Genomic DNA, 54,453 nt, shown 5'->3' with positions numbered 1-54,453 from the left:
ATAATCCTTGCCATAAATTAAACCTTTGAATTCAGGTAAAGTTTGAATTTGGTTTTTAATTTTTTCTTGATAGTTAATGATGATCTGATTATCTTGTTTTTGAGAAACTTGTTGATTTTCATTTAAAATTTCTTTCAAAGATATTTGTTTTTTCATGAAAAATCATTATCTCCAAAAAGTTGTTTTTTAGCTCTTTCAACTCTAATGTTTTCTTGAGATAATTCCGCCCCAAATTGTTGATATAATTTTTGTTTTAAAGCGACTATCTTATTGACTTGGGGTTCTTTTTTTAGATATAAAATTTTCTTTTGGAGATCAACAGTGTATTCCTTATTCATTTTTAAATCCATTCGAATTTTAAAAGGTGGATTTTTAATGTTTTTCAAAAGTATTATTGTTTCATATAAGTCTGAATAATTCAAATATAAAGTTTGATTATCCAGGTTATAATTGGTTTTTTGATTATTGAATAATAAATAAATCTTAAAATAATGTTGTTTAATTAAAAAATTAATTATTTCTTTTAAACTATTTAAATATTTATTCATTTTTTTCTCTCTTTTTTTTAGCAATTTATTTTAATTCTTTTTTTAAATTTTTTAATTGTTTGTTTGTTTTATTGGGTTTAAAACTTAGTTGATAATAAATGTCTTTTAACTAGATTGCCAGTTTCTTGATCGTATTCATCTACATACCCAATAGTTTTTCCATCGGATTGGTATTGTATTTCTTTGATTGCGTTTCCAGTGTCTTTGTCGTATTCAAAAATGAAATTAATTTTTTTTCTATCGGATTGGTATTGTGTTACTTTAATTATATGGTTAGTATCTTTATCGTAATCATATTCGTTTACATAATTAATAGTTTTGCCATCAAGTTGATAATAAGTTTCTTTCGCTCGATTACCAGTTTCTTGATTGTATTCAGTTATTGTTCTAATAGTTTTTCCGTCTGATCGATAAGAAGTGTTTTTAACCACCTTACCAGTATCTTTATCATATTCATATACATACCAAATAGTTTTTCCATCGGAGCGATAATTAGTTTCTTTCACTCGATTACCAGTTTCTGGATTGTATTCAGTTATTTCTTTAACAGTTTTTTCGTCATGGTAATAATAAGTATTTTTTATCATTTTTAAAATCTCCTTTTTGGTTTTAACTAATTTCTTTAAACAAAAAAAATAAGCCAAACCGTTTTTTTTATATTAACTATAAAAAAACAGTTTGGCTTAAATCTTAACTTAAAATTGTATAAATTTAATAGCGCACAACCACAGGGCATTACTACCTATTTTTATATGTTTGGTTATGCCATGCGTGTCTAATTCTTAAATTTTGCTTTTAAAATTGTTAAAATTATCAGATTTCAAAATATCTATTACTATTTATTTTGTCGGAACATCTAATTCGTTTCAAATTTTAGATGTTTGAATTGATAATTGAACTTCTGAATTATTTGAACCATCAAATAACCTTTAATAAATGGAAAATTTATTAATAATAATAGCCCCTGTGCCCTCGTTATTATTGATTTAAAAAAAATTAAAATTTTCATCTTTTTTTCAAGTAATTTCTTTAGATTGATAATTTATATATCTTAAAACCTCTTTTTTTATTTTTTTTATTAAAACATAAAAAAAACAAGTTTATTGATTGAAAAAAAATTTCTTCAAAGCTGGGTTTTTTTGAAAAAAAATAAGTCAAACTATTTTTTTTTAATAAATAATTTGACTTAAATTAATAAATTATTTAATTTAAATATAATTTGTTTAAAAGAATTTCATTTCAATAAATAGCATCAGAACATTATTAAATTATTTTTATTAAACTATATATTTTTCTCTATATCAATATTAGATGCATCCCATATATTAAACATTTTAATTTATCCAAATATAAAATTTTTTATTATATATTTTTATATTCTTTTCATAAATCAAAAGAAATAAAAAAATAAGGACAAAAAAATTATATATGGGCAAAAATATAAAAAATTATTTAAAAATAGAACAAACCATTAATAAATTATTTTATATTTATTTCAAAGAAAATAAAAAAAATTATTTTATTCGTGAAAAAATATTTTTATTATTTTATAAATATATAATTTATCATATTGTGCGAAAATTAAAATATTGTCCTAGATGCTTAGAAAAAAAAGATTTAATAAACGAAGGAAGTTTAGTTATTGATGATGCACTATTAAAATATATTTACGGAGTATACAATTGTGATTTCGCCACTTTTGCCAAAAGCAAAATCAAACAACAAATCGATAAATTGATTCGTTTAAGTCATTCGCCTTCTATCCCAATTAGAATTTATAATAAAAATAAAAAAGAGAAAAAGCCGAATCAAAATACTGAATCATTATCATCAGATAAATATATTCAAAAAAAACAAATAGAAAATTATGAATATAATCCATACTATCCTAGAAATCTTAATCCTCATCAATTATATATCAAACAAATCAATCATGAAAACTTTTTAAAAAACATGAAAAGAAAATTAAATCCTATAGAATATCAAATTCTAATATATAGTTATGGTATTTCAACAGATTATTTTGATTCAAATTATCCTTATATTTTAATTGATCAAGAAATATCATTAAAGCTAAATATAACAAAAAAACAAGTTTATAAATACAGAGAAAAAGCCATTTTCAAACTTAAATATCACAAATAAAAAATAAAATCTTTTTTTCTTTTCCATGACCTAAGTAAGTCTTAAAACTGCTTTTTTTTAATTTAACGAATTCGTTGTTTTACACAATTACCAAACCCTTAAATTTAAGGTTATATTTATTCATTATATAAAATTATTAAAAATTTTTTAATGTATATTATTTTGAATATAATTTCATAATTTTATAAATATTTATTTTTTTGACACAAAAATTAAAATAAGGAGATTCCGAAAGTGAAACAACAAGAACAAGAAAATAAAGAAAAAGAACAAGAACAAGAAAATAAAGAAAAAGAATCCAAAATTCCACACTTAGATGTATTCGGCAAAAACTTTAATTTCACCACAATGCAAATTATTGTATTTATTTTAATTTGTCATATTTATAAAGAATGGGATCCAGAAGCCATTAAAACATTAAATGTTTCGTTTTTATTTTTCTTAAAAAATTTTGTTGCATTTTATTTTCAAATTATTTTATTCAAAAAATATATTAATAATATAAATTTTTTGAAAAATAAAAATAATAATCAACCCATTTGTGATGCATTGTATAATCAAATTCAAAAAAAAGTTTTAAATGACGACAAAATAAAAGAACAAATCTTAACTGAATTAGAAAATGAATATCAACAAATATTAAAAGGAGATGCTAATAAACTTATTTCAGAAGTCATTTCTAAAACATTTCAAAATCATTCAAATAATAATTCTATTAATAAATCCAATAATTCAGAAAATAAAACAAAAAAACGAGACTTAAATGATATAGATAATATTGACGAATCCAATAATGAAAAAAAAGATTCTAACGAAGATTCTAATAAATCAGATAATGTAACAAAAGATTCTCACGAAGATGATCCTAATTCTTCAGAATAAAATTTTTTTTAATAAATAGGCTCAAAAAGAGACTAATTAAAATTTAGTCTCTTTTTTTATTCAAATAAAAAAATAAAAAAAGGAAATGAAAAATTATGTTCTTTCAAAATCAACCAAACTTGTTTAAAATATTTATTTCTATTATTTTATGCATTATTGTGTCTTTAGCAGCTTTGTTTTCTATTAAATATAGTAGTGTACATAAAGCAGAAGAAGATGATTTAGAACCAAATATTGTAAATTATGATGATATAAACGAAGAAGAATTATATAATTTAATTCAAGATCCTAACAAATTAATGAATTTAATCAAATTAAATAACGATCTTAAAGAAAAAAATAAAAATAATAGTGAATTAATATCTCATTTAAATGATCAAATTGAATTTTCAGAAAATCGTATTTTAGAAGCAAATAAGTTAATCGAAATACAAAAAGAAAAAATCAATACTTTAACTAAAGAAAATAACGATTTAAAAAAAAGATAAATAAATATTAATTATTCCAAAAAATTATGTTTTTATTAACAAAATATTAGAAATAATATTGCAATTTATTATTCCATTTTTTTATAAAAATAAAAAAATCAAAGTAAGGAATTTGAATTTAATGAAAATGAAAAAAAAGAAAATAAACCAAAATAAAATAAAAATTGTTATTTTATTATTAATAATAACATTCATATTATCTTTAACAGCAATATCTATTTTCTTTCAAAAAAGAAAAGAAGAAATTAAATTAGAAAATAATTTCCCAACTTTTGAAGTAGAACTGATAGGAGGCAATAATCAAAATAAATATCTTATTCCAATTGAAATTCCTAATTTAAATAAAGAGAAATATGATCATTTAATAAATATTGAACACAAAGCTACTTTAAAATCTCAAAACATGGGAATAAAAGAAAATTTATTTTTAAAAATACAAATTTCTCTAGATACTCAAAATACATTTTATAACCCAGAAAAATATTTTGATTTTCAAATTATTACAATAAATTCTGATAAAACAAATAAAATTTACTCCAACGAAGAAAGACCTTATTATACCACAATGAAAGAAAATGAAACACAATCAATAACGATTAAAACTCAAATTCAACAAAAAGAAATACTTTCATCGAAAAATCCTAAACTTTATCTCATTTATGATTATGAAATAGTAGATCAACAAGGGAAAACAATTACCGGAGGTTCTAATATAGTTTCAAACAAAATAAGTAATATTGTTAATAAATAAGTTTATTATTTAACAAAAAAAAGGATACAATATATGTTTCAACAACAAAATAATAACGATCAAATACAAAAAAAAATATTTATTCTTGCTATTTGTATTTTATTTTTTATCTCTTTTATTATGGTTGTTTATGCTGCGGTTAATCATCAAAATATGATCCAAAATGACAAAAAAATTAATGCAATAGAAAAAAACAATTTTTATATAAATAAAAATTTAAAACAAATAGAACAAAATATTCAAGCAAAAAAAGATCAAGAAGAAAAAGAAGAAGCAGAAAAAAAATTAGAAGATAATTCTAATAAAAAAAATAAAATGCATGGGTTGAATAAAGATATTTTAATAGAAAGCGAAAATTTTATAGCCCAAGATTCTACGAAATTTCCTACTTTTGAAAAATTAGTAGGGTTAAAGGAAGCTAAATCAGCAGCTAAAGGCTTTGTAAATTTTTTAAAAAATAAAAAAGCTTTCGAAAACAGAGGAAAAATGTTTGCACCAACAGGTTTAATGATGTATGGTACACCTGGTTGTGGTAAAACTATTTTTGCAGGCTCAATCGCAAAAGAAACAGAATTACCTTTTATTGAGGTTTCATGTTCTATTTTTGCACAAGAATTTGTAGGAAAAGCCCCGCGAATGGTTAAAGAATTATTTGATTTGGCTAGAGAAGCAGCTAATCAAAATGGTAAAGGAGCAATTATATTTTTAGATGAATGCGAAAATATTTTTTTAAATATTGATAGTTTAAAGCCTGGTTCTGAAATAGCTAATGTTGTTAACGAATTCAAAATTCAATTAGAACCAAGAGAAGAAGAACGTAATCCCGAACAACCTATTTTTGTTATAGGAGCAACTAATCATATTGACGGAATAGAACCTGCTATTTTATCACGTTTTAATCATCGTATCGAATTAAAACCAGGAAATGAATTAGAACGTCAAATTCAATTTGAAAGTATTTTACAACATAATCAATTTCCTATAACTCAAGAGGCTAAAGAATATTTATTAAACACAATTAATAAAGCATTAGATCATTTGCCTCCACAATATGAAAAAACTATTAATGGTGATATAGTAGAGATTCCGATGGAAAAAAATTATAAAAAAGCTTATCGTGTTTTAGACAATTTAATTAAAGAAGCAAATTTAAAATCTATTGATCGTGAAATAACATTAATAACAGAACAAAAAGAATGTGAAAATCCCAAACATGAAGAATTGTTCAAAAATAATATAACTTTCGCTAATAACAATAAAATGAAAAAACAAACGAATTCTAATATTTTAGAAAATTGTTGCGAATGTAAAGCCATTAATGTTGAAGATTTAAAAAAAGCTTATCAAATAATAATAGATGATTCATGTAAATCTTTAGAAAAGATAAAATCAAATTAAAAGGAGAATGAAAAATGTTCTCAATTTTTAGTATTTTTACAAATTTCAAATTATATTTTATTATTTTTATAATTGGAATAATTGTACTTCTTATATTTCGTTTTCTACCTATAATCAACAAATTAAGAGGAAAAAAAACTTCAGTAAAAGAAATTATATTTTTTTCTTTAAGTATATTAGGCATTATATTTATATTTTGGTTCTTCCTTTGGCGAAAAGAACCTATAACAAAAAATTATGATAAATTAACTAATGAAGTGAATAAAGCTATTGATAAATATGAAGATATTACCCATAATTATAAAGGATTAAAATCTAATTGGGAAAAAGAACTTCAAGATGCTGAACAAGAATTAAAAAAACTTCATGAAAAAAAAGAAATTACTGAAATAGACAAAGAAAAAATTCAATTAAGTCTTGATACGAATGAAACCCATATCCAAAATATTAAAAATCAATTAACTAATATTCGTGATGAAATATCGATTGAACAAGGTAAATTAAAAGATTTAGAAAAAAATAAAGAAAAAATTGAAAAAGAAATAAAACAAAAAGAAGAAGAAGCGCTGAAAGAAATAAATGAAAACAAAAAAAAGAAATTATATGAAGAAATCGGAAATTTAAGAAAACAACATATAAAAATAGTAGAAGAAATAACAAATACAAAAATAAAAATTAAAAAATTAGAAACAGCTGAAATTTCATTAAAAAAACAATTAAAAATTGTAGAAGATTTTAAACAAAAATTAACAACATCTATGAATGAATTAAATGTAGAATTAAAAAAAATAACATCTTATATTATGACAATAGAGGAGAAAAAAAAAGAAATACAAAAAAATCTTGATGAAATAAAAAACAAAATGGAACAAATACAAACAGAATGCGAAGCTTATAAAAGCTTTAAATCTATTTTACTAATCCTAAGGCAAAATGCTGAAGCATGGGAAAGATCTAATTCATTTTCCTTTGGTAATTTAGTAAAAGTCTTTTTCAAAGCTTTCGATCGTATTACAGATTTGCTTACTTTTAAAAACAAATTTTCTGTATCTAACAATGAAATAACATTTGAAAAAAACTCTGTTGCCACAACAAATAATTCACAAATCGATAAAACATCAATAAAATTGCCACAAGGACATCCTATATCAATTATGATCAATAGTTTAGTTAAAAAAAAAGGGGAAGAACCTCAAATGATAAGCGCTGAAATTTTAAAAATTTATATGGATGATATTCATAAAGAATTAATGAAATTAGAAAAAGAATATAAAGAATATGAAGAGAAATATAGAAATTATAAAATACAAAACGATCATAATAAAATTATTCAAGACATCAGAGATTTTAAAATAAAAATAGCTAAAGAAAATGATAAAGTTATGGAAGATTATAGTAAATGGTTAGGAGAATATGAAAAATTAACAGAGGAATTGAGCAAAAAACAAGATGAATTTATAGAAAAAGAAAATCACTTAAATATAATAAATAATTTAGATAAACAAAAAGATAAAGTTGAAGAAAATATAGAAGAAAAAGAAATAGAATATAATGAATTACAACAAAAAAATCCTAATTATGCTAAAATTCAACAAAACATAATTAATAGAAAAAATCAAAAAAATGGTATCAAAATTCCTGTATTCCAAATAAAACAAATAAATAGTTAATGCCTAATATAAAATAAAATGTCAAAAAAAATTTTTATTATAAAAAATGACGATTTCAAATTTTTTATTTTAATTAAAATAAAAAATTTGCTTATTTTATATAAAAAATATAAATACAAATCAAAAAGGATATAAAAAATGATATTTAAAAAAAATAAATTTGGTCTCAAAATTTTATTTTATTATATTATTATGATATTTTTTCAATTTAACAATATACTCGGTTATTTTCATATTCGTTTAGGATATCAAATTAAAATTATGGATATAAATGAAATAGCCAATAAATGGATCGCCAATGAACCACCTACGCAAGTGTATGATATCAATATCCAAGAGACAGAAGATATGAAACTATTTTTAAAAGAATTTAAAAATTTAGATACAAATTTAAAAAATAATATACCAGGTTATAATGAATTTAATACAAATTCGTTAAATTATATATCTTTAAAAAATCCTCCCAATGAATTATTGGGAGTTTATATCGTTCCTAGAAATAATCCTTTTAAAAAAAAATATCCAGACACACAATACTCGACTACATTAGAAGAATTATTAACTAATAATAAAATATCAATGAAAGAAATTTACTGTTTTTGGAATGTTAAAACAAAATCTCCGAATCCGAACGTTAAAATTCATCATATCGTTAATCATAATGTTCCTGATGATCAAATAAGTAGCCATATAAATAGATATTTTAATTCAAAACAAATTTATAAAAATAATAAATATATTCAAAATAAATGTTATAATATGACTTCTACATCAGGCCTTATTATACCTTTGCCTGATGAAGGTTTTTTCAATGGTGAAAAAATAACAAATATTTATTTTGATGATGGTATACGTATTATAAACAAAGGAAAGACAGAATATCTTTTAAAAATGGCTAATGGAGCTAAAAATATCTATGTTTTTAGTTTAGATAATTCAAATTATAAAGCTGAAATGGTTTATGATTGTATTACCAATAGATATAGACCCCTCTTTATCGTTAATGGAAACGAAAATTACCAAATTGATTTTAATAATTAATTTATTTATTTTATTTAAAAATTTTTAAATTTTAAATATTGTAAAGGAGATTTATAATTAAATTTAGCTAATATCCAATTTTTATTGTAATAAAAAATAAAACTTTTAATTCTTTTTTTTAATGTTTCAAAAGTATACTGTTGATGTGAAAAACATTTATTTACTTTTAAATATCCTTTTAAAGTGCTAAAATAAGATTCTATCATTGCATTATCAAATGGAAAAGCTTTTCTAGAAATACTAATTAAAAATCCTTTGTTTTTAAGATAATTTTTAAATTTAATATTTTGATAAACACTACCTTGATCTGAATGCATAATACAAGGTTCTTTTAATTTAGGTAATTTTTGAAAAGTTTTTTTTACTAATTCTAAATTAGGTTTCTTACTAATTGCAGATGATAAAATTTGATTATTGAAACCATCTATTATAACTGATAACCAAAATTTACCATTTTTAGTAGAAAAACAAGTCAAATCAGTATATATTTTTTTCAAAGGTTTATCAGATTTAAAATTAAAATTAATTAAATTACAATTTTTTTCTCTTGATATATAAAAATTTCTCTTATTATAAGGTTTTCTGTATGTCATCAACCATTTATTCATACGCATAATATGTAATACTTTTTTATTATTAACTATTTCTTTGTAAGTTTGAAAATAAAGATTTGTAATTTTCCGATAACCAAAAGAAAATCCAGTTTTTTTACATAAACGTCCAAGTCTTTCAACAATTTTATTATAATTAGATTCTCTTTTTTCTTTCTGATACTGAACTTTTTTCCAATAATAATAAGAATTACGGTTTATTTTTAATAATTTTAAAATATCTGTAATTTTCAAATATTTTTTATAAAATTTAATCAAAACAAAAATAAAATCTCTAAAATTAGGTTTTTGATATTCGATAACTAATTGTAATAATTCAATTTCCTTTTCCCTTATAACATTTGAATTTTGACTTTTATTTTTTATCATATCTATGTTTTTCCTGTTTTTAAATTAATTTTATAAAAAGAAAATATTATAAAATGATTACACATATAGGTAAAATATAAATTAAAAAATAAATTTATAAGGGATTTTTAAATTTTTGTTTGCATATATATAATGAAAGGAAAAATATTTAAATTATTATTTAGCACATTAAGTGCTTATAATTTATTATATTTTAATTTTTTTATTTATTATTTAAAAAAATGATATTTATATTACAAAAATACAATAATCATTCCAAAAAATGATATTATAAATAAAAAAAATAATTTTTTATTTTTTTTAAAAATTTGTAATTATTTGGATGCAGTTCATACATTAAAAAAAAATTTCTTTAAAAATTTTTTTTTAATGTATAATAATGTAGTATTAAGAAAAAAATGAAAAAAGTGAAAAAGAAGAGTCAACTCTCCTCTACCTGAAAAATAAATTTAAATTTGTTTTTGGGTAATAAAGCACAAAAAATAATAATCTAAAATAAATTTTTTAAAAAATTTTATTTTATATTTTATTATTTATAGTATCCATAATAATTAAGAGAGTACTTTTTTTATAAGTGCTTTTTTTTTATAAATTTTTTTATTTTTTTTACAATAAATAGGATATATAAAAAATTATTTTTTCAAAAAGGAGTTTATTTAATATTAAATACAATAAAAATATTAAAAAAGATACAAAAATGAATGTTTTGTATAATGAAAATATTCCCCAAGGAGAATATTTGGTAATTGATGAAAATGGAGAAAAATTAGGGGTTTTAGAAAAAAATAAAATAATTCAAATATCTGAAGAAAAAGACACAGATATAGTAATGATTAATCCAAATTCTAATCCTCAAGTCGTTCGTTTAATTAATTATTCATCTTTTCGTTATAAATATCAAAAAAAATTGAAAGAAATCAAAAAAAAACAATCTACAGCAGTTGTAAAAGAGATTCGAATTAGCCCTAATATTGATGCTAATGATTTAAATGTCAAAATAAAAAGAGCTTTTAATTTTTTAAAACAGGGCGATAAAGTAAAAATTATTATGCGTTTTAAAGGAAGAATGATAACACATAGTGATTTAGGTAAAAATATTTTTGATAAAATCACATCTGATTTAAAAGATTTAGGTAATTTTGATGTAGCTCCTAAAATGGTTTCTAATCAAATAATTACTGTTTTATCGCCTAAAACAAAATAAATTATATTTCTTATGAAAATCCAAAGGAATAACGAAATAATTATGATTAAAAAAAAAACTCATAGAGGTTTAAAAAAAAGAATTAAAATCACTAGTACTGGCAAAATGTTAAGAAGATATGCTTATAAAAATCACTTAGCCGGTTCTAAAACAACAAAACAAAATAGACAATTAAGAGGAATTACAAAAGTAGACATTTCTGATGTAAGAAGAATTAAATATCTTATTTAAATTCTCAAAATAAACTTAAGAAGGCAAAATAAAGATGGTTAAAATAAATTTCGTTACAGCAAGACATAAAAAACGTAAAAAAATATTAAAATTAGCAAAAGGTTATGTCGGTTCTAAAAGCACTCTTTTTAGAACAGCTAAAGAACAGGTAATGCGTTCTTTACAATATGCTTACAGAGATAGAAGACAAAAAAAGAGAAATTTTAGAAAACTATGGATTACAAGAATTAATGCTGGTTGTTTGAATAATAATATTAGTTATTCTAAATTTATACACGGGCTTTCATTATCCAAAATAGAAATTAATCGTAAAATGTTAGCTGATATGGCTTATAATGAACCTCAAATGTTTTTTAATTATGTCAATTTATCTAAAAAAGCTTTAGAACAAAAAAATTTAAACAAAGAAGAAAAGATTCCGCAAAAAGAAGATATTTCGACAAAAAAAATAAAAGATGAAAATATAGAACAAGAAGATTTGAGTAAAGAAGATTTAAATAAAAAAACATTAGTAGAATTAAAAAAGATAGCACAAAAACATCAAATAAAAAATATTTATAAATTAAAAAAAATAGATTTAATTAATTTATTAACAAAAATAAATCCTGAAAGGTGAGGACACAGAAAAAGAATATAAATGATAAAAACAGAAGTTACAAAAAAACAAACTTTTTTAATATTATCAAAAATAATTTTTTTTGCATTAATCTCTTTAACAACTTTTTTTTGGTTAAATCAAACATGGAACATTAAAGATTATTCAATTATTCCTTCTAAAATTTTATTAGGTTTTTTCATTTTATTTATTAATTATTTATTAGTATTTAATAATTTTAAAAAAAGTAAAGGTTTTGCTAAAAGTCTCTTTTTTATCGAAAGTGTTATATTCATTTTAATTTCTTTAATACTTATTTTTCATTTTTTTATAAAAACTGACTATATCCAAAAAATATTTAAATTAGATTATATAATTTATTATGTTTTTATAACTCATAGTATCGTAGAATTATATATTAATCAATTAGAAAATAAAGTAAATATCATATCCTCTATAAAATTCATATTATTTATATTATTATTAAGTATAAGTTGCTATCTTAGAGGTGCTGAAATAAATTTATCAAATTATTTCAGAACAATTTTAGGTATTGTATTTTTAATAATAAGTATATATTATATATATAAACTTGTTACACAAATTAATTATTTAAAACAAAATAAAAAAAATATTAACCAACCAAAAGAAGAAGAAATAGTAGAATAAAATTTTAAAATTTAAGGAGTTTAATTAAATTATTATGTCTGATCTATTAAAACAATTAAAAGATTTAACTATGTTAAGTGGTGTACCTGGACAAGAAAAAGAAGTTAACAATTATATCAAAAAAAATATTCAAGGACAATTTGACAAAATTGAATACGATAATTTAGGAAGTTTAATGTTTTATAAAGGCAATAAAGGACCGAAAATTATGTTAGCTGGTCATGTAGATGAAATTGGTTTAATAGTAACTGAAATCACTAAAGAAGGTTTTGTTAAATTCCAACCTCTAGGTGGATGGATAACTGGAGTTATGTTAGCTCAAAAATGGAATATCCACACTCATAAAGGTGTTATAAGAGGTATTACAGGTGCTAGACCTCCTCACGTATTACCTTTATCAGAAAGAAATAAAGTTCCTGAAATGAAAAATTTATTTTTAGATCTTGGTGTTTATAACAAAGAAGAAGCAGAAAATTTAGGTGTTAGAATAGGAGATATGATCACTCCTTATAGCGAATTTGAACTTTTAGCTAATAAAGATTTTGTAGCAGCTAAAGCTCTAGATAATCGTGTAGGTGCTCTAATAGTAATGAAAGTAATCGAAACTTTAAAAGATAATCCTAATCAATGTATCGGTGCTTTTACAGTTCAAGAAGAAGTAGGTTTAAGGGGAGCTAAAACAAGTACAAATAAAGCAAAACCTGTCATAGTTATTGCTGTAGATACTAGTGTTGCTGATGATGTGCCAGGCGATGCAAATGCTCATATTAAAGTTTTAGGTCAAGGTCCTCAACTTACTTGTTGGGATCATGGTTTAGTTCATCACAAAGCTTTAAGAGAATTGTTCATTAAAACAGCTAAAGAAAATAATATTCCTTTTCAAGAATCTAAACCAAGCGGTGGACAAACTGATGCTTCAGCAATGCATGTTCAAAATGAAGGAGCAGCATCTCTTTCTATTAGTGTGCCAACTCGTTATATTCATTCTCATACTTCTGTTATCCATATAAAAGATATCGAAAATACAATTAAACTTCTAGTTTTATTAATAAAACAATTAAACGAAAAAAAAGTACAAGAAATTTTATTTAACTAATTCAAATTTTATGAAAAAATAACCATAATTAATAAAAAAATCTTAATTATTGGTTATTTTTTCAAAACAAAAATAAAGAGGTTTCTAATTTTATGAAAAGAACATACCAACCTAGTAAAATAAAAAGAATCAGAACACATGGTTTTAGAACTAGAATATCCACTGTCGCAGGACGTCGCGTAATATCTAATAGAAGAAAAAAAGGACGTATAAAATTAACTGTTTCATAAAATATCAAAAATAAAATTAAAATAATAAAAAAATAACTTTTTATTTTTTTTAAATATTTTTATAAAAAAATGTATCTATATAAACATTTTGGATTTTTTCGAAAATAAAAAATAATTTTTTTATAAATTTTAATTTATTTGATATTAAATAAATTTAAGGAATATACATAATTTTTAGATATGAAAAAAAAATTTATTTTAAAAAAAAAAAGCGAAATAGATTTGATTTTTAAATTTAAAAAAAATGTAAGAAATTATTTTTTTATATTATATTATATTCAAAATAAAAATTTAGAAAATTTTAAATTTGCTTTAAGTATTAATAAAAAATATGGAAAAGCCCATGATAGAAATTTAATAAAAAGACGTTTAAGAATGATTATTCATAACAATTTTTCGTTAATAAATAATAATATGTCTTTTGTTCTTGTTATTAAAAATAACGCAAAAAAATTAGATTTTTCTGATTTAGAAAAAAAATTTTTAACTTTAATCAAAAAAACTTCTTTATAATTTAATACAAAACTAAGGTAATTAATTGTGAATAATATTGAAAATAAAAATATAAAATTAATTAAAAATTTTTTTATGATTTTTCTTTTGAGTTTGATTTTATTTTTTGTTATTAAAAAAAGTGATCCACAAATCGATCCTAACAAATTTGAAAGTACAGAATTCAAAATTGTTTTTGATGAAAGCGATTTGACTTCAAATCATGTAAAAGAATTAAAAGAAAAATTAAATTCAAATGATAATAGCCAAATAGAAACTTTATTACAAAAAATTAATATTTTTAATTTTCAAATCGAAAAAAAAAATAAAAATATTCTAATCGAAAAAATAAAAGTAACTAACGAAACTCCAGATAAAATTAAAGTTAAAATTAAAGATAAAATTAAAAACATTTTAAATGGAGAAGAACTTTGTTTTTATTTCGAAAAGTCACAAAAAAAAATGGACGACAAAAATCAAATTTCTCAAATTCAAAATTTTTTTACTATTAAAACAGGTACTAATCGAAATTATTTTGAAAACAAATATAAAAATAATAACAATACTAATGAATCAAAATTAAAATTTGGTTTTATAAAAGGAAATATTTTATTAAATAATCTTTCACCAGAACAAACAAAAATCTATAAAGAAAATCCAAAAGAAGAAATTTCAAATGCTGAATACAATTCATTAATTAAAACAAAAATAAATAAAAATAACGCAATTAATTATTTTAATTTAGAATTAAAATATAATAATAATGATATTCCTTCTCAAAATATTTCTCAAAATATAAAAATTTTTATTAATGATAAGGGAGATTTACCTATTCAGTGGCCTAATAAATTAGAATGGAACTTTTTTTTAGGATGGGGGTATATATGGAATGTTTTAATCATATTTATTTCTTTTTTCTTAAATTTTTTTTCAAATATATTCGCCTCTCCGAAAGAAGAAGGATTTATTTTCGGTAATTTAGGTCTAGGAATAATATTGACTACTATCTTAATAAGAACTTTATCATGGCCTATTTATACTAAAGCTAGCACTTTTAGTAGAAATATGAGTTTAGCTCAACCAGAAATTAACAAAATACAAGAAAAATATGCTTTAAAAAAAGATAAACAATCTATGCAAAAAATGCAAATGGAAATTTTTAAAACATATCGTAAATATAATTTTAGCATCTTCGGTATTTTTATATCTTTTTTACAAATGCCTATTTTAATTGCAATGTTCAGAACTTTAAATCGTTTTTTTGTTTTAGGTGGTATTTTTAAAGCTAATCATACTAAACCTTTTTTAGGTTGTATATATTTAAAACCTGATGGCGAAACAGATATTTTAATTAAAATATTTTTATCATTTTTAGTAGGAATAAGTATGTTTTGTTTCAACAAAATTAACCTAAAAAGATCTTCTGATTTAAAACGAAAAAATACAAATATAAATCCAGAACAAAAAAAACAAGAAATGACAATGAAAATAGTTAATTATATTATGATTATTTTTATGGTTTTCGCTGCTTTTAAAGACTTAACTTTAGCTTTATATTGGATCACTGGTAATATTTATACTATTTTTCAAATAAAAATAAATAATAAAATAATCAAAAAACATGATTTATTAAATAAAAAAATTTAAAATTAATATCCTAATTATTTTAAGATATACTTTTTTATAAAATTTTATAAAAAAATTAAATTTCAAAAATAAATAAAATATAAATTTATTACCGAAATATTAACTATATTAAATTTTTTTCAAGATTAATTTGATACAATTAATGTATAATTTATAATGTATTTTTGTTTTTATATTCATATACTTTTCATGGATTATTTGAAATAATGAATAAAAAAAATAATATAAGAAAGGAATGATTAAATTGATTCAACCTTTACATGATTATGTCGTGTTAAAACATAAAAAAGAAAACGAAATAATTAAAAGCAAAAGCGGAATAATTTTAGAATTGAATAAATCTGAAATTGGTGTTGTTGTAAGTTGCGGACCTCAAGTATCAGATGAAAATATTAAACCTAATAGTAAAGTGATTTATAAAAACTATGAAGGACAAAAAATTAAACTTGAAGAAGAATACTTGATTATAAAAAGCAAAGATATAATAGCTGTATTAGTTTAATTTAAATTAAAAAAATAAATTTAGAAAAGGAGAAAAAAATTAATAAAATGACTGCTAAATCAATTCTTTTTGATAAAGATGCTAGAAAAGAAATTTTAAATGGAGTAAATGTTTTAGCTAATACTGTAAAAATTACTTTGGGGCCAAAAGGAAATAACGTTGTCTTAGAAAGAAAACATGGTTTGCCTTTAATTGTTAATGATGGAGTTACAATTGCTAAAGAAATAGAACTAACAGAACCTTTTCAAAACATAGGGGCTCAATTAGTTCGTGAAGCAGCAACTAAAACTAATGATAATACTGGCGATGGTACAACAACAGCAATTGTTTTAGCGCAAAGTATGATTCAAAAAGGCTTTAAATTTATTGATTCTGGTTTTAAATCTTCTTTAATGAAAAAAGGAATTTTAGAAACTTCTCATAAAATAGTAGAACAAATTTTAAAAAAATCTAAACCAATTACTACAAAAGAAGAAATAGCTAATATTGCTACTGTTTCTTCAGGAAGTAAAGAAATAGGGCAAATTATAGTTTCTGCTATGGAAAAAGTTACTGAAAAAGGTGTTATAACTATAGGGGAATCTAAAGGTTTAGAAACTGAACTAGAAGTTGTTGAAGGAATGCAATATGATAAAGGTTATTTATCAAGTGTTTTCATTAATAATTTAGCTAATATGTCGGTTGAATTAGAGCAAGCATTAATTTTAATCACTGACCATAAAATTAATAATATTAATGAAATTAGTCATTTATTAGAAGAAGTAAAGAATACATCTAATCCTTTATTAATAATAGCTAATTCATTTGATAATGATATAATTAATATTTTAGCGTTAAATAAATTCCACGGAGCTTTAAATGTTGCTATTACAGAAGCGCCAGGTTTTGGTGATAATCAAAAAGAATTATTAAAAGACATTGCTGTTTTAACTCAAGCTAATTTTATTTCTAAAGACTTAAATTATAAATTACAAGATACTAAGCTCGAAGATTTAGGTAAAATAAAAAAAGCAATTATCAAAAAAGATAATACAGTTTTAATAGGGACATCAAAAAACCCTTCTTTAACAAAAAGAATTAAAGAAATAGAAACTCGTATTCAAAATACAACAACTGAACATGAATTGAATAATTTAAAATCTCGTTTAGCTAAATTATCCGGCGGAGTAGCAGTTATTAAAGTAGGTGCAGCAACAGAAACAGAATTAAAAGAACAAAAATTAAGAATTGAAGATGCTTTAAACGCTACTCAAGCAGCTGTTACTGAAGGTATACTAGCTGGCGGAGGAAAAACTTTAATAGAGATTTATAAAACATTAAAAGAAACTTTAATAGTTTCTACACCTGATATCCAAAAAGGAATTAATATTGTTTTAGATAGTTTATTAACTCCAGCTTATCAAATCGCTGAAAATTCAGGTTTTGACGGAGATACAATAGTTAAAGAACAATTAGAACAAAAAGAAGGTTTTGGTTTTAATGCTGAAACAGGAGAATATGTTGATTTATTTAAGGAAGGTATCGTAGATCCTACTAAAGTAACCAAACAAGCTATTTTAAATTCGGCATCCATTGCTGCTATGTTTATAACTACTGGAGCAGCAGTTGCTTCTATTCAAGATAATAAAGGATTATCTAAACTTTCAGATAACAATCCTTTTTAAAATAAAAAATTAATAAAAAAGTTTTCTTTTGGATAAAAAACCATCACAAAAAAAGAAAACTTTTTTTATTAATTTTTATTTAAATTCATGTAAAAATGATAAAATTACTAGTAGATATATAAAATATAATATATTTTGCGCTTATAAAAATTTTAATAAATGTCTTAAAAAGGAAGTATTTTGTAAAAAATAAATTATCATGAAATTAATTCTAAAATACATTTTTAAATATAAAAAACTTCTTTTATTAAATATTTTTTCTTTTATATTAATAATTATTGGTGAATTATCAATACCTTATATTGTGGGTAGATATATAGTTAAACATCAAAATAATCAACCACCTTTTCAAACTATTTTTTTATATTTATGTATGCTAGTTTGTATGATTATTTGTGGTAATTTAATAGTTAATTTTTGTATCTCCAAAATTTCATCTTTAATTTTTAAAGATTTAAGTACTGATTTATTTAAAAAAATACAAACTTTTTCTTTCTTGGAAATACAAAAATTAGGAGTTTCTGCTATAGTAAGCAGAAGTACTTATAATATTTACCAAATAATAAATTTTGTCACTACTTTTTATAAAACATTTATTGTAACCCCTATCGTTTTAGTTTCTTGTTTTGTTATAATATTTAAAATAAAAGCTACGTTATCTTACGGTATTTTATTTATTATTCCTTGTTTTATAATTATTTTAATTTTAATTATTAAAAAAAATTATCTTTTATCGGTTCAACAACATACAAAATTAGAAGAAATGAATTATAAAATTAGATCTGGTATAACAGGAACAAAAATAATCAGAACTTTAAACCAAGAAACAAATGAAGAAAATAAATTTGAAAAAATAAATTCAAATTTTAGAGATTTAGCGATTAAATTATTTACTTCCATTTTATCAATTGAACCTTTTTTTTATTTATTATTAAATCTTTCTATTATTATTACTAATTTTATTGCATCCGATATTATTTTCTACAAACAAATTAATGTAGGTGATTTATATATTTGTATAGTTTATAATATACATATTTTATCTTCTATTTTAAATTTTTTACTATTATTCATGATGTTTCCTAAAACTTTAATCGCTTTACAAAAAATCCAATATTTATTTAATATAGAGCCTTCTATTAAAAATTCTTTAACTAATCCTGAAAAATTAGAAACTATTAAAAAAATAGAATTTAAAAATGTTTTTTATCAATATCCTAATGCTAATAAATTAACTTTAAAAAATATTAATTTTCAAGCCAAAGAATCAGAAATCATTTCTTTTGTAGGTAAAACAGGTTCTGGAAAAACTACTTTATTAAATTTAATCCCTCGTTTAATAGATCCTATTAAAGGAACTATAGAAATAAATGGGATAGATATTAAAAAATATGATGTTAAAACGATGAGAAATAAAATTGGTTTTGTTTCGCAAAAAAATATTTTATTTAAAGGAACTATTTATAGTAATTTATTATTTAGTAAAGAAACAGCTGATTCTGAAGAAATGTTGGAAAAAGCTAAAATAGCTCAATCATATGAATTTATCCAAAATAAAAGTAATAAATTAAAAGATCAAGTAAGTGAATTAGGTTCAAATTTATCAGGAGGACAGAAACAAAGATTATCGCTTACAAGAGTTTTATTAAAACAACCAGATGTATATATTTTTGATGATTCTTTTTCTGCTTTAGATTATGAAACTGAATTAGCTATTAGAAAAAAGTTTTTTGAAATAAAAGGAAAAGCTATCGTAATAATAGTAGCTCAAAGATTAACTTCTGTTTTAAATGCTGATAAAATTATTGTTTTAGATGAAGGACAAATAGTAAGTATGGGGAAACATAAAGAATTAATTAATACATGCCCTTTTTATCAAAAAATTGCTATTTCACAAAAAATAAAAGAGGCCGTGTAAAAAATGAAACAAATATTTAAATACTTAAAACCTTTTAAAAACAAAATAACAATAAGCATTTTTTTGATTTTTATTATTTCTGTTCTTCAAATGTATATTCCTTTATTTGAAGGTGAATATATTTTAAATTTTCTTATTAACGAACAAAACCATACAAACTGGATCAATTATAAAAAACATATTATGATTTTTTTAAGTATAAATTTTATATTTTATTTATTATGCGCCATAGGTAAATTTATTTATAATAAATTTCTGATAACTTCAATTCATAAAGGTATGAAAAACCTACGCCAAGATATTTATAAAAAAATTAATAAATTACCTATGAGATATTTTGATCAAAATACTGTTGGCGATATTATGAATAAAATGACAAATAATGTCGATATTATTTCTAATGGTCTGCAACAGACTTTTGCTTCTATAATTTATTCTTTTTTTCAAATCATAATTTTATTAATTTGTATGTTAATAGTTAATTGGCGTTTAGGTTTTATTATTTCTTTAATGATTCCTCTTTCTTTTTTGGTTATCATCATCATAAATAAAAAATCTCGTAATGTTTTTATTCAAAGGTTTGATAAAACATCTGAATATAATGGTTTTTTACAAGAAAAATTTAACGGTCATAAAGAAATTATGTTGTATAACCAACACAAAAACATTATTAAAGAATTTAAACAAATTAACAAAGATTTATCTAAAATGATTTTTAAATCTAATTTTTTATCTGGTTTAGCCGTTCCTATTGTAAATGCTTTTACATACATAATACTAACAATTATTGTCGTATTAGGATATTTTTTAATGAAAGAAGGAGAACTTCCTCTTTTACTAATGAAATTAGGTTTTGTATCTATTCAGTTCGGTCTTTTTGAAGCTTTCATTCAATATGTTTGGCGTTTAGGTGATCCTATTAATAATTTAAGTAAAATTTTTATTGTTGTTCAATCAACGAAAACTGCCATTCATAAAGTTTTTGATTTTTTATATGAAGTTGAAGAAAAAGAAGATGATCCTAATTGTATTACCTTAGATAAAATTAAAGGTGTTGTTGGATTTTCTAATGTATCTTTTGGTTATTCAAAGGATAAACCTATTCTGAAAAATATTAATTTAAATGTTGAACAAAACCAAACAATAGCTATTGTAGGTTCCACTGGTTCAGGAAAGACAACTTTAATTAATTTATTAACTAGATTTTATGATGTTGATGAAGGTTCTATAACTATTGATGGAGTAGATATTAGAAAATTTGAAAAAAAATATTTAAGAAAAATTTTAGGACTAGTTTTACAAGATGTTTGGCTTTTTAAAGGTACTATTTTAGAAAATATTAAATATGGTAGTGAAGATAAAAGTGATGAAGAAGTAATAGAAATAGCTAAACAAACTCAAATTCATGATTTTATTATGTCCAAAGATAAAGGTTATCAAACTATAATTAACGAAGAATCAGATAATTTATCTCAAGGTGAAAAACAATTAATCACAATAACTAGAACTTTATTACGTAATCCTTCTATTTTAATTTTAGATGAAGCAACTTCGACTATTGATACGCAAATGGAAATGATTTGTCAAAAATCTATTCAAACATTATGCCAAAATAAAACTTCTTTTGTAATTGCGCATCGTTTATCTACAATTGTTAATGCTGATGTTATTATAGTATTAAAAAATGGTTCCATTATTGAAAAAGGAAAACACGAAGAGTTAATCCAAATAAAAGGTTTTTATCACAATCTTTATCATAGTCAATTTAAAAAATAATAAAATAAATATTAAAAAAATTAAATTTCATAAAACATAAAATTATATAATTTTTATTAATAATAAAAATAGTTAAAAAGTTTTAACTAAATGACTTCTTTATTTTTTTATATAAAAAAGTTTACGAAATTCATTTAAACTTCTCAATTTGAGGTTTTTAAAATATATTTTCTTATTATTTTTTTAATTCTAGTATAATAAAAAAATCAAAAAAATAATTATATCGAAAAAATTTATAATTAATTTTTTTGAATTTTTTTATTTTTTTAAATTTAAAAATTTTTAAATAAATCAATTTTTATATAGTTGAAAATATAAAATATTATGATAATATAAGTTTAAATAATTGTAATTTAAAATAAATGGATTTTTTTATGTTATAAATTAACTCAATTAATTAAAAAAAGAAAGATATTAAAATTATGTTTGATAATAATAATACTTTAATAGATATAAATAATTTATCCAAAAAGTTTTGCGTAAAAAAAAATTTATTTAAAAAAGATATTTTTTTTTACGCAAACCAAAATATTAATCTATCTATTTATAAAGGTGAAACTTTAGCTATAGTTGGAAGTTCAGGTTCAGGAAAATCAAATTTAGGACAATTAATTGTCCAATTAAACAAACCTACTTCAGGTAATATCTTTTATCATTCAAATGATTCAAATAAAATTAATTTAACCGAATTAAATAATAAACAAAAACGTTCCTTTAGAAAAGATCTTCAAATTATTTTCCAAGATCCTTTTTCTTCTTTAAATCCTTCTTTAAAAATATCTGATATCATCGGTGAAGGACTTCTAATTCATAAAATGGTTAAAAATAAAAAAGATCCTTTATATAAACAAAAAATTTTAGATATTATGGAAAAATGTCAAATTGATAGGTCTTTTTATTCACGTTATCCAACACAATTATCAGGAGGACAAAGACAAAGAATAGCTATTGCTCGTTCATTAATTATAAAACCCAAATTTATTGTTTGTGATGAAATCGTTTCAGCATTAGATGTTTCTACGCAATCAAAAATTCTTAATCTTTTAAATGATTTAAAAAGAGATTATCAATTAACTTTTATGTTTATTACTCATGATTTAGGTGTAGCTGGTTATTTCAGTGATCGAATATGTGTAATGTATTTAGGTAATATAGTAGAAATCGCCCCTAAAGAAACAATTTTAAAAAATCCTTGTCATCCTTATACAAAAAAAATTTTAAATGCTATTCCTAAATTAGATAATCAAAGACAAAAAGAACATAAAATTATCTATGAAAATTCCAATTTTAAATTTTTATTTCATCAAAATCAAAAAGATTTAGATTGGGCAGAAATTGCTCCTCAACATTTTGTTAAATGTACTTTAAAAAAATAAAAAAAGAGGGTTTAATTTTATATAATGAGTTTATTAAAGATTGAAAATTTACACACTTATTTTGAAACTCCAAAAGGATTGATAAAGGCGGTAAATGGGGTTTCTTTTGAATTAAAAAAAGGAAAAACTTTAGGTATTGTTGGTGAATCAGGAAGTGGTAAAAGTCAAACTGCTATTTCTATTTTAAAATTATTTAATAAAAATCAAAAAATCCATCAAGGAAAAATTATTTTTAATAATAAAGAAATTTCTCAATATAATCAAAAAGAAATGGAAAAACTTCGTGGTAATGAAATAGCTATGATTTTTCAAGATGCCTTGTCTAGTCTTAATCCTGTTTTTAAAATAAAAGAACAAATAATAGAAATATTAAAATTACACAAAAAAATGAATTCTTCAGAAAGTGAAAAAAAAGTTTTTGAAATTTTAAACAAAGTAAAAATCAATAATGTTCGCAGAGTTATGGACTCATATCCTCATCAATTATCCGGGGGAATGTGTCAAAGAGTAATGATAGCAATGGCTTTAGCATGTGAACCTCAACTTTTAATTGCTGATGAACCAACTACAGCTTTAGATGTTATCATCCAACAAGAAATTTTAAATTTAATTAACTATTTAAAAAAAGAAATCAAAACATCAATTTTATTCATTACTCATGATTTAGGAGTTATATCACAAATTGTAGACGATGTGATAGTAATGTATAAAGGAAAAATAGTTGAAAGCGGTTCAATCAAAGACATCTTAAATAAACCTAAAAATGAATATACAAAATCTTTATTAAATAATTTTTTAAAAACAAGTTTTTTAAATTATTAAAAAAATATATAAAAAAAATAATTTTTTTAAATAGCGAGGAATAAATATGAAATGTCTTTCATAAATTATATTTTTAAAAAACTTTTTTATGTTTTGTTAGTTTTAATTACTATTGTATTAGTTAGTTTTTTTGCTGTTAAACAAATACCAAGTGATCCAGTTACGGCTGCTTTTGGTCAAAAAGGACCTACGCCAGAACAAAGAGCCAATTTAGAAAAAAAATTAGGTTTAGACAAAACAACAAGCGAACAATTTTTCATATATTTAAAAAATATATTAAAATTTAATTTTGGTAATTCTTATAAATACGAAAACCAAAAAACATTAAGTCTTTTTTGGAGATCATTTAAAATAACTTTATTATTATCTTCTCTAAGTTGTATTTTAGGTTCTTTAATAGGTATTTTTTTTGGATCTTTATCAGCTTTATGGCAAAATAGTAAAAAAAGTTTTATATTAGAATTTATATTTCTTTTTTTATTTTCTACTCCTACTTTTATTATCAGTTTTATATTACAATACTATTTAGCATATAAATTAAAAATTTTTGAAATATCAGGAGCTTATTCTTTGCCTATTTTAACTTTATCTTTAGCAGTCAGTGGAGCAATATTCAAAATAACTCAAAATAATATGATAGATTCTTTAAAACAACCTTACATTACAACAGCATATGCCAAAGGTTTATCAACAAAAACAGTTATTTTTAAACATGCTTTAAAAAATGCTATAATCCCAATATTAGCTCAAATGGGTTTAGTTTTAAACTATTTAATTAGTGGTTCTGTAATTACAGAAAGTATATTCAATTTAAGAGGCATGGGTAGATTAATAATAGATTCCTTTCATAATAGAGATTATCCTATCATTCAATGTTGTATGATTTTATTAGCTATTTTTATTTCTGTTTTTAATCTCTTATTAGACTTGCTTTATTTCAAATTAAACCCTAAAATAAAATAAATAGAAAACATAAAAAATTATATTAAGGAAAATATAAAAATAACTAATGAACAAAAAAATAAATTATTTAATATCATTTTTTCAAAAAAAATTAAAAATTTTAAAAGATATAAATTTTTTATTCGGTATTATTTTTTTAACTATTTTATTATTTTTTATTTTATTCAAAAAGATTTTAAATTTTCCAGATCCTTTTTCATGCGATTACAAAATATTACAAAATATAAATTCTAAACATTGGATGGGAACTGATGATACAGGATACGATTTATTTACCCGTTTTTTAGAAGGTGCTAAAATTTCTTTACAAATAAGTTTTTTTGTCATAATTATAAGTAGTTTTATAGGTGTTTTTTTAGGTATTATATCTGGTTATTTTCAAGGATTTATAGACAATATAATTATTTTTTTATGTGATTTTTTAACTGTTATACCAGATATTATATTAGCTATTTTAATTATGTTATTGCTGAATAATCAACAAAGTATAAAAACTCTTGTTATAGTATTAAGTATTTCTTATATACCTTCTTATATTCGTATTATAAGAGCTAATACTTTAATAATTAAACAAAAAGATTTTATTAAAGCATCTAAAGCTTTAGGAGCAAATCAATTTCAAATTATCAAAAGACATGTTTTTCCTAATATTTTAACCAATTTAATAACTAAAATGATATTAAATATGTCAAATGTTATTTTAGCCATTTCGGGATTAGGTTTTATTGGATTAGGTTTAGATCGAACTAAGCCTGAATGGGGTAATATTTTATACTCTTCCAAAAATTATATCATGAATTATCCTAATTTATTTTATGGTCCTTTTATTATTATTTTTTTAACTATTTTATCTTTTAATCTAATAGGAAAAAGTTTAATTAAAAAATATGAAAATAAACAAAATAGTTATTAAAATATAAAAAATCTAAAAAATATTTAAAAAATTAAATAAGGAATTATAAAAAAATATATGAGCATAAGTAAAAAAGAAAAAATAAAAACTTTTTTAACTAATAACAAAAATATAATTTTTGTTATCAAAACAATATTAACAATATCAATTATTTTTGTATTCATAATGTTAAAACCAAAAAAAGACAACGAAATTAATAAATTTATTATAGCTATGAAAGAGGATGCAAAAGGACTAGACCCTACCAATGAAGAACACACAAATTTATATTATTCTAATATTATTCTTGATTTGTTACATAGTAATTTTTTTATAAAAAATGAAAAAACAAACGAATACATTCCTCAATTGCTTCAAACAATACCTATTAAAAATGGAAAAAAATTAATGTGCGAATTAAAAGATGATGTTTTTTTTCATAATGATACAAAAATAACAAGTGATGATGTTGTTTATACATTTAATCGAGCGCACGAAAAAGAACACAAAGAATATAAAAAAATAAAAAAAGTTAAAAAAATAAATGATAAAAAATTTGAACTCGAATTAACAGATGACAATGAATGTTGGCAAGATCCTTTTGTTAAATCAATTAGAATAATTAGTCAAAAAGAAATGACACAAAATCCTGAAAATGGATATATAATCGGAAGCGGAACTTATAAATTAAAAAAATATTTACCAGGAGAAAAATTTGAATTAGAACCTTTTCAAAAATATAATAATAAAAAAGATAGAAAAAATATTGAAATAAAAATATCTCAAGATGATAATACTCTTATACAAGAATTACAAAACAATAAAATTCATGCTATATTAGATTATAAATCAGAAAAAATCAAAGATTTAAAAAAAAATATTGAAGAAGGAACATTTGATAATATAAAAATATTAGAAAATTATAAAGCTAATCAAAGTTATATTTATTTTAATAAAAGAAAAACAAAAAAAGAAGTACGTGAAATAATCTCAAAAAGTTTAGATATAAACAAATTCATTAATGATTTAAACTTACCAAGTGAAATTTCAAATGCTGCATTACATAATAAATTAATAGGATATGATCCTCATATAGATTATCATAAAGATCTTTTTAATCGAGAAGAAGCTAAAACAAAAGTTAGTGAATTATCATCAAGCGAAGACAAAAAATTAATTATTCCTTTTAATGAAAACAGTCCAAAAATACAACACAAAATAATACAAGAATTGGAACATATTGGTTTTAAAGTAAATAAACCAGTAGACAATTTTGAAATAATTATTTCAAAAGCAGGTAAAAATGATTCACCTTATAGTTTTATTTTTTTAGGGGAACAATTCGAAACAAAATTTGGTCATAAATATTTTGAAGATTACTTTTTAACAAGCAATAAAACAGAAAATAACTTTATTGGAATAGATGAACAAGATAAACCTTTTCTTGAAGATAAAATAAATGAAGCTAAACGTCAAACAAGAAATATGAATGAATATAAAAGATTGATATCCGAAATAGAACAATACTTAAATCAAAATTATTACTTATTGCCGCTGATGAAAAGTAAAACTTACATTATAACAAATAAAAAAATAAAAAAAGGTTTTGAAGCAGATATATTTGGTAAATATTATAATATGGATTCAATTGAAATTGAATAATTTAAATTTTTAATAATTACGAGAAAAAAAATAAAAAACCAAGTTTACTTATTCAAAAAGTAAATTTGGTTTTTTATTTTTTTGAAACAATAAATTAACTCTTTTACCTAAATTTTCAGGTAATTCAAAAAAAAATTTATTTTTTAATTTAAAATGATACATTTTATTTATATTTTGTAATTCTTTTTCGTAAGAAGGACCTTTCATAGCTATAAAATTACTTTTATCTTTAGTTACAAAAGAAGCTAATTTTAAAATTAAATCTAATTTCCCTAAAGCTCTTGCGATAACACAATTATATGTTTCTTTATGTTTTTCAATTTTTTCTTGAAAAACATAAACATCTGACAAATTTAAATGTTCGATTAATAATTTTAAAAAATTAGTTTTCTTGGAAGAAGAATCAATTAAAAAAACTTTTAAATTAGGGCATAAAATCTTTAAAGGAATCCCAGGAAAACCAGCACCTGATCCTAAATCTAATAAATTTTTTATTTTATTAAAATTTAAAATTTTAGAAATCAATAAAGAATCATAAAAATGCTTTAAATAAAAATCTTTTTTTTCCACCAAAGAAGTTAAATTAATTTTTTGATTATAACTCATTGAAAATAAATAATATTTTTTAAACTGTTTTAATTGAAAATCATTTAAACAAAATTCTTTTTTCAATAAATTTTCAAAAAACATTTTTATATTTTCTTAAATAAATATTTAAAATAGATATATCAACAGGATTAACTCCTGAGATTCTAGATGCTTGACCTAAGTTATCAGGTTTAATTAATATTAACTTTTCTTTCGCTTCCATAGATAAATTATTAATTTTATTATATTCAATCTCTAAAGGTATTTGAAGTGTTTCAAAACTTAAATTTTTTTGAACTTCTTTTTCGGCCTTCAAAATATAATCTTCATATTTAATCTGTATCTCTGTTTGTTCTAAAACTTCTGAATCATATTTTTTATTCAAGAAAAAATCTATAATTTTAATATTTAATTCATTTCTTTTCAATAATTTATATAAACTCATTTTTTCTTTAATAGAAGAATTATATTTTTTAAGAAAATTTAAATTTACTTCATTAGGGAATACAATAAATTCTTTTAAATCTTTTTTCAAATCTTCTATTTCTAACCGTTTTTTTTCTACTTTATCATAAATACTTTTATCTATTAACCCTAATTTATATCCATAAGAAGTTAATCTTAAATCAGCATTGTCATGTCTTAAAAGCAAACGAAATTCAGCTCTAGAAGTTAAAAGACGATAAGGTTCTGTTGTCCCTTTATTAATCAAATCATCAATTAAAACTCCAATATAAGCTTCATTTCTTTTTAATACTAAATTTTCTTTATTTTCAATTTTTAAACCAGCGTTTATACCAGCCATTAAACCTTGACAAGCAGCTTCTTCGTAACCACTAGTTCCATTTAACTGACCAGCCAAAAATAAATTTTCAATCTTTTTAGTTTCTAAATTATATTTTAATTGATTAGGATTAAAAGCATCATATTCAATAGCATAAGCATATTTAGTAATTTCTGCTTTTTCTAAAGCAGGAATTGTTTGTAAAATTTGCTTTTGTACTTCCTCAGGAAAACTGGTAGAAAGTCCTTGTAAATACATTTCATTTAATTCTAAACTTTCTGGTTCAATAAAAATTTGATGACTTTCTTTATCACAAAAACGAACAATTTTATCTTCAATAGAAGGACAATAACGTGGTCCTTTACCTTCTGCATAACCACCATACATAGCAGATTTATCTAAATTTTGTTTTATTAAAGCATGAGTTTTTTTATTAGTATGTACTAAAAAACAAGGTTCTTGAAACCCTAAATCTTTAATCACAGAAGGAGAACTAAAAGTTTGTAAAATATCATCTCCTAATTGAATTTTTGCTTTTGAATAATCAATAGTATCTTTCTTAACTCTCGGAGGAGTTCCTGTTTTTAAACGAACAATTTCAAAACCATAATCTTTTAATTGTTTGCTAATACCATAAGTAGTAGGACTATTGTTAGGACCTGAACTTATTTTTTTTTGACCAATTAAAATACTGCTCGCTAAATAAGTTCCTGCTGTTAAAATAACTACTTTACCATGAACAATAGTTTGATCTGTTAACTGAACACCTTTGACTTTATTATCATTTATAACTAAATTATTAACAAAACCTTCTAATAAAGTTAAATTAGGTGTTTTTTTTAAAATTTCTAAAATAATTTGAGGATATTTTAGTTTATCTATCTGCGCTCTTAAACTTCTAACAGCGGGACCTTTGGAAGTATTCAACATTTTAACTTGGATTTGTGATAAATCAGCTGCTTTACCCATGATGCCTCCTAAGGCATCTATTTCTCTGACAACAACTCCTTTAGCTGGACCTCCAATAGAAGGATTACACGGTAAAGAAGCAATTTGTTTTAAATTACCTGTAATTAAAACTGTTTTGTGTTTTTTAGCCAAAGATAAAGCTGCTTCAACGCCTGCATGACCCCCACCAACAACAATACCTTCGAAAATCATTTCTTTTTATCCTTTCGATAAAAAAATTTTTTAATCAAGACAAAAATAAAATTCAAAAAATATTTTTCTTTTTCATATAGATGATTCTATAAAATATAATCTTTGTTTTTTTGAAATTTCTTCAAAAACTTTAGCGCCTAAAAAAAATTTAACTTCCTGCATTGTTTTTTTTAATAATTGTTTTTTATAATCTTGAAAAATTTTTCTTTGTTTAATATTTATATAAAAGAATAAAAAAATAAAATTTGAAATAAAAGTAATAAAAAAAATTAAAAATTTATTCTTTTGAGCGAATTCCTTGTTTAAACTAAATAAAACAAAAATAAAAAACAAAGAAACAAAAATATTTAAAAAAGAAAAAACAAAATTTTTATTAATTATATTCAAACGTTTATTCAATAATGTTGAAAGAAAATTCATATAAATAATATTAATTTCTTTTTGATATAATATCTTGAACTTTTGATAATAATCTTCATCAACGAAAACTCTATAAACATTATCTACAATACTCCAAATAACATATTGTTTCATATCTAAAAAATAAGAATTATATTTACTTTGTTTTAAAAAAAAAAATTCAATTTTCTTTTCTTTTCCATTTATATCATATATTTCAAAATGGAAAGGTTTTCCTTCAATAGAATTAAAAATAAAAGGAAAAAGTTGTATTTTATTTGTTTTATTTTTAAAAAAATTTATCATCTTGTTTATTTTCCCTATTTTTATATTTTCTCATTACTTAAAAAATCTTCTTAAAAATCACCATCCACATATGATTAAAACTTATGGCTGCTACAACCAAATCCTGACCAGATTCATTTTTTATCACATTGAATGGTGATTTTTAAGAAGATTTTTTTACAAAATAAAAAATTTTATTTTCTAAGATTAGCAAAAAATTTTTTTAAAATATACTCGCTTTCTTTTTCTAAAAAATTAGATTTAAAAGATATCTTAGAAAAAAAATTATTATCTTCTTTTAATAAATAAAAATTACTATTCAAGCCTAACCTTATATTAGGAATGCTATAATATATTTTCTTAATTCTTACTTGAATTAAGGCTCCCATACACATTATGCAAGGTTCTAAGGTAGTATAAATTATTATATCATTAAATCTATAATTTTGAAATTTTTTATTCAATTTTTTTAAAATCAAAAATTCAGCATGACCAAAAAATATTTTATTCTTCTCGACATTATTATGAGATCTAGCAATAATTTTATTATTTAAAACAGCTACAGAGCCAACAGGAACTTCGCCTTTTGCAAAAGCTTTTTCAGCTTCTTTAAAAGCTTCTTTCATAAAAAAAAATTGTTTGTCTTTCATACGAATTTATTCTTTTAAAATTAATTTATAAACTTATGACATTTTCTACAACGTGGTTCATGATAATTTTTACCACCCACTAAAATAATAGGATCGGTCGCTTTAGGTAACATACCATTAACTATTCTTTGAGTTCTATTCGCTTCTTTTCCGCAAACAACACAAGAAGACTTTAGCTTAATAACTTCATCAGCAATTGATAATAAATATTTCATAGAACCAAAAGGTCTTCCGCAAAAATCAAGTTCTAAACCACTTACAACAATATGCATTCCTTGGTAAGAAAAATCATTTAAAATTTTTTCAATTTCTCCATCTAAAAATTGTATTTCATCTATGAATAAAGCTTCAACGTCTTTTTCTACAAAATTTAAAATATCCTTACTATTTTTTATAATTAAAGAAGGAATAGTTTTAAAATCATGAGTTATTAATTCATTTTGAGAAGAATAACGATCATCAATTTTAGGTTTAAAAACTAAAAATTTAATACTTAAAGATTTAAATAAATTAATTTTTTCAATCAATTTTGTTGTTTTTCCTGAAAACATAGGCCCACAAATGATCTCAATAAAACCTTCATTTTTAAAAAGCATTTTTTTCTCCGACTAAAACCTTTTATTTAATCACAATTTAATTCTTTTAAAAAATTATTTGTTCTTTGTTTCCTTTGAATCTGTTTCATTCGAATCTATTTCTTTTGATTTTTTAACATTATAACGTTTATGAAACTTATCTACCTGTCCAGCTACAGTTACAAAAACCTGTTTACCAGTATAAAAAGAATGACAATTAGAACAAACTTCAATTTTAATTTGTTTAGCGACTGTTCCGATTTGATGTTTATAATGACAAGTAGCGCAATCTACTTCAATTTTTGAAAATTCCGGTTGTTTTAATTTTTTTTTCATAAAATAAAATTCCTTAATAAATTTCTATATAAATTTATAAAACTATATTTTTTTTGAAATAATTTTTAATCTTTTTATATTAAATAAAATACAAAAATAAAATTATAAACAAACATCATTTTTTATTATAACATTATAAAATTAAAAAAAATAACAAAAGAATTTAAAATTATTTTTTATTATAAAAAGGAAATTTTTTAGTTAATAATAATACTTTTTTCAAAACTTCTTGAACAATCTCTTTATTTTGATAATTATTTAAAATTTTATCTATTAAATAAGCAGTTTCGATAAATTCTTTTTCTTTAAAACCTCTTGTTGTCATAGCTGGGGTTCCTATTCTAATACCACTAGCATTAAAAACTTTTTCTGTTTCAAAAGGAATAACATTTTTATTAACAATAATATTAACTTTTTGTAAAATCTCCGAAACTATTTTACCATTTAAATTAGGATGTTTATGTTTTATATCGATCAAAATTAAATGATTTTCAGTTTTTCCGCTAACCAAACGATAGCCTAATTTAAGAAATGTATTTGCTAAAACAATTGAATTTTTTAATATTTGTTGTTGATAAATTTGAAAATCGTCTTGCAAAGCTTCTTCAAAAGCTAATGCTTTAGCAGCTATAACATTCATTAAGGGTCCTCCTTGTATTCCTGGAAAAACACCCTTATTTATTTTTCTCATAATTTCTTCATTATTACTCAAAATAATTCCTCCTCGAGGCCCTCTTAAAGTTTTATGAGTTGTCGAAGTAACAACATCAGCTTGCGCCAAAAAAGGACAAGGATGAAGTCCAGCAGATATTAATCCGGCAATATGAGCAATATCAACCATTAAATAAGAATTTACCTCATTAGCAATTTTTCTAAATTCTTGAAAATCAATAATTCTAGAATAAGCTGAAGCTCCAGCTATAATTAATTTAGGTTTTACTTGATGTGCTATCTCTCTAACTTTTTGATAATCGATCATTTCCGTTTCACGGGAAACGCCATAACTATAAGAACGAAAAAACTTACCCGAAAAACTAAACTTAGAACCGTGCGTTAAATGCCCTCCATCATTCAAAGACATCCCTAAAATAACATCACAAGGTTTTAATAAAGCTTGAAAAACTGCCATATTGGCTTGAGAACCTGAATGAGGTTGAACATTCACAAATTTAACATTAAATAATTTTTTTAATTTTTCAATAGCTATTTTTTCTATTTCATCAATATATTCGCAACCATCATAATATCTTTTTTCGGGATAACCTTCTGCGTATTTATTTGTTAAAACACTTCCTTGAATTTCTAAAATAGGTTCGGAAACAAAATTTTCAGAAGCAATTAAATTTAAATTTTGTTCTTGTCTTTTTTTTTCTTTAATAATGATGTCAAAAATTTCAGAATAATTTTTTTGATAAAAATTCATTTTTATGACTTCCTTAATATAATTTTGAAAAAAATTAAAAAAATACATTTTAAATTATTCAAAATTTTAATATTTTAATTTATTTTATTTTTCGATTTTATATTTTTATAAGAATCTTATTAATTTTAGCAAAAATTAACATTTTTTTATTCTTAAAAAAAATAAAAAAACTTAGTCATATATTTAAATTTTTGACTAAATTTTTTTTAAAAAAATATTCAAACAATAAAACGGTTTTAAAAAAAGATTCCTTAATAAAATAAAAAATTCCTAAATAATTTTAGTATCTTTTTATTCTTATTTTTTTATTATTTTATTCAAAATTAAAAAAACAAAATAAAAAGAGAATGAAAAATTTAAAATAAAAAAGAAAAAAGTTAGGAATATTTTATTTTAATTTTAAAAAAATATGACTAAATTAAAATAAAATATTCCTAACTTTATAAAAAAAGTTCCTAACTTTAAGAAAAAAGTTCTTAAATTTTTTATTAAAAAAAATAAATTATATATTTTTAAACCAATAAAACGCTTAAAATAAAAAAAATAAAAAAACTTATTCACATTTTTTAACATCTACCAATAACAACAATTTAATATTAAAATAAATAAAATTAATTATTTTTTAAAGAAATATTTTTAATTTTCTTAATTAAAAAAATATAAAATATTTAAACAAACCAAAAAATATATTTCTTAATTTTTTTCTTTTTTTAAAGTTATAATTTTAATATATAGAGAATATTTTTTTTATTTAAAAAAATAAAAATAAATTTTTAAATAAAATAAAAAAATTCCCATAATAAAAGGTTGAATTAAATGAATGCTTCAAAATTAAAAATAGTTTATGATAGTTACGCAAAAGGAAATGTTTCCGATTTTGTTAAAGAATTATCTGAATATAAATCAGAAAAAATTGAAGAATTTAAAAATAATAATGAAAATATTTTTTTAATAACCAAAACAATTAAATTTGGAGAAATTCCAGATAAAACTAAAAATTTTTTAAAAAAATATTCACATTTAGTAATAGGTGTGGCTGTTTCAGGAAATAAAAATTATGGAAAAAATTTTGGAAAAGCAGGAGATTTAATTTCTCAAAAATATAACATCCCTTTAGTGATAAAATTTGAAGGAAAAGGCTTCAAAGAAGATATTATATATACAAAAAAATGGTTAAAAAATTTTTTAACTCAAAAAAATCAAAATTTTCAAAACAGAATACCTTCTTATATAATTCTTAATAATCAAATAATTGATGAAGAAGGAAAAATAAAAGATTTAGAAAAAGATAAAGAAGCCTTGAAATCTTATTTTAAAGAAGAAATAAATCCTAAATTAAAAAAATTCACTACTTTAAAAGAAAAAATAAATTTTTTGATAGAAAATGATTATTATGAAGAAAAATTTTTAAAACAATATAGTTGGGAAGAGATTAAAGAAATTTATAAAATAGCCTATAATCAAAATTTCAGTTTCCCTTCTTTTATAGGGGCTTTTAAATTTTATAAAGATTATGCCTTGAAATCCCGTGATAGAAAAAATTACTTAGAAACTTATGAAGATCGTTTATCTATTAATGCTTTATTTCATTCTTCTGGTAATTTTGAATTAGCGAAAAAAATTATTAAAAATTTAATTAAACAAAATTTAACCCCTGCTACTCCAACTTTACTTAATACAGGTTTAAAAAAAAGAGGAGAATTTGTTTCTTGTTTTTTATTAGAAGCCGGAGACTCTTTAAATGATATTTCTCGTATTATCGAATTTTCTATGCAACTTTCAAAAATTGGTGGTGGAGTTTCGGTTAATCTTTCCAATTTAAGAGCTAAAGGTGAAACTATAAAAGGCATTAATAATTCATGTAAAGGTATTATTGGAGTCGCCAAATTACTAGATCATGCTTTCAGATATGCAGATCAAATGGGACAACGTTTAGGCGCTGGAGCTATTTATTTAAATGTTTTTCATGCTGATATAGAAGATTTTTTAAATTCTAAAAAATTAAATTCTGATGAAGATGTACGTCTTAAAACTTTATCTTTGGGAGTTGTTATTCCTGATAAAATGATTGAATTGGCCAGAAAAAATGAAAAAATGGCACTTTTTTATCCTCATACTGTTTTTCAAACTTATAATTTGAATTTTGCTGATATTGGTGCAGAAATGGATAAATGGTATGATGTTTTATTACAAAACCCTAAAGTAAGAAAAAAATTTATTAATGCAAGATCTTTGTTAGAATTAATTGCTCAAATACAAGGGGAAAGTGGTTATCCTTATTTAATGTTTTGCGATAACGCTAATGCAGTTAATACTCTTGAATCAAAAATTAAATTTTCTAATCTTTGTACAGAAATTTTACAACCTACTATTACTTCTCATTATGCTCCTTATCATGAAAGAGACAAAGAAAAGATCGGAATGGATATTTCTTGTAATTTAGCTTCAGGACATATGGGCAATATGATTAAAAATAAAGAAATTAAAGAAACAGTTTTCGCTGCTATGGAAATTATGAATTCAGTATCTAATGAAACACATATTAAACATGTACCGGCCGTTTATAAAGCTAATAAATTAAATAGAAGTGTAGGTTTCGGTATTATGGGTCATCATGGTTTTCTTGCTGAACAAATGATTGAATTCGGTAGCCAAGAAAATATTGAATTAATTGATGTTTTTTTCAATATGGTAAATTATTATTCTATTTTACATTCTTGTTTGAAAAGCCAAGAAACAGGACAAAAATTCTTTCAATTTGAAAAATCTAAATATGCTAGCGGTGAATATTTCCAAGACAAAAAAGCTATTTATCCGAAATTACCTAAAATTAAAAAAATTTTTGAAGGAATGGAAATTCCCTCAGATCAAAATTGGTTAACTTTAAAAGAAAACGTTATTAAATATGGTTTATATAATTCTCATCGTTTAGCAGTCGCTCCTAATGGTTCTATAGGTTATATTATGTCTGCTACTCCATCTTTAACACCAATCAAACAGTTAGTCGAAGAAAGAACTTATGGGAATTCTAAAACTTATTTTCCTGTTCCGGGTTTAGCAGATTATGCTTTTATGTATAAAACAGCTTATAGAATGGATAAATTTAAATTAATAGATGTTATTGCGACAGCTCAAAAACATATTGATCAAGGAATATCATTTGAATTGTGTATTCTTTCTGATGTAACTACTAGAGAATTACAAAGATATTATTTGTATGCTCATCATAAAGGGATAAAAACTCTTTATTATACAAGGACTCAAAAATTAAAAGTTTTTGAATGTATTAGTTGCGGAATTTAATTTAATTATTGATTTTAAATTAGTTATTATCAGAAAATTTTAAAAATTTTCTGATAATTTTTTTAAAAAAAATTTCTTTTATTATAAATAATTTTTTAAAGGTAAATTTAAATGGAAGAAAAAAAATTGTTAAACAATGAAATTTGGGAATATATTTTAAAGGATTTGTCTCTTTTATATAACGAAAAAGTTTTTGAAGAAACTTTCTCTAATATTCAATTGTATAAAGTAGAAAATGAAATTTTTTTTATTTTAGTCGAAAATGAATTTATTAAAAATAAAATTTCTCTTATTTATTTAGATAAAATAAAAAAAATTTCTAAAAAGTATTTTGAAAAAGAAATATTTTTTAGATTTATTTCTAAAAAAGAAATGAAAAAAGATCTTGAAAAAAATTTCTTAAAAAAAGAAGAAAATAATAAAATGGATAATTATTATCAAAGAAATTTTGGTTCTAATTTAGATTCTAATTATACTTTTGATAATTTTGTTTCTGGTTCTAGTAATGTTTTTGCCTTTGAAATGGCAAAAAAAATAGCCAATTCAGAAAGAGCAGAAATAAATCCTTTATATATTTTTGGTTCAGTAGGTTTAGGTAAAACTCATTTAATGCAAGCTATAGGAAATCATATTTTTAAAAAAAATCCTAATAAAAAAGTTTTATATATTAAAGCGGATGGATTTATTGAAGATTTTACTAATAAATTAAGAAAAGAAAGAATAGATGAATTTAATCATAAATATAGAAGTGTTGATGTTCTTTTAGTAGATGATATACAAATAATGGCTGAAGCTAATAGAACTCAAATGGAATTTTTTAAACTTTTTGATTATCTCAATTTAAATAAAAAACAAATAGTAATTACTAGCGACAAAAGTGTTTTAGAATTAAATAATATTATGGAAAGATTAACTAATCGTTTTAAAGCAGGATTAGTGGTAGATATTAAAAAACCTGATGCTAAGCATCGTCTTGATATTTTAAAAAAAAAATTTGTACTTCAAAAAGATAGCGGTATACAATTAAAAAAAGAAATTTTAAATTTGATTTCTTCTCATTTTTATGATAATATAAGAGAAATGGAAGGAGCTTTATTTCGTATTTTAAATTATTTTCAAATTTATAATTTAGAAATTAATTTAAAAAATACTAAAGAAGCCTTAGAACCTTTATTAAAAAATAAAAAAATCTTATCTAAAGAAGAAATAAATACTGAAAAAATTAAAAATATAATTAGTAAATTTTATAATATTAACATGAGAGATTTAATTGGAAAAAAAAGAAATTCAAAATATACTTTACCTCGTCATCTTACTATTTATTTTTTGAAAAAAATAAATAATTTATCTTATAAAATGATAAGTTTTATTTTTGATAAAAAATATTCTTCTGTTTTTAAAGCTTATAAAAAAATTGAAAAAAAAATTGAAAAAAATTTAGAATTACAAAAAGTTATAGAATTAATTTTAAAAAAAATAAATGATTAAAAATTTTTGAAATTATTTTAAGGAAAATAAGAAATTGAAATATGAATTTCGAAATTAAAAAAGAAGTTTTTTTACATTACTTGCTACAGATTCAAAAAATATTACCTCAAAAAACTTTTTTCCCTATGTATTATTGCATCAAAATGGATTTAAAACAAAATGTTTTATTTTTAGAAGTTAATAATAATCATATTGTTGTCAAAATAAAAATAGAAGATGAAAGTTTGAAAGTACAAGAAGAAGGTGTTTTAGTTGTATTAGGTAAAAATTTTGTTGATATTATTAAAAAAATAGATTATTCTTTTATTAAAATAACTTCTGTAGAAGATAAATTTTTAATTCTTAAGACCGACGCTTCTCAATATAAATTAAAAATAATGGATTTAAATAGTTATCCTTTGATTAATTTTGATTTTGATTATCAAAATTTTTTTCAAATAAAAACAGAATTATTTAAAAAAATAATTAAAGAGACGAGTATTATTTCTTCTAAGGATAAACAAAAAAATGTTTTAACAGGGGTTAATTTAATTTATGAATCTCCTTTTTTAACGGCTATAGCTACTGATTCTTTTCGTTTAGGTCAAAAAAAGTTAGAATTGAATATAGATTATCATGATTTTAATATTATTATTCCTGGTAAAAGTTTAGAAGAATTAGTTAAATTATTAGAACAACAAAAAGATGATATTGTTCAAATATCTATTACAAAACAAAAATTTTTTTTACAAACAAATTCTTTATTTTTTCAATCATCTCTTTTGGAAGGCGATTATCCTCAATTTCCTTCAATTAAAAAAGAAAATTTAGTTCATTTTTTTAAATTAAATAGAAATAATTTGATTAAAGTTTTAGATAGAGTGTCTTTATTTTTGCCTAAAGAAAAAAATTTTATTGATAATTTTGTAGAATTTAAAATTTCCCCGAATAATAAATTAGAAATTTCTTCGGATAGCGAAGAAATAGGCAATGCTTTAGAAGAATTTGAAATTTTAGAATTTTTTTTTGTTGATGAAATAAAAACTTTTTTTAATGTTAAATATTTAGAGGAAATTTTAAAAATTTTTTCTAGCGAAACAATAACATTTTTTTTTGAAAACCCTTCTAAACCTTTTCTTATTATGTGCGAAGAAGATGAAACAATTTTATATTTAATTTTTCCTTTTTATTTTAAATAATTATCGGATGTAGGAATTTTTTATTATGATTAAAAAAAAATTAATAAAAAAAGAAAAAAAAATAAATTCTTTGTTTAAAATATTTAATTTCAAAACAAAAATTTATTTTTTATTTCTATTTTTATTAACTTTTTATACATTTGTAATCGACATAATCAAATATGTAAATGAAGAAAATTATTTTTTTAGAAGGTTTTTGTATTATTTTACTAATCAAACAATTTTTTCTATTTTATTAATTTTATTTTCTTTTTTTTTCAAAATAAAAAATAAAAAAAAATATTCTATTTTTATTTTTGTTGTTGCAGTAAACACTTTATTAACTTTTTTTGTTTTTAATTTTTTTTTACATCCTTTTTGGCATACAGGATATGATCAAAAAACAAAACAATTAAATATTTTGATTAAATTTATGACAAAACGTGAAAAAGGTTGTTATTGGTTTTTTGATAAAAATTTTATTAGTAGTTTACAACATATATTCATCCCTTTATTTTATTTTGTCTTTTTTTTCTTTTTTCTTCCCTTTAAATTGGACAAGTTGAAAGAAAAAATTTATATTTTTGCGTACCCATTGATTTATTTATTTATCTTTTTTTTAATTTCTTTATTTTCTAAACAAACTACCTTGTACTGCAAAAACCAAATAGATCAAAACATAAAATCTTGTTGGTTTCCTTATCCTAATATTCAATGTCCTGTTCATGGTAATGTTTTGTTTAATAACATATCATTTGATTCTCATTTTTGCTCTCATATAATAGTTCTTTCGAGAATAGTTGTTTTGACTTTATTTTTTGCTATTTTTTTTCTTTTTATTTTTGATTTAAAAACGAAAATAAATAAAAAAATTATAAAAAAAGGTTGATATATTCAAAAAAAATATGATTTCTAAAAAAAAAAGATTAATTACAGGAATTAAACCAACAGGAGAGTTAACTTTAGGCAATTATTTAGGAATAATTAAACCTTTAATTTTTTTCCAAAATAAATATCAAAATGAATATGATTTTTATTTTTTTATTGCTGATTTACATGCCTTAACCGATTTTCAAGAACCACATATATTAAAAAAAACAATACGTCAAATAATATATCTTTCTTTAGCGTCGGGGTTAGAATTAAATAAAATTAATTTATTTGTTCAATCAGAAATTCCACAACACACTTATTTAAATTATATAATGGAATCTAATTCTTATTTAGGAGAGTTGAATCGGATGATTCAATTTAAAGAAAAGAAAAATTCTTTAAAAAAAGTAAGAACATCTCTTTTAACTTATCCTCTTTTAATGTCTTCTGATATTTTGCTTTATGATGCCGATGTTGTTCTTGTAAATCAAGATCAAAAACAACATTTAGAATTGACTCGTGTTTTAGCTACTCGTTTTAATAATTTATATGGTAATACTTTTGTTGTGCCTCGATTTTTACAATTAGGTTCTATGATTAAATCTTTGACAGAACCTAATAAAAAAATGAGTAAAAGTTCTTTTAAAAATAATTATGATAATAAAGGTTGCATTTTTCTTTTAGAAGATTTAAACAACATAAGACAAAAAATTTTAAAATCAGTTACTGATTCCGATAATAATATTAAATATGATTTGGATAAAAAACCTGGTTTAAGCAATCTTTTAAATATTTATACTTCTTTAAAGAATTGTGATTTAAATTATACTGTTGAATATTTTAAAAATTTTTCTTATAAAGAATTTAAAGAAAAAGTTGCTTCATTATTAGTAGAAGAAATTAGGATTATTCAAAATAAATTTTATGATTTGGAAAAAAATATTGATTTAGAACAAATTTTAAAAAAAGGAACTCAAAAGGTTAAAATAATAGCTGATAATAAAATAAAAGAAGTTAGAAAAAAAATGGGTATAGATATTAATTCTTAAAATTAATTTTTTGAATTAGTAATTTTTTATTTTAGTGATATTTATTAAATTTATTTTTTTATAAGATATTTTTTTTATATAAATCAAAATATTTATAAATTTGGATGTAATATTTATTTCGAATATAAAAATCTTTTGTCAAAAAATTAAATAAATAAAACTTATTATATAATAATAGTGGGTATGTATTTATAAATTACCTTTAGAAAAGATGATAGATATTTTATAATGAAAAAGAAATTTTTGAAAAATAAAATAATTGTTTTCAAAATATGTATCTTAATATTTGTTATTTTGTTTTTTTTGTTTAATATGTTTTTGATTTCCGCTAATAAAGATGAAGAAGGATCTAAAAATAATTCTCAATCTACAATTGAAAAAAAAATTTCTTTAAATGAAAAGCATAATAATGAAATTTTATTAATGGAAAAAGATATTTCTCAATTAGAAGAAAAATTAATTTCTTCAATGTCTCAAGAAGGAACTATTCCTGAAGTTAAAAAACAAGCTAGTGATTTACTTGATAGTTATTTTTTGAAAAATTTTAAAATTCGTTTAAAAATGTTGAAAACTAAAATTGAAGAACAGAGTATTAATAATAAAACAACAAATTTAATAGAACAAATGAATATCATTACCCTAGAATTTAATCAAATGAAAAATAAAATAAATGAAATTATAAAAAATTTATTTAAACAAAATATTTCTGAAGAAGAGTTTCAAGCAAAAATTGATTATATTTTAAGTGATAAAGAAGCCGATGATGGAATGATACCGTTGAAATATATTATTTTAAGAGAAAATATACTTAGACACGGATATCAACGAGATAATAGAAATGCTTTACAATTTGAACAAATTTTAGATAATTATAAAAAAGAAATAAATCGGCTGCAATTAGAACAAATATTTCATGAAAATAATTTAAAACAATCGATAAAAGAATTAAATGATATTTTAATAAAAGATATTGAATCCGAGAAAGAAATGAATATTAAGGAAAACTTAAAATGGGAATCTTTTGTTAAAAATAAATTTGTTAGAAATGATGAATATATAAAGTATCACAATGAATTAGAAAAAATATATGTCAAAAGACAAGAAATTATTCAATCTGTTGGTAATGCTAAATTCAAATTAGGCAAAGCTAAAAGTGAATTAAATTATTATAATGTTGAAATAAAAAAATTACAAAAAGAATATCAAAAAAGAGGGGAATGTTTTGTTGTCTTCTTCGGAAAATTAAGTAATAAATTTAAACATTTAAATAAATTTAAAAAAAATCCAGAATTAGATTTAAAATATATTGAAGATCAACTTAAAGAAGTTTATAATATCGTATAAAATAAAAAATATAAATTATTTAAAAATTTTTTTATTTTATTGAAATTTAATTATTTAACGTGTTATTAAAATATTTTTACAAAAAAATAAAAGAAATTGAATGTTTTTTTATTTCAATTTCTTTTTTTGTAAAAATATTTATTTATATATTTCATTTTTTTTAAAAAAAAGACTAGTTTAAAAAAATAGTCTTTTTTATTATCGTTAAAGATGGGTTTATTTACAAATTTTTAAAATAATCCATAATTTTTATAGAAACATATTATTTTATTTATTATTTCTAATTATTTTTTTAATTTTAATTAAGAATTTTTATATTGTCTAGTCATTTTAGTTTCTACAGCTACTTTAGCAACAGCTTTAGCTACTATTTCTGTTACTTTTTTGTTAAAAATAGAAGGAATTATATTATTTTCATTTAATTCATTTTCTGGAATAACAGAAGTTAAAGCATAAACAGCAGCTATTTTCATTTCTTCTGTAATTTGAGTTGCTTGAACATCTAAAGCACCTCGGAAAATACCTGGAAATACCAAAAGATTATTAATTTGATTTGGGAAATCTGAACGTCCTGTAGCAACTACTTTAGCATTTCCTTGTTTAGCTTCATCATACATAATTTCAGGAACAGGATTAGCTAAAGCGAATACAATAGAATTATGATTCATAGTAGAAACCATTTCTGAAGTTAAAAGTTTAGGTTTGGACACCCCAATAAAAATATCTTTATTTTTAATAATTTCTTTTAAAGAACCAGATTCATTATTTTTATTAGTTAATAAAGCTATTTCTTTTTGTATTTCATTTAACCAAGGACAATCTTTTTGAACGACACCATTTTTATCTACTAAAATTATATTTTTAGGTTTCAATAAAAGAAGCATTTTAGCAATGGCTATACCAGCAGAACCTGCTCCATTAATAACTATTTCTACATTTTGAATATTTTTTTTCACTACTTTTAAAGCATTTAAAATTCCTGCACTAACAACAATAGCTGTGCCGTGTTGATCATCATGAAAAACAGGAATATCTAATTTTTCTTTTAATTTTTTTTCAATATAAAAACATTCTGGTGCTTTAATATCTTCTAAATTAATTCCACCAAACATTGCAGGTATTTTAGAAATAATATTAATTATTTCATCTGGATCTTGAGAATCAATGCATATAGGAAAAGAATCTATATTAGCGAATGTTTTAAATAAAGCAGATTTACCTTCCATTACTGGAATTGAAGCTAATGCTCCTATATTGCCTAAACCTAAAACAGCTGATCCATTAGTAATAACAGCAACATTATTTCCTTTTGTTGTATACTTATATACATTTTGTTCATTTTGAGCAATTTGAAGACAAGGTTCAGCAACTCCAGGAGTATAAACTAAAGTTAAATCTTTTAAATTATTAATCGGTAATTTAGCATTTATTTCTAATTTACCTTTTTTTTGTTCATGAACTTTTAAAGCTTCTTCTTTTATATTGAAAGACATTTTTATTTTAAAAACCCCTACTAATAATAATTTTTAATATATAAAAATTAAATTAATCTATAATTATTTTTTAATTATTTGAAAAAAAAATTATATTTTATTTTCTTTTTATAAAAAACAACATAAATTAAATCAACATTATTATTATAAATAAATAAACAAAACAAATGCAAATAATAGATGTTGAAATTTATAATATTTTTTTAATAAGTTAAACATATTTTTTAAATTATAGTTTGGGGAAACACCATAAGAGGACTAATATTTTTTATTATTATTATTTATTGTTTTATCCAAATAAAAATATTAAAAAATGATAAAATAACATATGCACTTTTATTTTAGTTTTAAAATTGAAATTTGTTAAAAACTCAATTTTAAATTATTTAAGGAAAATAAAATTAAATTATATGAAAACTAAAGATTTTTTAAATCATATTGATCAGTTAGCTATAGAACATGAATTGACTAGAGAACAAATTTTAGAAGCTTTTGAAAAAAGTTTAATTTCTGGTTGTAAAAAAAATTATCAAATTAAAAGTTGTCAATTAATTTTTAATAAAAATTATGAAGAATTATCTTTGTATAAAGAATATTTAGTAGTAGGACCAGATGCAGCAGCTAAAGAAGAAAATATTGATGAAAATATTAATATTAAAAAGATTACTTGTGTTAATTTAGAGGAAGCTCAAAAATTAAAAAATAATCCACAAATAGGCGAAATTATTAAAATTAAAGTTGATCCTAAAGAATTTAATTTTTATGCTAGCAAAGATTTTAAAAATAAATTTAATGAAGAAATAATTAGACATAAAAAAGAAAATATTTATAATATTTTCAAAAATTATGAAAAAAAATTAATTGTTGCCAAAGTAGTTTCTATTAAAAAAAATCTTTGTGTTTTAGAATTAGAAAAAGAAGTTCAGACTGTTTTATTAAATAAAGATAAATTAGATAATGATGATTTTGTAGTAGGCGAAAGAATTCAAGTTTATGTTGTTGAGGTTAAACAAACTACTAAAATGCCTAAAATTTTAGTTAGTCGTACCTGCGTTGAATTTGTTCTTGAAATTTTTAAAGAATTTATTCCCGAAGTTCAAGAAGGTATTATTGAAATTATGGGTATTTCTCGTATTCCTTCAACTAGAGTAAAAGTAGGTGTATTATCTCATAATTCTAATATAGATGCTATAGGTTCTTGTATTGGAGCAAAGAGCACTAGGATAAAAAATATTATTAATGTTTTAAAAGGCGAAAAAATAGATTTATTTTTATGGAGCGATGAACCCAAAGAACTTATTGCTAATGCTTTACAACCAGCTAAAATTAGTCAAGTTGATATTCTAGATTTAGAGAACAAAAACGCTTCTGTTTTGGTTAATGAAGATCAAATTTCTTTAGCTATTGGTAAATCCGGGAATAATGTTCGATTAGCAGCTCAAGTTATTAAATGGAATATTTCTATTAAAAATACTTAATTTTTTAATATATTTTTATTATATTGTGCATTTTTAAAATATTTTTTTGAAATAATTATATTCAATTATATATCTATGAGATAAAAAAATCTAAGAAGGAGAGAAAATTCTAAAATATGAATAAAAAAAAAAAAGACAATAACAATTTTCATACAGAAGATATTAAAGTTAAAAGTTATTTATTTAATCCTAAACATACTGTCCAAGATTTAGCTAATATTTTACAAGTTTCTAATATTTTTTTAATTAAAAAATTTATAGAATTAGGTATTAAAACAAATATAAATCAAGTTTTAACTAAAGAAGAAATAGAAATGTTAGGATTAGCTTTAAATATTGAAATTATTTTTGATTCTTCTAAAGATTCTTCTAAATCAGATTCAAACAAGAAATTAGAGAATCATAATTTGACTCGAAGAGTACCTATTGTAATTATTATGGGTCATGTAGATCATGGTAAAACTACTTTATTGGATGCCATTCGAAAAACTCGTTTAGTGGATAAAGAATTTGGTGGTATCACACAACATATCGGTGCTTACGAAATAAATTATGATAATCAAAAAATTACTTTCATAGATAGTCCTGGGCATGAAGCTTTTTTTCAAATGCGTTCTCGTGGGGCTCAAGTAACTGATATTTGTCTTTTAATAGTTGCTGCTGATGATGGAGTTAAACCACAAACTATTGAATCTGTTAAACATGCTCAAAAAGCTAAAGTTGAAATTATTGTTGTTATTAATAAAGTAGATAAAAATCATAATAAAAAAGAAAGTATTATGACTGATTTATCTAACTTAGGTTTGATTCCCGAAGAATGGGGCGGTACAACATCATATGTTGAAATTTCAGCTTTAAAAAAAGAAGGAATGGATCGGTTATTAAAAGTTATTTTACTAATTAGTGAAATGAAAAATATTCAAACTGATTTAACTAAAGTTGCTAAAGGAGTTATTTTGGAAGCTAGTTTAGATAAGAATAAAGGTCCATCAGCCACTTTACTTACTTCTCAAGGGATTTTAAAAATTGGAGATGTTATAGTTGTAGGCGATAATACTTACGGTAAAATTCGTTCTATTGAAGATGATTTAAAAAATAGTTTCAAAGAGGTTTATCCTTCTCAACCTGTTTTGGTAACAGGATTATATTCTGTACCTCAAGCAGGAGATCTTTTTGAAGTAGTAGAAAATAAAAAAATAGCGAAGCAAATTATTGAAAGTAAACAAAATCTTTTGAAAGAACAAAATAAATTTCTTGATAAAGAAAACAGTCATATGTATAATAATGTTTTAGTGTCTCAAAAAGATAACGAAAATAAGTATTTAAATATTATTGTAAAAGCTGATACTCAAGGTAGTTTAGAAGCTATTGTTGAATCTTTAGAAAAATTAAGTGTTCAAGATATTAAAGTAAATATTTTGAAAGTTTCAGTTGGAACAGTTACCCTTAATGATGTTGATTTTGCTAAACTTTTTAATTCTTGTTTAATTAATTTTAATACACCTGTTAGCAATTCTATAGTTAAGGCTGCTAAAAATCTTAAGGTTGATATGAAAACTTATAATATTCTTTATAAAATGATTGATGATGTAAAAGATAAATTAAAACAATTAGTAGATCCTGTTTTAGAAGAAAAAGCTACTGGTAAAGCTAAAATTCAAAAAATATTTTCTATAAGTTCTATAGGTACTATTGCAGGTTGTTATGTTATTGAAGGAACAGTTTTTAATAATTCTATAGCAAAAGTTATTAGAAACAATAAAGTTATTTTTAAAGGTAAAATTGTTTCCTTGAAACATTTAAAAAATAATATTTCTAGTTCTTCTCAAGGACACGAATGTGGTATTTTATTAGATAATTTTAATGATTTTCAAATTGATGATATAATAGAATCATCTAAAATAGAGAAAGTGATAATTTGAAATGAATAATATGGTTATTAAAAGAAGAGCTAATATCATTCATAAATTGTTAGTTGATATCATTAATGATGTTATTAAAAATGATCGTTTAGGTTATATTAGTTTAACTGGTGTTGATTTATCGAATGATTTATCTTTTTGTAATGTTTTTTATACTATTTTAAATGATAAATCTGAATTTTTAGATTTAACTCAAGAACTTTTAGAAAAAAATAAAAAAGAAATCCGTTTAAAATTAGCTAGTCAAATCAAAAATATTAAAAAAATTCCTGATTTAATATTTAAATACGATGAATCTTTAACTTATGGCAAAAAGATTGATAAACTTTTAGATAATATTAAAAAATAATGAAAATAATAAAAAAGGTAAATTAGTAAATTTATCTTTTTTATTTTATAATTTGAAAACATTTACAAATTATATAAAAGGTCCAATATATGTTGTATGCAGAAGTTATAGTTGATAATAAAATTCCTAATTTAATGCAATATTTTGATTATTTGATACCTCAAGAGTGGGAAAAGATAATTAAAAAAGGAATGAGAGTTATTGTTCCTTTTGGTTCTAAGAATACTTATCGTTTAGGATATATTTTCAAACTTAAAGAAAAAAGTTTTTTTGAAACAAAAACTATTGTAGAAATTTTAGATAAAGTTCCTTTTTTAAATGAAGAACTTTTTTTATTAGCTGAAGAAATGTTAAAAATCCCTTTTATGAATACTTCTTTAGCATATAATGTCATTATACCTAGAAGTTTTTTAAGCACTTATATGAGACAAATTACAATTTTGCAAGAAAAAGAATTACCTTTGCAAATTAAAGAATATTTAGTGAAAAAAAAAGGACTTTTAACTTTAAAAGATAATTTTCTTTCAAAAGATAAATTATTAGAATTGCAAAAAAGAAAAATTATTAATTCAAAGATTATAATTTCTAAAAAAGATCATCGTCCCAAACTTTTAAATTTTTATTATTTAAATCCTTGTTTGAAAGAAATACCAAATCTTAAATTAACTACTAAACAACAAAAAATTATTCAAAGTTTAAAATATTCTATAACTAATAATAAAATTTATTTTTATTCCAAAGAAGATATTTGTAAATTTTTGTCTTCAGGCATGTTAAAAAAACTTGTAGAACAAAAAATTATTTTAATTCAAAAAAAAGAAGTTTTTCAAAAACCAAAAGAAATAAATTTAAATTTAGTTAATTCTTTTGTTTTAAATAAAAAACAAGATTATGTTTATAAACAAATCTGTTGGGATAGTTATAATAATTATTTATTATATTATGATCAATACGAAGATAAGATAGCAATATATTTAAAATTAATTCAAACTGCTTTACAAAAAAAAAAGCAAGTTTTAATTTTGGTAGCAGAAATAATTTTAATCACTTCTTTAAAAGAACAAATTCAAAAATATTTCTCTAATATTGATTTAGCTATTTTAACAAATGAGTCTGATTTAGCAGAACATTATCAAAAAAATCAAGATATCCAAGACCAAAAAATTTTTATCGTGATAGGGACTAAAAAAGTTATTTTCGCTCCTTTACAAAAGATAGGAGTTTTTATTGTTGATGAAGAAAATGATGAGTCTTTAATTGAAAAAGATAAAACTCCTCATTATGATGCTAAAGAATTATCATATATTCGTGCTCAATACCATAATATTCCTTTGATTTTTTTTACAACAATGCCTTCGACCGAAAGTTATTTACGTATAAATCAGAAACAAATTATTTTTTTTGATTTAACAAAAAAAAACAAAAAGATGATGCAATTAATTGATATGAAACAAGAATTAAAACAAGGCAATTTATCCCCTTTATCTTCTGTTTTATTAGAAAAATTAACTAAAAATATAAAAGAAAAGAAAAAAACTATTTTATTTATTAATATTTTAGGTTTTGCTCCTTTTGTTTTGTGTCGTTTTTGTGGTTATGTTCCAAAATGTGATAAATGCCGCCAAAATTTAGTTTTTTTTCATCAACGTTATATTTTAAAATGTACTTTTTGTCATTATAGTCGACCATTTAATCCTGAATGCCCTTCTTGTTCTAATTCTTTATTAAAAAATGTTACTTTAGGCATTGAATATATTTCAATTTTTTTAAAAAAACAAATACCTTCTGTGAATTTAGCAATTATAGATTCTAATTCTATTAAAACATTATCTCAATATCAAAATATTTTAAAAAAATTAGATAATAATGAAATTGATCTTTTATTAGGAACAGAAATGGTTGCTAAAAATTTAAAATTACCTTCTATTGAAACAATAGGAATTTTGATGGTAGATGCTCTTTTGAATATTCCTCATTTTAAGGCAACAGAAAAAACTTTTCAATTATTAATGAAAATGTCTAATTATCTTTCTGATGAAGGAAAAATGATAGTTCAGGGTTATAATATACAACATTATACTCTTCAAAAAGCACAATATTATGATATTTTTTCTTTTTTAGAACAAAACTTAAAAGAAAGAGAATTAACTAATAATCCTCCTTTTGCTTTTTATAGCAAAATATTAATTTCTCACGAAAATTATTTAAAAGTTTCATCTATTGCTTCGAAAATAAAAGAAATTTTAGAAAATCATTTTTGTCATAAAATTAAAATTTTAGGCCCTACTTATCCTTTAATTTTTTATAAAAATAAAAATTATAGAGTTTTGTTAACTTTAAAATATAATGATTGGCCTTTAGATTTAAATTTTATTATTGAGCAAAATTTCAATGAAGATGCTTTGCTATTATTCGATCGTTTTGCCTCCATAATTTAATTATGTTTATTTTTATTATCATTTAGAATGATAAATTTAAATTTTTTGAAACATGGAAACTTTTCATGTTATCATTAAAAATAGAAATAGAACCTCTTGGTGGAGGTTTTTTGTTTATACAGATATTAGTGAAAGTTTCTTAAAATGAAATATTATCATTTTTAAAATAAAACAATTTAATAACTTATGAATTTTGAGTATTGATTGTTTTTAATTTACGAAAAAACATAAATTATCGGAAATTGAGTTTTTTTTGAAAAGTTTTATATAATAAATAAGGTAATGTATAAACACTAATTAAATTAAATGTAAAGAGAGGGCGTTACAGAGAAATATATATCAAAAAAATATGCTTATTTAGAATTGTTACAATAAATTTGTAAATAAATTCATTTTTGATTTTGAATTCCTTTTTAATAAAAAAAGAAAAAATTAAAATTACTTATTAAATAACTATTAATTTTAAAGTTTTATTTATTTTTTAATTATTTTAGTTTACGATAAATGATGTTTTTATAATTTTTATAAATTTTAACAAAAAACATAATTTATTTATTTTTTGGATTTATAGTAAAATAAATAAGTAAGGTAATAAATTATTTTATATGTTGAAAAAAAAATCTACTTTTGAAAAACCAAATGAATTTGATTCTCAATTTAAAAAAGAACGACCTATTTGGATAAGTTTAACTATTTTGGCTTTTCCCGTTACTTTGTTTTTATTATTTCAACATTTAGGTTCTACTATAGATTATTATATTTTAGGAGATACTGTAAAAAAAAATACTAATATAACTTTAAATTCTGCTATTACTTATATTAAACAAATTAAAAAAGTGCTCCAAAGTATAGCTGTATCTTTATCTGGAGCTGGTGTTGTTTTTGTAGCTAGAGAATATAAACAAAAAAATTATGAAAAAGCTAGACAATACGCTACTTTATCTTTTATTATTGCTTTTTTAGGTTCTTTTGGTATTTTTTTTATTTTTTATTTAGGAGCTAATTTACCTTCTAATTTGGGTAATATTTTTTTTAATAAAAAATATCATTCTGATGGAGGATTTACATATTATACTATTTCTTTATTAACTTTTGTTTTTATTACTATAAATTCTGTTTTTATTGGTTTAGAAAGATCTAAAAATAAAAATACTTTTGTTTTATTTTTGAATATTTTAAATATTAGTTTAAAGATTTTTTTTACTTTTTTATATAAACATATTAAAGGATTGAATATTACACTTATTCATTTAGCTTGGACCGATTTTTTATCTAATTTTATTATTTTTCTTATTGTTTTTTATTTCATATTTCAACCTAAAAATGATTTTAGACTTCAATTTAATAAATTAATTTTTTCTAAAGATATTATTAAAAATATTTTAAAATTATCAGGTGTTTTAGTTATAGGAAAAACAACTTATGAAATTGGTAAAAAATTTGTTAATGATATGGTTACAAGTTATTATGGCAAAGAAATGATATCTATAATGGGTTTTGTAGCAGTTGTTAATGGTATTATTTATTCTATTTCTCAATCTTTTGAAGATGCTGAATTAGTAATGGTTTCGCAAAGGACAGAACAGGAAAAAAATCAAAAAACTTTAAAAATTTTTAAAAATGTTTTTGTTATTACCTTAATTATTGGTGCTATTGGTATTTCGGTTAATACATTTTTTGGAGAAGATTTGTTAAAATTTTTAACAAGAACAGATAATAAAGATCAATTGACAGGTTTTCGACAATTTTTATTTTTTGAACAAATGTCTTTATTTACTTCTATTTGGGCTTCTATGATGATGATTTATATCATGTCTTACAAAAAGAAAGCTTATATTGTGATTTGGTTAAATATTTTAAGAATTACAACAAGAATGTTTTGTGTCTGGTTTTTTCATTCATTTATTTCTTCAACAATAATAAATGATTATCAAAAAATCGGTTTAAGTATAGTTGTTAGTAATATAGTTGTTTTATTAGTTACTATTATTTTATTTATTTCTTTTATTAAGAAACAAAAAAAAATAGAAAAAATAGAATTGGACCCAAAATAATTGAATATAATTCAAACATATTATATTTTTATAAACAAATAATTTAATTAATAAAAGGTGTTTTAATATGAAATTTAAATTAGATATACAAGGTATAAAAAATTTTTTAGATTGGAATAAAGAAAGTTCTTTGATAAAATCTCAAATTCTAAAAATACACGACAAATTAAATAAAGATGATGATTTAAAAAATAAATATTTAGGTTGGTTAACTTTACCTTTAGATCGAAATACTATTTCAAATATAAAAAAAATTCAAAACTTAAGAAAATTAAATGAAGATTTAGAAGTTTTAGTAGTTATAGGAATCGGAGGTTCTTATTTAGGTGCTAAAGCAGGTATAGAATTTCTTCAAACACCTTTTAATAAAACTAAAACAGAAATTATTTTTGCTGGACATCAAGTATCAGGAAATTATTTAACTAATTTAATTCGTTATTTAAAAAATAAAAAATGGGCTATTAATGTAATTTCTAAATCAGGAACAACTTTAGAACCTTCTTTAACTTTTAGGATTTTAAAACAAGAAATCGAAAATAAATACGGCAAAGAAAAAGCAAAAAAAAATATTTTTGTTACTACTGACGATACAAAAGGTTTTTTATTGAATATCGCTCAAAAAGAAGGCTACGAAACATTTTTTTTACCGAATTCTATCGGAGGTCGTTTTAGTGTTTTAACTCCTGTGGGTTTTTTGCCTTTTATTTTTGCGGATTTAGATGCAAAAGCTATTTTAAAAGGGGCTTTGCAAGCTTATCAAGATACTCTAACTAATGATTTTAATAATAATTTAGCTTATCAATATGCAGTAGCTAGATATTTAATGTTTACTAAATTAAATAAAAAGATAGAATTATTTGTTAGTTATGAACCTCATTTAAAATCTTTTGCTGAATGGTGGAAACAATTATTTGCAGAGACAGAAGGAAAAGAAGGCAAAGGTCTTTTTGTTAGTTCAGTAAATAATTCTACAGATTTGCATTCTTTAGGTCAATTTATTCAAGAAGGTCCACGAATAATGTTTGAAACAATTTTGAATATTAGTAGTGTAAAAGATGATTGTTTGATTCCTATTATTGATAAAGATTTAGATAATTTAAATTATTTATCAGGGAGATCTTTTTCTGATATAAATCAAAAAATTTTAAGAGCTACTAAAGAAGCGCATATAGAAGGCGGAGTTCCTAATATAGAAATTGTTATTCCTCGTTTAGATGAGTATTCTTTAGGTTATCTTATTTATTTTTTTCAAAAAGCTTGTGTTATGTCTTGTTATTTAATAGAAATTAATCCTTTTGATCAACCAGGGGTTGAATTTTATAAAAAAAAAATGTTTTCTCTTTTCAAAAAATAAAAATCCATATTGTTATAATTTTTTAAAATAAATTGATTTTTAATACCAAAAAGACTAGTTAAAAAAACTAGTCTTTTTTTATTTTTAGAAAAAAAGAGGGTTTAAACGCTTTTTAAAAACGGAACATTTAGATAAGTTTATAATAAGTCAAACTATTTATTAAAAAAAATAGTTTGACTGATTTTTTTGCCTAAAAATAGTTAAACGGGAGTGTGTTGTTGAGTTGGTTGTGCACTATTAAATTTATACAATTTTAAGTTAAGGGTTGAACTTTATCAAAAACTAGACATTCAAAATGTTGCGTTCTA

Annotated in this window: 47 protein-coding genes; 36 read left to right on the top strand and 11 right to left on the bottom strand. The window is 21.5% G+C overall.

Annotated features, from left to right (window positions below; translation table 11 throughout):
* Nucleotides 1-152 precede the first annotated feature (152 nt).
* Both ACTCUI_RS01895 and ACTCUI_RS01890 read right to left on the bottom strand, forming a co-directional pair.
* Nucleotides 153-548 (bottom strand): hypothetical protein, encoded by a 396-nt coding sequence (locus tag ACTCUI_RS01895; protein WP_463431244.1) that lies wholly within the window; start codon nt 546-548, stop codon nt 153-155.
* A gap of 77 nt (nt 549-625) precedes the next feature.
* A complete protein-coding gene (locus ACTCUI_RS01890) occupies nt 626-1,135 on the bottom strand; it encodes a DUF2963 domain-containing protein (RefSeq protein ID WP_463431242.1) in 510 nt (169 codons plus the stop codon).
* 841 nt (nt 1,136-1,976) lie between these two features.
* On the opposite strand from ACTCUI_RS01890, the gene ACTCUI_RS01885 reads away from it, so the two are divergent.
* The 7 genes from ACTCUI_RS01885 (at nt 1,977) to ACTCUI_RS01855 (ending at nt 8,923) form a co-directional block, all read left to right on the top strand.
* On the top strand, nt 1,977-2,693 hold the full coding sequence (locus tag ACTCUI_RS01885) for a sigma-70 family RNA polymerase sigma factor (protein WP_463431240.1): 717 nt from the start codon (nt 1,977-1,979) through the stop codon (nt 2,691-2,693).
* Between the two features lie 234 nt (nt 2,694-2,927).
* Complete coding sequence (locus ACTCUI_RS01880; protein ID WP_463431238.1) at nt 2,928-3,575, top strand: hypothetical protein; 648 nt, start codon at nt 2,928-2,930, stop codon at nt 3,573-3,575.
* A gap of 95 nt (nt 3,576-3,670) precedes the next feature.
* Nucleotides 3,671-4,063: a hypothetical protein gene (locus ACTCUI_RS01875; protein ID WP_463431236.1), complete on the top strand. Its 393-nt coding sequence runs from the start codon at nt 3,671-3,673 to the stop codon at nt 4,061-4,063.
* A gap of 121 nt (nt 4,064-4,184) precedes the next feature.
* The gene (locus ACTCUI_RS01870) at nt 4,185-4,814 is read left to right on the top strand and encodes a hypothetical protein (protein ID WP_463431234.1); all 630 of its coding nucleotides are present in this window, start codon (nt 4,185-4,187) and stop codon (nt 4,812-4,814) included.
* 33 nt (nt 4,815-4,847) lie between these two features.
* Nucleotides 4,848-6,212, top strand: coding sequence for an AAA family ATPase (locus tag ACTCUI_RS01865; RefSeq protein WP_463431232.1), 1,365 nt, complete (start codon nt 4,848-4,850; stop codon nt 6,210-6,212).
* A gap of 14 nt (nt 6,213-6,226) precedes the next feature.
* Nucleotides 6,227-7,882 (top strand): hypothetical protein, encoded by a 1,656-nt coding sequence (locus ACTCUI_RS01860; RefSeq protein ID WP_463431230.1) that lies wholly within the window; start codon nt 6,227-6,229, stop codon nt 7,880-7,882.
* Between the two features lie 138 nt (nt 7,883-8,020).
* Complete coding sequence (locus ACTCUI_RS01855) at nt 8,021-8,923, top strand: hypothetical protein (protein WP_463431228.1); 903 nt, start codon at nt 8,021-8,023, stop codon at nt 8,921-8,923.
* A gap of 14 nt (nt 8,924-8,937) precedes the next feature.
* On the opposite strand, the gene ACTCUI_RS01850 is transcribed toward ACTCUI_RS01855, so the two are convergent.
* Nucleotides 8,938-9,903 carry an IS3 family transposase gene (locus tag ACTCUI_RS01850; RefSeq protein WP_463431226.1) on the bottom strand — a complete coding sequence of 322 codons (966 nt, stop codon included), beginning with the start codon at nt 9,901-9,903 and terminating at the stop codon, nt 8,938-8,940.
* A gap of 697 nt (nt 9,904-10,600) precedes the next feature.
* Here ACTCUI_RS01850 and infC point away from each other — a divergent pair.
* From infC to ACTCUI_RS01765, 17 genes are all read left to right on the top strand, one after another.
* On the top strand, nt 10,601-11,107 hold the full coding sequence (infC, locus tag ACTCUI_RS01845) for a translation initiation factor IF-3 (RefSeq protein WP_463431224.1): 507 nt from the start codon (nt 10,601-10,603) through the stop codon (nt 11,105-11,107).
* A gap of 42 nt (nt 11,108-11,149) precedes the next feature.
* On the top strand, nt 11,150-11,338 hold the full coding sequence (gene rpmI / locus ACTCUI_RS01840) for a 50S ribosomal protein L35 (protein ID WP_273585288.1): 189 nt from the start codon (nt 11,150-11,152) through the stop codon (nt 11,336-11,338).
* Nucleotides 11,339-11,372: 34 nt separating this feature from the next.
* Nucleotides 11,373-11,954 (top strand): 50S ribosomal protein L20, encoded by a 582-nt coding sequence (gene rplT, locus ACTCUI_RS01835; RefSeq protein WP_463431222.1) that lies wholly within the window; start codon nt 11,373-11,375, stop codon nt 11,952-11,954.
* Between the two features lie 21 nt (nt 11,955-11,975).
* Nucleotides 11,976-12,602 (top strand): hypothetical protein, encoded by a 627-nt coding sequence (locus ACTCUI_RS01830; RefSeq protein WP_463431220.1) that lies wholly within the window; start codon nt 11,976-11,978, stop codon nt 12,600-12,602.
* Nucleotides 12,603-12,636: 34 nt separating this feature from the next.
* Nucleotides 12,637-13,698: a M42 family metallopeptidase gene (locus ACTCUI_RS01825; protein WP_463431218.1), complete on the top strand. Its 1,062-nt coding sequence runs from the start codon at nt 12,637-12,639 to the stop codon at nt 13,696-13,698.
* A 92-nt stretch (nt 13,699-13,790) separates the two neighbouring features.
* The gene (gene rpmH, locus ACTCUI_RS01820; protein WP_463431216.1) at nt 13,791-13,928 is read left to right on the top strand and encodes a 50S ribosomal protein L34; all 138 of its coding nucleotides are present in this window, start codon (nt 13,791-13,793) and stop codon (nt 13,926-13,928) included.
* 180 nt (nt 13,929-14,108) lie between these two features.
* Nucleotides 14,109-14,441 carry a ribonuclease P protein component gene (rnpA, locus tag ACTCUI_RS01815; RefSeq protein WP_463431214.1) on the top strand — a complete coding sequence of 111 codons (333 nt, stop codon included), beginning with the start codon at nt 14,109-14,111 and terminating at the stop codon, nt 14,439-14,441.
* Between the two features lie 27 nt (nt 14,442-14,468).
* The gene (locus ACTCUI_RS01810; RefSeq protein WP_463431212.1) at nt 14,469-16,067 is read left to right on the top strand and encodes a YidC/Oxa1 family membrane protein insertase; all 1,599 of its coding nucleotides are present in this window, start codon (nt 14,469-14,471) and stop codon (nt 16,065-16,067) included.
* A gap of 235 nt (nt 16,068-16,302) precedes the next feature.
* On the top strand, nt 16,303-16,569 hold the full coding sequence (locus ACTCUI_RS01805; protein WP_463431210.1) for a co-chaperone GroES: 267 nt from the start codon (nt 16,303-16,305) through the stop codon (nt 16,567-16,569).
* A 47-nt stretch (nt 16,570-16,616) separates the two neighbouring features.
* A complete protein-coding gene (groL, locus tag ACTCUI_RS01800; RefSeq protein WP_463431208.1) occupies nt 16,617-18,233 on the top strand; it encodes a chaperonin GroEL in 1,617 nt (538 codons plus the stop codon).
* A gap of 199 nt (nt 18,234-18,432) precedes the next feature.
* The gene (locus ACTCUI_RS01795; protein WP_463431206.1) at nt 18,433-20,151 is read left to right on the top strand and encodes an ABC transporter ATP-binding protein; all 1,719 of its coding nucleotides are present in this window, start codon (nt 18,433-18,435) and stop codon (nt 20,149-20,151) included.
* Nucleotides 20,152-20,154: 3 nt separating this feature from the next.
* A complete protein-coding gene (locus ACTCUI_RS01790; RefSeq protein ID WP_463431204.1) occupies nt 20,155-21,927 on the top strand; it encodes an ABC transporter ATP-binding protein in 1,773 nt (590 codons plus the stop codon).
* Between the two features lie 422 nt (nt 21,928-22,349).
* Nucleotides 22,350-23,303 carry an ATP-binding cassette domain-containing protein gene (locus ACTCUI_RS01785; RefSeq protein ID WP_463431202.1) on the top strand — a complete coding sequence of 318 codons (954 nt, stop codon included), beginning with the start codon at nt 22,350-22,352 and terminating at the stop codon, nt 23,301-23,303.
* Between the two features lie 24 nt (nt 23,304-23,327).
* Entirely contained in the window at nt 23,328-24,125 is a 798-nt protein-coding gene (locus ACTCUI_RS01780) for an ABC transporter ATP-binding protein (protein ID WP_463431200.1), read from the top strand.
* 51 nt (nt 24,126-24,176) lie between these two features.
* On the top strand, nt 24,177-25,088 hold the full coding sequence (locus ACTCUI_RS01775) for an ABC transporter permease (RefSeq protein ID WP_463431198.1): 912 nt from the start codon (nt 24,177-24,179) through the stop codon (nt 25,086-25,088).
* A gap of 46 nt (nt 25,089-25,134) precedes the next feature.
* Entirely contained in the window at nt 25,135-26,001 is an 867-nt protein-coding gene (locus ACTCUI_RS01770; protein ID WP_463431196.1) for an ABC transporter permease, read from the top strand.
* Nucleotides 26,002-26,058: 57 nt separating this feature from the next.
* Nucleotides 26,059-27,642, top strand: a complete 1,584-nt coding sequence (locus ACTCUI_RS01765; RefSeq protein WP_463431194.1) for an ABC transporter substrate-binding protein — start codon at nt 26,059-26,061, stop codon at nt 27,640-27,642.
* Nucleotides 27,643-27,690: 48 nt separating this feature from the next.
* On the opposite strand, the gene rsmG is transcribed toward ACTCUI_RS01765, so the two are convergent.
* From rsmG to glyA, 7 genes are all read right to left on the bottom strand, one after another.
* Complete coding sequence (rsmG, locus tag ACTCUI_RS01760) at nt 27,691-28,332, bottom strand: 16S rRNA (guanine(527)-N(7))-methyltransferase RsmG (protein ID WP_463431192.1); 642 nt, start codon at nt 28,330-28,332, stop codon at nt 27,691-27,693.
* Nucleotides 28,322-30,175, bottom strand: a complete 1,854-nt coding sequence (mnmG, locus tag ACTCUI_RS01755; RefSeq protein ID WP_463431190.1) for a tRNA uridine-5-carboxymethylaminomethyl(34) synthesis enzyme MnmG — start codon at nt 30,173-30,175, stop codon at nt 28,322-28,324. The genes rsmG and mnmG overlap by 11 nt, the downstream gene beginning before the upstream one ends.
* Nucleotides 30,176-30,247: 72 nt before the next feature.
* Nucleotides 30,248-30,880: a hypothetical protein gene (locus tag ACTCUI_RS01750; RefSeq protein ID WP_463431188.1), complete on the bottom strand. Its 633-nt coding sequence runs from the start codon at nt 30,878-30,880 to the stop codon at nt 30,248-30,250.
* A 173-nt stretch (nt 30,881-31,053) separates the two neighbouring features.
* Nucleotides 31,054-31,509, bottom strand: coding sequence for a nucleoside deaminase (locus ACTCUI_RS01745; RefSeq protein WP_463431186.1), 456 nt, complete (start codon nt 31,507-31,509; stop codon nt 31,054-31,056).
* A gap of 20 nt (nt 31,510-31,529) precedes the next feature.
* The gene (locus ACTCUI_RS01740) at nt 31,530-32,105 is read right to left on the bottom strand and encodes a thymidine kinase (protein ID WP_463431184.1); all 576 of its coding nucleotides are present in this window, start codon (nt 32,103-32,105) and stop codon (nt 31,530-31,532) included.
* A 54-nt stretch (nt 32,106-32,159) separates the two neighbouring features.
* A complete protein-coding gene (gene rpmE / locus ACTCUI_RS01735; protein WP_463431182.1) occupies nt 32,160-32,420 on the bottom strand; it encodes a 50S ribosomal protein L31 in 261 nt (86 codons plus the stop codon).
* Nucleotides 32,421-32,589: 169 nt separating this feature from the next.
* On the bottom strand, nt 32,590-33,843 hold the full coding sequence (glyA, locus tag ACTCUI_RS01730) for a serine hydroxymethyltransferase (protein ID WP_463431180.1): 1,254 nt from the start codon (nt 33,841-33,843) through the stop codon (nt 32,590-32,592).
* Nucleotides 33,844-34,659: 816 nt separating this feature from the next.
* Here glyA and nrdE point away from each other — a divergent pair.
* The 6 genes from nrdE to ACTCUI_RS01700 all read left to right on the top strand — a co-directional run bounded on the left by nrdE (nt 34,660) and on the right by ACTCUI_RS01700 (nt 43,057).
* Nucleotides 34,660-37,146, top strand: coding sequence for a class 1b ribonucleoside-diphosphate reductase subunit alpha (nrdE, locus tag ACTCUI_RS01725; RefSeq protein ID WP_463431178.1), 2,487 nt, complete (start codon nt 34,660-34,662; stop codon nt 37,144-37,146).
* Nucleotides 37,147-37,257: 111 nt separating this feature from the next.
* Entirely contained in the window at nt 37,258-38,634 is a 1,377-nt protein-coding gene (gene dnaA, locus ACTCUI_RS01720) for a chromosomal replication initiator protein DnaA (RefSeq protein ID WP_463431176.1), read from the top strand.
* Nucleotides 38,635-38,675: 41 nt separating this feature from the next.
* Complete coding sequence (gene dnaN, locus ACTCUI_RS01715) at nt 38,676-39,812, top strand: DNA polymerase III subunit beta (protein ID WP_463431174.1); 1,137 nt, start codon at nt 38,676-38,678, stop codon at nt 39,810-39,812.
* Nucleotides 39,813-39,837: 25 nt separating this feature from the next.
* The gene (locus ACTCUI_RS01710) at nt 39,838-40,680 is read left to right on the top strand and encodes a hypothetical protein (protein WP_463431172.1); all 843 of its coding nucleotides are present in this window, start codon (nt 39,838-39,840) and stop codon (nt 40,678-40,680) included.
* 16 nt (nt 40,681-40,696) lie between these two features.
* On the top strand, nt 40,697-41,713 hold the full coding sequence (gene trpS / locus ACTCUI_RS01705; RefSeq protein WP_463431170.1) for a tryptophan--tRNA ligase: 1,017 nt from the start codon (nt 40,697-40,699) through the stop codon (nt 41,711-41,713).
* 228 nt (nt 41,714-41,941) lie between these two features.
* Nucleotides 41,942-43,057: a hypothetical protein gene (locus ACTCUI_RS01700; protein ID WP_463431169.1), complete on the top strand. Its 1,116-nt coding sequence runs from the start codon at nt 41,942-41,944 to the stop codon at nt 43,055-43,057.
* Nucleotides 43,058-43,359: 302 nt separating this feature from the next.
* Here the strand turns inward: ACTCUI_RS01700 and ACTCUI_RS01695 are convergent, their stop codons facing one another.
* Complete coding sequence (locus ACTCUI_RS01695) at nt 43,360-44,550, bottom strand: NAD(P)-dependent malic enzyme (RefSeq protein ID WP_463431168.1); 1,191 nt, start codon at nt 44,548-44,550, stop codon at nt 43,360-43,362.
* A gap of 410 nt (nt 44,551-44,960) precedes the next feature.
* Here ACTCUI_RS01695 and nusA point away from each other — a divergent pair, with 410 nt between their 5' ends.
* The 6 genes from nusA to ACTCUI_RS01665 all read left to right on the top strand — a co-directional run bounded on the left by nusA (nt 44,961) and on the right by ACTCUI_RS01665 (nt 54,145).
* Nucleotides 44,961-46,028: a transcription termination factor NusA gene (nusA, locus tag ACTCUI_RS01690; protein ID WP_463431167.1), complete on the top strand. Its 1,068-nt coding sequence runs from the start codon at nt 44,961-44,963 to the stop codon at nt 46,026-46,028.
* A 116-nt stretch (nt 46,029-46,144) separates the two neighbouring features.
* On the top strand, nt 46,145-47,950 hold the full coding sequence (infB, locus tag ACTCUI_RS01685) for a translation initiation factor IF-2 (protein ID WP_463431166.1): 1,806 nt from the start codon (nt 46,145-46,147) through the stop codon (nt 47,948-47,950).
* Between the two features lies 1 nt (nt 47,951).
* Nucleotides 47,952-48,299: a 30S ribosome-binding factor RbfA gene (rbfA, locus tag ACTCUI_RS01680; protein WP_463431165.1), complete on the top strand. Its 348-nt coding sequence runs from the start codon at nt 47,952-47,954 to the stop codon at nt 48,297-48,299.
* A gap of 89 nt (nt 48,300-48,388) precedes the next feature.
* A complete protein-coding gene (gene priA, locus ACTCUI_RS01675; RefSeq protein WP_463431164.1) occupies nt 48,389-50,737 on the top strand; it encodes a replication restart helicase PriA in 2,349 nt (782 codons plus the stop codon).
* A gap of 605 nt (nt 50,738-51,342) precedes the next feature.
* Complete coding sequence (locus tag ACTCUI_RS01670) at nt 51,343-52,791, top strand: MATE family efflux transporter (RefSeq protein ID WP_463431163.1); 1,449 nt, start codon at nt 51,343-51,345, stop codon at nt 52,789-52,791.
* A 67-nt stretch (nt 52,792-52,858) separates the two neighbouring features.
* Nucleotides 52,859-54,145: a glucose-6-phosphate isomerase gene (locus ACTCUI_RS01665; RefSeq protein WP_463431162.1), complete on the top strand. Its 1,287-nt coding sequence runs from the start codon at nt 52,859-52,861 to the stop codon at nt 54,143-54,145.
* Nucleotides 54,146-54,453 lie beyond the last annotated feature (308 nt).

This window comes from Brinjal little leaf phytoplasma (genome assembly GCF_978563805.1).
The sequence above is the reverse complement of the archived record's forward strand: the minus strand, read 5'-3'. Positions and strand labels throughout refer to the sequence as shown.

Bases quoted from the DNA above. Each gene is read 5' to 3' on its own strand.
- ACTCUI_RS01895 (WP_463431244.1), bottom strand. From the start codon at position 548: ATGAATAAATATTTAAATAGTTTAAAAGAAATAATTAATTTTTTAATT.
- ACTCUI_RS01890 (WP_463431242.1), bottom strand. From the start codon at position 1,135: ATGATAAAAAATACTTATTATTACCATGACGAAAAAACTGTTAAAGAA.
- ACTCUI_RS01885 (WP_463431240.1), top strand. From the start codon at position 1,977: ATGGGCAAAAATATAAAAAATTATTTAAAAATAGAACAAACCATTAAT.
- ACTCUI_RS01875 (WP_463431236.1), top strand. From the start codon at position 3,671: ATGTTCTTTCAAAATCAACCAAACTTGTTTAAAATATTTATTTCTATT.
- ACTCUI_RS01870 (WP_463431234.1), top strand. From the start codon at position 4,185: ATGAAAATGAAAAAAAAGAAAATAAACCAAAATAAAATAAAAATTGTT.
- ACTCUI_RS01865 (WP_463431232.1), top strand. From the start codon at position 4,848: ATGTTTCAACAACAAAATAATAACGATCAAATACAAAAAAAAATATTT.
- ACTCUI_RS01860 (WP_463431230.1), top strand. From the start codon at position 6,227: ATGTTCTCAATTTTTAGTATTTTTACAAATTTCAAATTATATTTTATT.
- ACTCUI_RS01855 (WP_463431228.1), top strand. From the start codon at position 8,021: ATGATATTTAAAAAAAATAAATTTGGTCTCAAAATTTTATTTTATTAT.
- ACTCUI_RS01850 (WP_463431226.1), bottom strand. From the start codon at position 9,903: ATGATAAAAAATAAAAGTCAAAATTCAAATGTTATAAGGGAAAAGGAA.
- infC (WP_463431224.1), top strand. From the start codon at position 10,601: ATGAATGTTTTGTATAATGAAAATATTCCCCAAGGAGAATATTTGGTA.
- rpmI (WP_273585288.1), top strand. From the start codon at position 11,150: ATGATTAAAAAAAAAACTCATAGAGGTTTAAAAAAAAGAATTAAAATC.
- rplT (WP_463431222.1), top strand. From the start codon at position 11,373: ATGGTTAAAATAAATTTCGTTACAGCAAGACATAAAAAACGTAAAAAA.
- ACTCUI_RS01830 (WP_463431220.1), top strand. From the start codon at position 11,976: ATGATAAAAACAGAAGTTACAAAAAAACAAACTTTTTTAATATTATCA.
- ACTCUI_RS01825 (WP_463431218.1), top strand. From the start codon at position 12,637: ATGTCTGATCTATTAAAACAATTAAAAGATTTAACTATGTTAAGTGGT.
- rpmH (WP_463431216.1), top strand. From the start codon at position 13,791: ATGAAAAGAACATACCAACCTAGTAAAATAAAAAGAATCAGAACACAT.
- rnpA (WP_463431214.1), top strand. From the start codon at position 14,109: ATGAAAAAAAAATTTATTTTAAAAAAAAAAAGCGAAATAGATTTGATT.
- ACTCUI_RS01805 (WP_463431210.1), top strand. From the start codon at position 16,303: ATGATTAAATTGATTCAACCTTTACATGATTATGTCGTGTTAAAACAT.
- groL (WP_463431208.1), top strand. From the start codon at position 16,617: ATGACTGCTAAATCAATTCTTTTTGATAAAGATGCTAGAAAAGAAATT.
- ACTCUI_RS01795 (WP_463431206.1), top strand. From the start codon at position 18,433: ATGAAATTAATTCTAAAATACATTTTTAAATATAAAAAACTTCTTTTA.
- ACTCUI_RS01790 (WP_463431204.1), top strand. From the start codon at position 20,155: ATGAAACAAATATTTAAATACTTAAAACCTTTTAAAAACAAAATAACA.
- ACTCUI_RS01785 (WP_463431202.1), top strand. From the start codon at position 22,350: ATGTTTGATAATAATAATACTTTAATAGATATAAATAATTTATCCAAA.
- ACTCUI_RS01780 (WP_463431200.1), top strand. From the start codon at position 23,328: ATGAGTTTATTAAAGATTGAAAATTTACACACTTATTTTGAAACTCCA.
- ACTCUI_RS01775 (WP_463431198.1), top strand. From the start codon at position 24,177: ATGTCTTTCATAAATTATATTTTTAAAAAACTTTTTTATGTTTTGTTA.
- ACTCUI_RS01770 (WP_463431196.1), top strand. From the start codon at position 25,135: ATGAACAAAAAAATAAATTATTTAATATCATTTTTTCAAAAAAAATTA.
- ACTCUI_RS01765 (WP_463431194.1), top strand. From the start codon at position 26,059: ATGAGCATAAGTAAAAAAGAAAAAATAAAAACTTTTTTAACTAATAAC.
- rsmG (WP_463431192.1), bottom strand. From the start codon at position 28,332: ATGTTTTTTGAAAATTTATTGAAAAAAGAATTTTGTTTAAATGATTTT.
- mnmG (WP_463431190.1), bottom strand. From the start codon at position 30,175: ATGATTTTCGAAGGTATTGTTGTTGGTGGGGGTCATGCAGGCGTTGAA.
- ACTCUI_RS01750 (WP_463431188.1), bottom strand. From the start codon at position 30,880: ATGATAAATTTTTTTAAAAATAAAACAAATAAAATACAACTTTTTCCT.
- ACTCUI_RS01745 (WP_463431186.1), bottom strand. From the start codon at position 31,509: ATGAAAGACAAACAATTTTTTTTTATGAAAGAAGCTTTTAAAGAAGCT.
- ACTCUI_RS01740 (WP_463431184.1), bottom strand. From the start codon at position 32,105: ATGCTTTTTAAAAATGAAGGTTTTATTGAGATCATTTGTGGGCCTATG.
- rpmE (WP_463431182.1), bottom strand. From the start codon at position 32,420: ATGAAAAAAAAATTAAAACAACCGGAATTTTCAAAAATTGAAGTAGAT.
- glyA (WP_463431180.1), bottom strand. From the start codon at position 33,843: ATGAATTTTTATCAAAAAAATTATTCTGAAATTTTTGACATCATTATT.
- nrdE (WP_463431178.1), top strand. From the start codon at position 34,660: ATGAATGCTTCAAAATTAAAAATAGTTTATGATAGTTACGCAAAAGGA.
- dnaA (WP_463431176.1), top strand. From the start codon at position 37,258: ATGGAAGAAAAAAAATTGTTAAACAATGAAATTTGGGAATATATTTTA.
- dnaN (WP_463431174.1), top strand. From the start codon at position 38,676: ATGAATTTCGAAATTAAAAAAGAAGTTTTTTTACATTACTTGCTACAG.
- ACTCUI_RS01710 (WP_463431172.1), top strand. From the start codon at position 39,838: ATGATTAAAAAAAAATTAATAAAAAAAGAAAAAAAAATAAATTCTTTG.
- trpS (WP_463431170.1), top strand. From the start codon at position 40,697: ATGATTTCTAAAAAAAAAAGATTAATTACAGGAATTAAACCAACAGGA.
- ACTCUI_RS01700 (WP_463431169.1), top strand. From the start codon at position 41,942: ATGAAAAAGAAATTTTTGAAAAATAAAATAATTGTTTTCAAAATATGT.
- ACTCUI_RS01695 (WP_463431168.1), bottom strand. From the start codon at position 44,550: ATGTCTTTCAATATAAAAGAAGAAGCTTTAAAAGTTCATGAACAAAAA.
- nusA (WP_463431167.1), top strand. From the start codon at position 44,961: ATGAAAACTAAAGATTTTTTAAATCATATTGATCAGTTAGCTATAGAA.
- infB (WP_463431166.1), top strand. From the start codon at position 46,145: ATGAATAAAAAAAAAAAAGACAATAACAATTTTCATACAGAAGATATT.
- rbfA (WP_463431165.1), top strand. From the start codon at position 47,952: ATGAATAATATGGTTATTAAAAGAAGAGCTAATATCATTCATAAATTG.
- priA (WP_463431164.1), top strand. From the start codon at position 48,389: ATGTTGTATGCAGAAGTTATAGTTGATAATAAAATTCCTAATTTAATG.
- ACTCUI_RS01670 (WP_463431163.1), top strand. From the start codon at position 51,343: ATGTTGAAAAAAAAATCTACTTTTGAAAAACCAAATGAATTTGATTCT.
- ACTCUI_RS01665 (WP_463431162.1), top strand. From the start codon at position 52,859: ATGAAATTTAAATTAGATATACAAGGTATAAAAAATTTTTTAGATTGG.